Origin of the sequence: Erythrobacter insulae, from assembly GCF_007004095.1 — a bacterium.
GTDB classification, from domain to species: Bacteria; Pseudomonadota; Alphaproteobacteria; order Sphingomonadales; family Sphingomonadaceae; genus Erythrobacter; species Erythrobacter insulae.
Genome location: NZ_VHJK01000001.1, coordinates 1,306,661 through 1,362,658, shown reverse-complemented (window position 1 = coordinate 1,362,658; position 55,998 = coordinate 1,306,661). Strand labels below are relative to the sequence as shown.

The following is a 55,998-nucleotide window of genomic DNA, read 5'->3' as shown; positions in this document are numbered from 1 at the left end:
GATAGGTTTGTTCAGACCCAGATGGGTGCGGATGCCACGGGGTGTCAATCCACCCAGTTTGGCGATGCTTTTGATCGCTTTTTCTATCGCTGCATCATCATATTCGGCAGTATTGGTGCCGTGCGTATCGACATACAGCGAAAGCGGCTCCGATACTCCGATTGCGTAGGCGATTTGAATGGTGCAGCGCGTCGCAAGACCGGCGGCAACAACATTCTTGGCCAGATAACGCGTGATATAGGCCGCGCTCCGGTCAACCTTGGTTGGATCTTTGCCGCTAAACGCGCCGCCGCCATGCGGGCTTGCGCCGCCATAGGTATCAACAATGATTTTGCGACCTGTCAGCCCGGCATCTCCATCCGGTCCGCCAATTACAAAACTGCCTGTCGGGTTGATGTGCCATTGCGTGTCATCGGACAGGAAACCATCGGGCAGAATGTCGGCGACGACATCTCTGACATACGCTTTCAGCTCGGCTTCTTTTTCGCCTTTGTCATAACCCTCGGCATGCTGGGTCGAAACAACGAGGGCGGTGCAGGCGACAGGCTTTCCGTCCACATAACGCAGCGTAACCTGGCTTTTCGCATCAGGCTCAAGGAATGGCACTGCGCCGGAATGGCGATCGGCAGCCAACCGCTCCAGAATTTTGTGACTGTAATCGAGTGTCGCCGGCATCAGGTCCGGCGTTTCATCGCATGCGAACCCGAACATGATACCCTGATCGCCGGCGCCTTCGTCTTTGTTGGAGCCGTCGGCTCCGGCATCAACGCCCTGCGCAATGTGATCGGATTGGCCGTGTAGGTGGTTTTCAAAGGTCAGGGTCTTCCAGTGAAAACCATCCTGCTCATATCCGATATCGCGCACGGTGCTGCGCACAGCCTGTTCGATTTCTTCCTTGGCCCCAGGCGCCCAGGCGCCGTTGACCGCCCATTCTTCGTTATGCTCATCATACATGGGAGCACAGCGAATTTCACCGGACAGGATCACGCGCTGCGTTGTGGTCATGGTCTCACAGGCCACCCGCGCTTCAGGGTCCTTGGCCAACATCAGGTCAACAATGGCATCCGAAATCTGATCCGAAACCTTATCCGGGTGGCCTTCAGAGACGCTTTCAGAGGTGAAGAGAAAATCGCTGCGCATGAGAATTCCTTGGAGTTTCCGCGAGGGAATGTCGTAAGTCGGATCGAGGTCCTTATAGAGATATAAGGAAATCTTTATGTCTTGCAGAGCGCTCTAGCGTTGGAGACGAGCCAGTGCAAGCATTCTTGGGAGCCCAAGACCGATCAAAATTAGCAAGAATGCCCAGACCAGCGGGACCGCATTGCCGTATGTGGCAAAGAGCGTCGCTCGGCGCGCTGGCGGGATAATCCCCGAAACGGAACCGGCCTGACCAGAGGCGATGGATTGCCGCACGATACCATTCGCGTCGATCACCGCGCTGATCCCCGTGGTCGTCGATCTCAGGACCGGCAAACCCTCTTCTATTGCGCGCAATCTCGCTTGCGCCAGATGCTGAGGCGGACCCCACATGCCAAACCAGCCATCATTTGATGGATTGAAGATATAATCGGGGCGATTGGCCCGATCGACAACCTGGCCAGAGAACACGATTTCATAACAGATCTGAATGCCCGCTTTGCCGTGCTCACCCAGATCAATCGTGGCTGGGCCGGGGCCTTCTTTATAGTCTATTGATCCAGCGACTAACCGGGTGAGCCCGAGCGGTTCCAGAATTCCCCGCATTGGCAAATATTCGCCGTAAGGTACGAGGTGCGCCTTTGCGTAATGGCCGGTAATATCACCGGCACCATTCAGAGCGAGCACCGAATTGCGTGCGCTTACGACGCTGACAATGCCCGCTTTCTCCTGAAAATCGAGATTCACTGCGCCTGTCAAAAGGCTCGACTCCGGCCCAATCACAGAACCAATCCGTTTGCGGGCGAAATCTGGGTCACCGCTGACGGTCATCCGATCATAGTAACGCAGCGGATAGCCGTCTTCGAGATAGTCGGGCACGGCGCTTTCGGGCCAAAGAACCACTCTCGACCCGTCTCGGCCCGGCATCGTCAAATCGGTTATACGCGCAAATTGTTCTTCAAACTTTGTCGGGTCGTTGATCTCGTCCTGCGTCAACAAAGGCTGTACCAAAGTATAGTTCACACCCAGCGTTGCCGTATCGGGCGACATATCCGGATTGGGAATTGGAAACATCATCGCACCCACAATCGCCGCACCAAATCCGGCAAGCAGCACGGCCCGTTTGTGCATCGCACACGCCAACAAGACAGCGCCGATCACAACAGTCAGCCCCGATAGCGCATAGGTTCCAAGCCAGGGCAAAAGACCCGCAATCCCCGGTGATTGCCAACTGCCTAGCAAGATCAGGCCGAGTGGGGGCCAAGGGTAACCTGTAAAAGCCCAACTTCTCGCCCATTCGGTGATGATCCAGCCACCCGACAAAACGGCTCCAAACCGAAACACTCCGGGTCTGCGCGCAATCAAATGCGCAAAAAGAGCCGCAATCGCAGGATAAAGTGCAAGATACACGCAGAGTAACGGCACCGCGATCCAGCCGAGGAATTCCGGCATCTTCGCCTGATGGGTGAAGGCTGTGGCGATCCAGTTATTCGCCAGAGTCAGGTGAACCCAGCCAAACAACCAGCCGCGCCCAAACGCCGAGCGCCAAGTCTGCGCGCGATAAAGGTGTCCAATTAAGAGCGCCAGCGCGGGCAGCGCTATCCACCAACCATGAACAGGCGGGTAGCCCATGGCCGATATCAGACCAAGCAGGAGCGCAGTCAGTTTCGGCCAGTCATCCGCAAATTTGATCACCCTGCGCGAAAGATCGTGCATCAATCCGCTCCGGGTTCGCGCAGTGTCTAACGCTTAACCGACAACTTCTAAACTGTCGTCGCTGTCTTTGGCCGATCCAACACCGATAGCCGGTGGCAGAACCGATGAGTCGATCTCTGCTGCGGTATCGCCGCCACGGTCGCCTTTGTCGGGCCGGCTTGCGCGCGGCTTCCTGCGTTTGGGCTTCTCCGTAGTGTCCGCATCGCTGCGCGGTTTGCGTGCGCGGCGCTTTGGCTTTTCGACTTCTTCTGACGTTTCGTTATCGGAATCGTCATCAGCGTCGTTTTCATCGGACCGGTTGCTGTCGCGCTGGTCTTCGCCGTCTTCACGGCGTCCGCGCGGGCGGCGATTGCTGTTGCGGCGGCGGTTATCGCCGTCTTCGTCTTCATCGCTGTCATCGCCAGAGGGGCCGCGCTCGTCATTACGTTTGGCCCGTGCTTCGTCTTGGCGCGCTTTATTATCTGCAATCACGCGGAAATAATGATCTGCAAATTGAAGATAATATTCCGCCTGGACACGATCACCATGGTGCTGCGCATCCTGTGCAAGCTTTTTATACTTGTCGAGGAGCTGCGGCGCATTGCCGCGTGCGCGGCTATCGATGCGGTTCTGGTTGTTCGCCGCACCTTGCGGGTTGCGGTTTCCGCGACCGCGACGACGATTGTTGTTACGATTGTTGTTCAAGGAAATTCTTCCTGTTTGCGGCCGTGGTGCATTCTAAAACATGCTCCGGGGCCAACAGACCTTTCGTCTTTGCGCCAAACTGACGCGCGCTCCGCGCTGCCTTGGCCAAGGGGTTGCCCTGATGGCCGTCTGACATCGAATTTGGAGCTTGGTTCAGCGATCTGCGCCCTTCGCATATCGGTGACCTAGTTCTGAATTAGCGAGCCGGAGTGCTTTTGCCAAGCCCTGTAAACATTTTCTTCATCGGATGATTAAAGCGCGCGGTCTTGCCGCGAGATCATTTCTCGCCTCAACGGTGAATCCGCAGGCTGATGCGATATCGGAAACCGACTGTTGCTGCGCGGCGCCGATTTCAAACACCGCAACGGCATTTTTAGACATCAGGTTGCCAAGCTGCGGCAGAAGAATGCGATAATCGTCAAGTCCCTCGGGTCCGGAAAACAGCGCGTCCGCCGGTTCGAAATCACGCACATCAGGCTCAAGCTCGGCGTCGATTTCAACATACGGCGGATTGCAAAGAATAAGGTCAAATCTCCCCAAGCCTTTGGCCCAGCCCGCTTCGCGCCAATCACGCAGGTGAAATTCGGCTCTATCATCATCCAGCCCCAGCGCGCTCGCATTCCCTTTCGCCATGGCCAAAGCTGCGCCTGAAGCATCCACCCCGACGCCGTTTCCGATCCCCAGCTCAAGCATAGCCGTTATCAGAAGCGCGCCAGACCCTGTTCCCAGATCGAGGACACGGCGGGCATTGCCAGCATATTCCCGCGCTGCCTCTATCAACGTTTCGCTGTCGCCGCGCGGTATCAAAACATCTTGTGAAATACGAAACGATCGCCCGTAAAACTCCGCCTCCCCGATGATATGCGCAACCGGCTCCCGTGTTGCGCGGCGTTCGATCAACCCATTGAACGCGCTCGGAATCTCGCCTTGCATCGCACGGATCAACATGTCCGACCGGGTTAGGCCAAGGGCATGCGCCATCAACAATTCCGCATCCAGTCGCGCAGTATCGCTCGTCAAGGTGAGCTTTGCGGTGGCCGCGCGGATTGCATCGGCAACACTCACTCGTTCATCGCCGCAAGCCGTTTGCCCTCATCCTCCGCCGTCAGCGCATCGACAAGCTCGGTTAATCCTGGACCAGCCAGCACCTCTTCGAGTTTGTGCAGCGTCAGCCCGATGCGGTGATCCGTCACGCGGCCCTGCGGGAAATTGTAGGTACGGATGCGCTCGGACCGATCGCCGCTGCCGACCATTGCCTTGCGCGCTTCGGCTTCGGCACCCTGTGCTTCATCGCGGCTTTTTTCATAGAGCCGCGCGCGCAGAACCTGCATCGCCTTTTCACGGTTCTTGTGCTGGCTGCGCCCGTCCTGACAGGTCACAACAATACCGCTCGGCTCATGCGTAATGCGGATCGCAGAATCGGTGGTGTTGACGTGCTGACCGCCGGCCCCGCTGGCCCGATATGTGTCAATCTTGAGATCGCCCGGATCGATATTCACATCAACATCATCGGGTTCAGGCAAGACAGCGACCGTCGCCGCAGACGTATGTATCCGTCCGCCGCTTTCCGTTACCGGCACACGCTGGACGCGGTGCACACCGCTTTCAAACTTGAGCCGCGCGAACACACCATTGCCGGTGATGTTGGCCACGATTTCCTTGAATCCGCCAACTTCGGACGCGCTCATATTGACCGGCTCAACCTTCCAACCGTTCTCGGCGGCAAAGCGTTCATACATCCGGTAAAGATCGCCTGCGAACAATGCCGCTTCATCGCCGCCTGTCCCGGCCCGGATTTCCAGCATTGCGGGCTTGCTATCGGCGGCATCGCGCGGCAGCAGGGCGAGGGCCAGTTTCCGTTCTTTTTCCGGCAGAGCCTCGCGGATCGCGGCCAGCTCTTCTTCCGCAATCGCTTTCATTTCGGAATCGGCCAGCATTTCTTCGAGACCGGTGACCTCATCTCGCATAGCCTTCACCTCGGCGGCGATTTTCGCGACCGGCTCCAACTCGGCATAATCGCGGCTTGCCTGAACGAAGGCGTCGCCTTCGAGAGTGCCCGACGCCATGCGCGCCTCCAGCTCCGCAAAACGATTGGCGATCTGGTCAAGGCGAGTGGCAGGAATTTGCATCAGTCGAGACCCAGTTCGCGGAGCTTTTCCGCTAGCTCGTCTTTCTTCGATGCGTTCTCGTCATACCTCAATCGGCGCTCTCCATCGCTCATGGCCAATATGACACGGCTGCCGACCTTTACGGCTTTATCGAATCGCTTTTTCTTCCCTCCGGATGCGATGAATTCGGCTGATAGGCCGGCATGACGAATGGCGCTTACGGCGGCCTGACCTTGCGCAGTCATTGCATCATCCTCAACCACCACGACAACATCGGCGCGCGCGGCATTGCGTTCACCCACCAGCATCGCCAGCCGCTCAATCCCCGCAGCCCAGCCGACCGCAGGCGTTGGCGCGCCGCCGAGGCTTTCCATCAGGCCGTCATACCGCCCGCCGCCCAGAATTGTGCTTTGCGCGCCCAATGCGTCTGCCGCGGCTGATCCTTCATCGGGAATGAATTCAAACGCAGTGTGGCGGTAATAATCGAGCCCGCGCACAAGGCTTTCGGCGCGGGTCCATTTTACGCCCGCTGCATCCAATCCGCTGGTGACCGCTTCAAAAAATGCGGTGGCTTCCTCGGTCAGAAAATCGTCAATCTTGGGGGCACCGGCCACGAATTGCTGGTCCCGCCGATCCTTGCTGTCGAGGATGCGCAGCGGATTTTTCTCCAACCGCTCTTGCGAATCTTCGGACAATTCACCTTGGACTGCGCGAAAGTATTCGATCAACGCAGCGCGCCATTTTTCGCGGCTATCGGCATCGCCGAGCGTGTTGAGGTGCAACGTTACGCCCTCGATACCCAGTTCTTTCAAAAGCTGATCGGACATGGCGAGCAATTCAACATCCGCCTGTGGTTCAGCCGCGCCGATAATCTCGGCATCGATCTGGTGGAACTGGCGATAGCGGCCCTTTTGCGGGCGTTCATATCGGAACAGCGGGCCGTGCGTCGCAGCCTTTAAGGGCGCGTGCTGCTGCCAACCGTTGGTCAGATATGCGCGCGCCATGCCTGCCGTGAATTCAGGCCTAAGCGTCAGCGAATCCCCGCCGCGATCCTCAAACGAATACATCTCTTTCGAGACAACATCGGTGGTTTCGCCAATCGCCCGGCTGAACACTTCGGTCTTTTCAAAAACTGGCATTTCTACACGGCGAAAGCGATAAAGTTTGCGCACGCGTTCAAATGTTTCGACCACAAAGGCAAACGCCTCCGCGTCTGCGCCGAAGATATCCTGAGTGCCGCGAATGGCTTTGGGAGTGTTCTTGCTCATATCAATCCTGATGTTTGACGGTGCGATTAGGGCACACAGAAGGTTGCCGCAATATCGAGAGCAAGCTATCGGCCCCGAATACGCCTTTGCGGAGAGGGGCGAAACACCAAAATAGGAACTTGGCCCATGCGTATCGACAAAATTCCAACTGGCGAAAATCCGCCAGAAGCTCTGAACGTCATTATCGAAGTGCCAACCGGCGGCGAACCGGTGAAATATGAATTCGACAAGGAATCGGGCGCACTGTTCGTTGACCGGATCCTGCACACGCCAATGCGCTACCCGGCGAATTACGGGTTTGTCCCGCACACTCTTTCACCGGATGGCGACCCGCTTGATGCGTTGGTTATCGCCCGGTCACCCTTCATCGCAGGCTGCGTAGTCCGCGCGCGCCCCATTGGTGTTCTCAACTTGGAAGACGAGCATGGCGGCGATGAAAAACTGATCTGCGTACCCGTGGATACGACATTCCCGTATTATTCCGATGTAGGCGAAACCAAAGATTTGCCGTCGATCATTCTACAACAGATCGAACATTTCTTTACACACTACAAAGATCTGGAAGCCGAAAAATGGGTCCGTATCGGTAAATGGGGCGATGCCGCAGAAGCCCGCCAGATCGTCCTTGAAGCGATCGAGCGGGAAAAGGCTGCCTTAAAATAGCGTGTGAGTTTGAGGTGAGCCGGGGCAATGGCCGCCCGCTCACCTTTTACATTACAGAAAAGAGCGCTTTGAAGATGCCGGTCAGCAAGAGCGGCAATCCAATTGCAAGCGACCAGAGCAAAATCGTATCGCGCCGGAATGCACCCGCATAGGCGGGATCCGAAGCTTCCTGGTCCGATAGTCCCTGCCAGCGTTTTTCAAACCAGCGGCACGCCGGAATGATGGCCGCAACCAGCACAATCAAAGCGAAATAAGGCAAAATGGAAGAAAGGCCTTCGGAAAGGGCTTTCACCGTGACGAAGATTTGCAGGCCAGTGTAGGTCAGCAATGCGTAAGCGACATGATCGCTGATCGATTTGCGCCAGTCGGTCCCCCGTTCTTCCGTCCCGGTCTGGACTGCAGCCTGCGTTTCGTGATTTGCCATAATACCGCTCCCCAACGGTTTGTGTTATTATGGCAGTAGTATCTCAAAGACACACGCATCTGGCAAGCGCGGTAACCAACGCCCGAAACGATCATGCGCCACAATCGCGAATCCGGAACAAACCGCCGTAATCGTTGATATTCTCGTCGATGAACGTTTGTCGTTGACGGATTGAATGGGGTTTAAAGCAAAAATCCTGCCAAAACGGACCAGACACCCTTTTCTGTTAACGGGAGGCTGCTAAAGCTAATATCCATGAGCGAGTCTCCTACCCTCGAAGAGCTGACCGAAAGCCCTGAATTCAGCGCGGACGCCGCCGCTGAGTTGCCCGAGGGCGGGCTTGAAGTTGTTTCCATCGCCAAAAGTTATGACAAACGCGCCGTACTGACCGACATCTCGCTTAGCGTGGCCAAAGGCGAGGTGCTCGGCCTGCTTGGGCCGAACGGCGCAGGCAAGACGACGTGTTTTTACTCCATCATGGGCCTGGTTAAGCCAGATTCCGGCCGTATCCTGATGGACGGTGAGGATGTTACGAAACTGCCGATGTATCGCCGTGCGATCCTTGGCCTCGGCTATTTGCCTCAGGAAACCAGCATTTTTCGCGGCATGACGGTTGAACAGAATATCAACTGCGTGCTGGAAATGGTTGAGCCCGATGCCGATACGCGCGCCGCCGAACTGGAGCGTTTGCTGAGCGAATTCGGGCTCACGCGTCTGCGGGAAAGCCCGGCAATGGCGCTATCGGGCGGTGAGCGGCGGCGCTGCGAAATTGCGCGTGCGCTTGCGGCAAAGCCTTCCATTATGCTGCTTGATGAACCTTTTGCAGGGATCGACCCGCTTTCGATCAGCGACATTCGCGATCTTGTAAAAGATCTGAAACGGCGCGGGATCGGCGTTCTGATTACAGATCACAATGTGCGCGAGACGCTGGATATCGTAGACCGCGCCTGCATCATTTATGGCGGGCAAGTCCTGTTTGCGGGCACTCCGCAAGACCTCGTTGCGGATGAGAACGTCAAACGTCTCTACCTTGGCGAGAGTTTCACGCTCTAACGGTCAGCACGATGGCGCTCGGACCCAGACTGGACCTTCGCCAATCGCAGCAATTGGTGATGACGCCGCAATTGCAGCAGGCGATCAAGCTGCTGGCGGCGTCCAATCTTGAAATCGAAACCTTCATCGGTGATGCGCTGGACAGCAATCCGCTGCTTGAGGCGGGATCTGTTTCGAGTGAAGATAAAGGCGCAGGCGAACCCGACGATATCCCGCGCGAAGAATTAACCAGTGACCAGTTGATGGCGCAGGGGGCAGGCGAAAGCGAGGCTCCGCTTGATCTGGATACGGGCGCGCTCGACAGGGACCGCGATACGGGCGACGGATCATCAGCGGCGAGCGCATCGGGAGATGCCGAATGGGGTTCGGCGGCGAGTTATTCTGCGGGCGATGAATTCCCCGACATTAATGCCACCCGCGCTTCCGAAACGACTTTAAGCCAGCACCTGAATGATCAAGTCGGCGCGATTGCGGTCAACGCTAAAGAAGCCTTTATCGCGCGCCACATTATCGGTCTGCTCGACGATGCCGGGTATCTCAGCGGAGGGCTGCGCGAGATTGCGCAAGACCTCGGGGTGACGCGTGATGAAGTCGAGGACGGTCTGACCGTTGTTCAAATGCTCGATCCGACCGGTGTTGGCGCACGCAGTCTGGCGGAATGTCTCGAATTGCAGGCGCGTGAGGCCGACCGATATGATCCGTGTATGGCGAAACTGATCGATAACCTCGATCTGGTTGCGCGCGGCGAGGTCGAAAAGCTGAAACGCCTTTGCGAGGTCGATGATGAAGATTTTGGAGATATGCTGGGCGAATTGCGCAGCTACGATCCGAAACCGGGCCTAGCCTTTGCCCCCACCAGCGATGATGCGGTTGTCCCTGATGTTTTGCTGAGCGCAAAAGACGACGGCGGCTGGGACATCAAATTGAATGAAGCAACCCTGCCGCGCCTGATCGTGAACCGCGATTATTATGTAGAGCTCAATCAGGGATCACCTAATAAAGAAGCGCAAAGCTGGCTTAAGGAAAAGCTGGCCGATGCGCATTGGTTAATCCGCGCGCTGGACCAGCGGCAAAAAACTATCCTTAAAACTGCCGCTGAAATCGTTAAGCAGCAGGACGGCTTTTTCCGCCGCGGCGTTGCTGAACTTCGCCCGCTGACCCTGCGCGAGGTGGCAGAACAGATCGACATGCACGAAAGCACGGTTAGCCGCGTCACGAGCAACAAATACCTGCATTGCGATCGCGGCTGCTTTGAACTGAAATACTTCTTCACCAGCGGGGTCGGATCAAGCGACGGCGAAGGCGCATCATCCGAAGCAATCAAAGCGCGGATCAAAGCGCTGACGGATGCCGAAGATCCGAAAAAAGTACTGTCAGACCAGAAACTGGCCGACCTGCTTAAAGAAGAAGGCTTCGATCTCGCCCGGCGCACAGTCGCAAAATACCGCGAAGCCATCGGGATCGGATCGAGCGCGCAAAGACGGCGGGCAAAGAAATTGAACGGGTTTTGAACCGCGCAGCCAGACCAGAATTGTTCGCCCGAGTTCAAGCACAAGCCCGGCTTTTCAGGCAGACCCCGGCTTTAACGACACAAAAAAGACCTGTGGCATCAAAGACTCACAAATTTTTAAGGCTTCTATTTACGGCGCGTTAACCTTTTCCGTTCAGACCTTGTGTGGTTAATACATGACAACACCTCTTACCGAGGCGTTACCAACCACAGCTTACCAAAGCGGTGAGCCTGCCACGTTTCGGGGCAACTTAGGGGACCAGAAATGCGAGTGCTGTTGATTGAGGACGAGCCAACAACCGCGAAAGCGATTGAACTCATGCTCACCACCGAGGGCTTTAATGTCTATTCAACTGATCTGGGCGAAGAAGGCCTCGATCTGGGTAAGTTGTATGATTACGATATCATTTTACTCGACCTTAACCTTCCGGATATGCACGGCTATGACGTGCTTAAGAAGCTGCGCGTTGCCAAGGTGCAAACGCCGGTTCTGATCCTGTCGGGCATTGCCGAAATGGATAGCAAGATCCGTTCGTTCGGCTTTGGTGCCGACGATTACGTGACCAAGCCGTTCCACCGTGAAGAACTGGTTGCCCGCATTCATGCTGTTGTGCGCCGTTCGAAAGGCCACAGCCAGTCGATCATCCGCACCGGCAAACTGGCCGTGAACCTTGATGCCAAGACTGTCGAAGTTGACGGTGCACGGGTCCATCTGACCGGCAAAGAATACGCGATGCTTGAGCTGCTTTCACTGCGCAAAGGCACCACGCTGACCAAAGAGATGTTCCTCAACCACCTGTATGGCGGAATGGATGAGCCGGAACTCAAAATTATCGACGTCTTCATTTGCAAGCTGCGCAAAAAGCTCAGCCATGCATGCGGCGGCGAAAACTATATCGAAACCGTATGGGGCCGCGGCTATGTGCTGCGCGATCCAAACGAAGAAGCCGAAGCGGCTTAATCTATTTGCCCGGCGCGCTCACCGCGTGGCAACCACAAGCTTGAATAATGGAGCACCCGAAATGCCGATGGCGTTTCGGGTGTACTCTTATGCGCCGCGCACCAGCGCCGCGAAATCGCCGCCGGTCGGTTCTTGGAACACGCGCAAGCCAAATTCAGGCAAAATCGCGATCAGGTGGTCGAATATGTCCGCCTGGATGCCTTCATATTGCTCCCACGCAGTCGTGTTGGTGAAGCAGTAAATCTCCAATGGCACACCCTGCGGCCCCGATGGCAATTGCCGCACCATCATCAGGAAATCGTCACCAATCTGAGGGTGCCAGCTGATATAGGCCTGCATATAGGCGCGCATCGTGCCGAGATTGGTCAGCCGCCGCGCATTAACCGGGACAGCCTCTTCACTCGACAATTCGCGCGTGTTCCAATTCTTGATCTCATCACGCTTCGCAGCGAGGTAGGGTTTGAGAATGCGGAATTTCTTAAGGCCCAGGACTTGCTCGTCCGACAGAAAACAGACCGAATTCTGGTCAATCGTGATTGATCGCTTGATCCGCCGACCACCACTTTCCGCCATGCCGCGCCAATTTTGGAACGCATCCGATACCAGCCGGTGGGTCGGGATCGTCGTGATCGTCTTGTCGAAGTTTTGAACCTTTACCGTGTGCAGAGAAATATCGATCACATCACCATCGGCATCCATGCTCGGCATGGTGATCCAGTCGCCTACACGCAGCATATCGTTGGACGTCAATTGAACGCTTGCGACGAGCGACAGGATTGTGTCCTTGAACACGAGCAGCAAAACCGCAGTAATCGCGCCCAGACCCGAAAGCAGTAAAAACGGCGATTCATCGATCAAGACCGAGATCATGACAATCGCAGCGCCGCAAAGAACAAGGATCTTTACGACCTGCACAAACCCTTTGATCGGGCGATTGCGCGACCGCGGCAGGCGTTCATACAGCTCATTGGCATAGGTCAGCGCTTTGACGACACCCATCGCAATCGACACGACGATCAACGCCTGCGCCACATTGGTGATGACAGTGTACACCTCTTCCGGCAAATTCGGGACCAGCCGAATTCCGCGCGAAATCACAAGCAAAGGTGCCGCCGTTGCAAGCCACGCAGCGGCCTTGTCACTCGTTTTCGTCTTGGTATCGAGATACGGCGCCAGCACCCGCAAGATGACGTGTTTGAGCACGTAATTCACGGTCAACGAAGCCAGCGCGAGCAGCACCAGCCCAATCAAAGATTGCAACCAAAGGGGTTGCTGGGCGAAAAATTCCATCAAAGCTTGCATGGTTTCGCGCCCTAGCGGCATAGAAGGGGCCGCCTCAACCCCCGATCTGGTCTGGACAAGCACCGCCCTCTCCCATTACCGCGCCCGGCATGAGTGCTTTTAAAGAGGGCGATCCCACCACCTTGAACCGGATGTACGGGCGCAGCATCGGGAAACCGCTGCGCGGCCGCCAGCAGGGTTTGGTCGATGATTTGCTGCCAAAGATTGCTGTGCCCGCAGAGGGCCCCGTTACCGCCGAAGGGCTGTTCGGAGAAGATTGCCCGCTGCATTTGGAGATTGGTTTTGGCAGCGGGGAACATCTCGCGTACCGCGCTGATCTGCTGCCCAATCACGGTTTTATCGGAGCGGAACCGTTTTTAAACGGCGTCGCAGCGGCGCTTGGTCATGTCGATGATGAACGCCTCGCCAATATCCGCTTGCACCACGGCGATGCCATCGACGTGCTGCAGCGGCTGCCCGATGGCGCGCTTACGATGTGTTATTTGCTCCACCCTGACCCCTGGCCCAAGAACAAGCATGCCAAACGGCGCATGGTAAATGACGGTCCCATCGCGCTGATCGCACAGAAAATGAAGCCTGGCGGCGAATTCCGGTTTGGCACCGATCACGATATCTATCTGCGCCACGCCTTGATGGTGATGCAGCGTCACACCGACAAATTCGAATGGATTGTCGAAGGCCCCGCAGACTGGCAAAACCGCCCCAGCGGATGGTGCGAGACGCGCTACGAATACAAAGCGCGCAACACGTTCGGCCACGAAGTCTGGTATTTTCGCTTCCGGAGACTGTAAATTTGCATTGATGACCGGAGCGCGTCAGTCTCTGAACCAGAGAACTAAAAGGACAAAGACATGGCATCACGGCGGCAATTTCTGGGTGGTTTGGCAGTAGCGGCAGGCACGCTGGCGGCGTGCCGCGAATTGCCTGCCGATGGCGAACGCCCCAGCATCGCCGGAGCCCGTGTTCTGGATAAGACCGCTTTGGAAGATGCGCTGCTCGGCAGCTCGTATCTGGGCACCGGCGGAGGCGGCAGCCTTTCCGAAGCGCGCGACCTGATCGCACAGGATCTTGCAGCGGGTCTGACATTCTCCATGATACCTGTCAGCGCGCTATCCGATACAGACCGTGTCGCCTGCCCATATGGATTGGCGAGCCTCGCAGAGACGAGCGAGGATATGCAGGCCAAGCTGAATGCGGTTGAAAATCCGGTGGAAGTGCCGGTGCAGGCCGCATTCGAAGCGCTGGAAAAACATATCGGACAAAAATTCGCTGGGGTGATCATGGGTGAGATCGGGCCCCTTAGCCTGGCCGAAGGGCTATCGACCGCCGCCAGATTAGGTGTGCCAGCCCTTGATGCCGATACGGTCGGGCGCGCGGTGCCGGAAATCAACCAGCATTCGGTTAAGGTCGCAGGCCTGCCGCTGACACCGATCGGCGCAGCAACCCCATTTGGGGACGAGATGATTGTCGGCCAGTTGGGCGATCCGACGCGCGCAGAGGATATTTTGCGCAGCATCGCCGTAGTTAGCCGGGAATGCGGGGTCACAGACAGCCCGATCACCGGCGCGCAGGCGAAGAAACCCGGCACTTTGGTCACTGACAGTCTGACACTTGCACAGAATATCGGCCGAGCGGTTCGTGAAGCAAAAACAGCTGGCGGCAACCCGATCGAAGCCGCGCGCGCCGCCGGAGACGGGTATCTCCTTTTCACTGGAACGGTCTCGGGTTTTTCATGGAAAGACGAAGACGGATTTCTGATCGGCACCGTAACCGTCGCCGGAAACGGCGCCTTTGCCGGGCAGACATTCCAGACTGATGTGAAGAACGAGCATCTTGTGGCACGCCGCAATGGCGCGGTGATTGCCACCTGCCCCGATCTGATAACTATCGTCGATCTGGACAGCGCAGACGGTATTGTGAATCCGGGCTACTCACGCGGCCAGACTGTCGCCGCGCTCGGTTTTCGCTGCGACCCGCTATGGCGCAGCGAGGCTGGATTGGACGTCTTCAGCCCGCGGTATTTCGGATACGATATCGATTACGTACCGATCGAACAACGGCTCGCCTAAACCACGGCGCAAGACCCTCGGCTCATCGCAGCTGAGCCATGACTCAGCGAATAACGTACAGAAAACAAATAGTTTTTTGGAACGATTTCCTGCGCCGCCCATTGGTAGGGTATATGCAAACGAAACAGAAAGGGAGATTTGCACAATGACTATTCGCACTCTCACCGACCTTTATATTGACCAGCTGCAGGACATCTACAGCGCCAACCGCCAATCGCTTGAGGCAACGAAAAAGCTTCGCGATGCGGCCACGTCACCGGATCTGACCCGCGCACTGGATGACGGTGTCAAAGGCATCGAGGACGGCATGGCACAGGTCAAAAACCTGATCACTGGACACAAAGCCGACCCGACCGGCGAATTCTGCAAAGGCATGGAAGGCCTCGTTAAAGAAGCCAAAGCCCACGCCATCAACGCAGACATCACCGACAGCGACGTGCGCGATGCATCAATCATCTCGCAATATCAGCGCATGGTGCACTATGCTCTCGCCGGATATGGCACAGCAGTAGCATTTGCAGGTCGCCTCGAGCTTGAAAACGACGTCAAAACCCTCCGCAATTGTCTGAATGAGACATATGAGGGTGATCGCCGGATGACGCAGATCGCATCAGGTGAAGTCAATGAAAAGGCTCTTGCCGCGTAACTCGCGGCAACCAGAAAACTAACCCAATTGGGCTCGGCATTACGCCGGGCCTTTTTGTTGTCAGTCGCAGATTCCAGTTACTGCAGGGCGTCCATCAACGCTGCGCTATCGGCAGGGGTGTTGTAAAGGTGCGGCGTAACGCGCAGCGACGCCCCTCTCTGGGAGATAAATATCCGTTTAGCCGCGAGCTTTTCCGTAAGGCCGGCCGGCATTTTATCCTGGAATCCCAGAGACAGAAAATGCGGCGCACGGATCCCGATATCGGCAGCGGTCAGGCCGATCTTCGCTGCCTCCGCTGCAATGGCATTGCTGCGCTGTCCAAGCTCATCAGCGATGGCATCCACGCCGAATTCGAGCAGGAAATCGAACCCGGCGCTCGCCCCCAGCAATAGCGGCGGATTGGATTTCTCGCCCATGTCAAACCGCCGGGCACCTGGCTGAAAATCGTCGCGATACTCCACCAAACGGGTAAAATCCTCTGACCCGCCGCGATTGATCCAATTGTATTCCAATGGCTCGCCCGCATGATGCTTGGGGTTAACATACAGCATCGCGATACCATACGGACCCATCAGCCATTTGTAGCAAGCAGCAACCGCGAAGTCCGGTTGGACCTCGGCCAGATCAATGGGCATCGCTCCAAGTGATTGCGTGAGATCCAGCACAAGCGCCGCGCCAACCGAGCGGCACATTGCACCGACCGCCGTCAAATCCACGATCCGGCCATCGGCCCAATGACAATGCGGCACGGCGACAATCGCAGTGTCTGGCCCAATCGCGTCCAGAACCGCTTCGGTCCAGGCCGCGTCATCATCACGCTGGACCGCAATGACTGTGCCTCCGCACCGCTCGGCCAAGTCGCGCCACACATATATGTTGGAGGGAAACTGGTCGGCAAGCGTGACAATCTGCTGACCGGCCGCGAGCGGAAGGTTTTTCGCTGCGAGCGCCAGCGCGTAGCTAACGGAGGGGACAATTGCGAGATTATCCGCGCTGACCCGTGCCACCTTCGCCGCACGCGTGCGGAAATGTTCGCAAACGGCGAAGAAGTCCGCCGGTTTAAAATTCCACGGTTCAGCCTTTAGACGCGCCGCGTCCTCCATCGCAGAAAGAACCCCATGCGACAGCGGCGCCATATAAGCGCAATTGAGATAATGGACATCGGCAGGGATCGAAAACCGGTCACGCTGGCTGGCAATCCCGCCCATCCCCGGATCAGACGACTACGCCCGCACCGGCGAGCACCGCCAAAGTCAACACATCAGGAGCCAGCGCCGTCATCGGCACGATCTGAACCGGCTTATCCATACCCAGCAGCATCGGGCCGACTGTCGCGTTGCTTCCCAGCTCGCGAAGCATCTTGGCCGAAAGGTTGGCCGATTGCAGGCCGGGCATTATCAACACGTTGGCAGGCCCGGAAAGGCGGCTGAACGGGTACAGCTTCATGACTTTGGGATTGAGCGCGGCATCGGGTGCCATTTCACCTTCATACTCAAAACCGGGATCCTCGCGGTCAAGGATAGCGACCGCTTCACGGATATTGCCGAGCCACTGACCCGAAGGATTGCCAAAGGTGGAATAAGACAGGAACGCGACACGCGGTTCGTGGCCCATCCGGCGGGCCACTGCCGCTGTTTCCTTGGCGATATGCGCCAATTCTTCGGCATTGGGCCGTTCGTTCATGGTGGTGTCTGCAAGGAATGTCGTGTGGTTCTTGCCGATCATCATATGAATACCGAACGGCAGGGCGCCCGGTTTCTTATCAAGCACCATGTTCACTTCACGCACAGTTTGCGCGAAGGTCCGCGTGAGACCGGAAATCATGCCATCACCGTGGCCCAGCGCGACAAGCAGTGTGGCAAAGACATTGCGTTCCTGATTGACCAGGCGGCGCACGTCCCGCTCGGTATACCCTTTGCGTTGCAAGCGTTTGTAAAGGTAATCGACCATGGCGGGCACATGCTCGCTATCGGCCGAGTTCTGGATTTCAAAGCTGCCGGGATCGGACACTGAAAGCTGATGCAGTTTATCGAGCACGGCTTTGGTCCGGCCGACAAGGATTGGCGTGCCATATCCAAAATCACGGTACTGGATTGCCGCGCGCAGCATGACTTCTTCTTCAGCCTCGGCGAACACCATCCGTTTCGGATTGGCCTTCGCTTCGTTGTAAACGCCTGCGAGAACGGACGTGGTCGGGTTGAGGCGCGATTTCAGCTTGGTGCGGTATTCGTCAAAATCGGCGATCTCTGACTTGGCAACGCCCGAATCCATCGCAGCCTTTGCCACAGCGGAGGACACCACTTCGATCAAACGCGGATCAAACGGCGCAGGGATGATGTAGTCGGTGCCGAATTTCTGGTTCTTGCCATAGGCGCTGGCGACTTCTTCCGGCACACGTTCACGCGCGAGTTCGGCGATGGCCTGCGCAGCGGCGACTTTCATTTCTTCGTTAATCGTTGTCGCTTGCACATCAAGCGCGCCGCGGAAGATGAACGGAAAGCCAAGGACATTGTTGACCTGGTTGGGGAAATCGCTGCGGCCGGTGGCGATAATCGCGTCGGGCCGCACCGCTTTGGCTTCGTCTGGCATGATTTCGGGCACGGGATTGGCCATTGCGAAGATAATCGGTTTGTCCGCCATCTTCTTCACCCATTCCGGCTTAAGCGCGCCTGCCGCCGACAGGCCGAGGAAGATATCGGCTCCGTCCAGCGCTTCCTCAAGCGTCGTCGCGCTCGTCTGAACCGCATGCGCGCTCTTCCACTGATCGACATTGTCGCGGCCGGGTGTAATCGGACCGCTGCGATCACACATGATCACATTCTCATGGGAAACGCCCATCGCCTTGATCAAAGCGGTACAGGCGATTGCCGCGGCCCCTGCCCCGTTCACAACGACTTTTACATCTTTGATATCGCGGTCGGTCAGGTGGCACGCATTCAACAGGCCGGCAGCGGTGATGATCGCTGTGCCGTGCTGGTCATCATGCATGACCGGAATGTTCATCCTCTCGCGCAAGGCGGCTTCGATAATGAAGCATTCTGGCGCTTTGATATCTTCCAGATTAATCCCGCCAAAGCTCGGCTCCATCAGCGCGACGGCATTGATGAAAGCTTCGGGGTCTTCGGTATCGAGCTCGATATCAATCGAGTCGACATCGGCAAACCGTTTGAACAACACCGCTTTGCCTTCCATCACCGGCTTGGACGCCAGCGCGCCGAGATTACCAAGGCCGAGGATGGCTGAACCATTGGAAATCACAGCCACAAGATTGCCTTTTGCGGTGTAGCGGGTGGCCAGCGATGGGTCCGCCGCAATCGCCTCGACCGGGGCGGCAACACCCGGCGAATAGGCGAGGCTCAGATCGCGCTGCGACGTCATCGGTTTGGTCGCGACGATCTCCAGTTTTCCTGGACGGATCGTTTCGTGATAAAACAATGCTTCGCGCGTCGTAAAACCGCTCTTTCGATCGTCAGCCATGTGGTTGTTCCCTTACCCCAGAAAGTCGCAGAAAATTCATTCGCAGCCCGTTTAGCGGCACCGAAACGCAAACGATAGGGGAAACCCTGCCCTAAGCCGTTCCGAATCGGCTCTAGCCTGTCTAGGCCGGTCAGATGGCTGGCACCGCAACCCCAATGATGCAGCAATATCTCGCTCTTAAGAAAGAGGCGGAGGGATCACTGTTGTTTTATCGAATGGGTGATTTTTTCGAATTGTTTTTCGATGATGCGAAGGTTGCCGCCAATATTCTCGACATCGCACTGACATCGCGGGGTGAACATGATGGCCAGCCAGTGGCGATGTGCGGGGTACCGGTGCACGCCGCCGAAGGATATCTCGCCCGGCTGATCAAATCAGGGCAACGGGTGGCCATTGCCGAACAGGTCGAAACACCGGGCGAAGCCAAAGAGCGCGCGAAACGCGAAGGCAAACCTTCATCCAAGGTGCTGGTAAAGCGCGACATCGTCCGCTTTGTCACCGCCGGAACGCTGACCGAAGAAGCGCTGCTGAATCCGCGCGCGGCCAATCTGCTGGCCGCGCTGGCCGAAGTGCGCGGGACAATCGGCATTGCCAGCATCGATATCTCCACCGGCACCATGGCGCTGGAGCAATGTTCGCCCGAAATGCTTGGCGCAGAACTGGCCCGGATCGGCGCGACCGAAATTGTTGCGCCCGAAGACTGGGCGCTGGGCCCGGACGAGCTGACGTATCATTCGCGCAGCACCTTCTCCAGCGATGCCGGGGCTGAACGGCTCAAATCGCTGCATGGTGTCGCGACGCTGGACGGGTTTGGCACTTTCTCGCGCGCCATGCTGGCGGCCGCTGGCGGCCTGATTGCTTATCTCGACCATGTCGGGCGCGGCGCGCTGCCTTTGATGCTGCCTCCGGTGGTTCGTGAAAGTGCATCCGGTATGACCATGGACGAGGCAACACGCGGCAGTCTTGAAATTCTGGAAAGCTCAACTGGCGGGCGCAACGGCAGCCTCATCGCGTCGCTCGATCGCTGCGCGACGGGCGCGGGTTCGCGTTTGCTCGCTGAAGATCTCTCCGCTCCGTTGCTCAACCAGGCAGCCATCGAGGACCGTTTGCAGCTGGTGCAGTTCTGGCGTGAGAGACCGATTGAGCGGGCGGATCTGCGCGATACGTTGCGCGCTTTGCCCGATATCGGCCGCGCACTGGGCCGCATTGTTGCGGGACGCGGTAGCCCGCGCGATCTTGGTCAGGTGCGCGATGGTCTTCGCGAAGCAAGCCGAGTGTATGAACGCCTCTCGCTCGAAACGGATCGCCCAGCCTTGCTTGACAGCTTGCTTCCCCGGCTGATCGGGCACGGAGCATTGGTGGATCACATGGCGCGCGCATTGGTGGCTTCTCCGCCGACCGAGCGTTCCAATGGCGGCTATATCGCTGATGGTTATGATGCCAGCCTCGATGACCTGCGCGAAGTATCCGGCAATGCCCGCCGCGCCATCGCCGCGATGGAAGCGCGCTATCGCGATGAAACCGGAATCGCCTCGCTCAAGATCAAGCATAACGGTGTGCTGGGATACTTTATCGAAGTGCCCAGCCGCCATGCCGATGCGCTGATGGACGCGACCAGCGGCTTTACCCACCGGCAGACGATGAAAGGCGCAGTGCGGTTCAATTCGCTTAACCTGCACGAAGAAGCCTCGCGGATTTCAGAAGCAGGCGGGCGCGCGCTCGCCGCAGAAGAGGCGCATTTCGAAGAATTGACCGAGGAAGTTACCGCCGCGCGTCAAGCCATCGCTGCGACTGCTGCGGCGCTGGCGCGGATCGATGTATCCGCAGGCAATGCCGAGCGTGCATCCGAAGGTGAATGGGCGTTGCCCACCATTTCAGAGGAGCCCGGCCTTACCATTACCGGCGGACGGCACCCCGTCGTCGAAGCCGCATTGGCCAAGACAGGTGAGCGGTTTGTGGCGAACAATTGCGCGCTCGCGCCCGATGATCGATTGTGGTTGATCGGCGGGCCCAATATGGGCGGCAAATCGACCTTTCTGCGGCAGAATGCGCTGATCGTGCTCATGGCGCAAGCGGGGTGTTTTGTGCCCGCCGAAGCGGCGCAAATCGGACTGGTTGATCGTCTGTTCAGCCGCGTCGGCGCGTCAGACAACCTTGCGCGCGGGCGCTCCACATTTATGGTCGAAATGGTCGAAACCGCTGCCATTCTGGCGCAAGCGACAACTCGCAGTTTTGTCATTCTGGATGAAGTGGGGCGCGGAACCTCGACCTATGATGGTCTGGCGCTGGCATGGGCCGTGGTCGAAGCGGTGCATTCGCGCATTGCGTGCCGGTGCCTGTTCGCAACCCATTATCATGAGCTCGCGCGACTGGCCGAGACATGCGAGGCGTTGTCGCTGCACCATGTCCGCGCGCGCGAGTGGAAGGGCGATCTGGTGCTGCTGCACGAATTGTCAGAGGGGCCAGCTGACCGGTCTTACGGCCTTGCTGTGGCTAAACTCGCCGGAGTGCCGGATGCCGTGGTCAAGCGCGCATCGCAAGTGCTTGCCAAGCTGGAACAGGCCCGATCGGAAACGGGCGGGATCGCCGCCGGTCTGGGAGAGCTGCCGCTTTTCGCCGCCGCTGCGCAAACGGTGGAGCCCGAACCATCGCCAGACGCCAGCCTTGCAGCGCGGTTGAGCGAGACCGATCTCGATGCGCTCTCCCCGCGTGAAGCGCTGGATCTGCTGTATGATCTCAAGCGTGAAGTGATCTCCACCGAAACTTAATATCTTGGCCTTATTGCCGTAACGCTATGAAGGCTTTGTTTCAGAATCCCAAGGCGGCTCTCGCCTATGTCGGCATCACATTGGTGAGTGTCGCGTTGTTTGTCGGGACCGAGGATGATCCGGGGACCTTGCACAAAACTGTCGAGACATTCGGCGACGGTGAAACAGCGCAGGATCGGGCTGCCGGGCGTAAATTCGGTGATCTTGGCCCGGAACAAGACACAATCGGTACACCCGCAAAGCGCAGCAAACCGGCATCCCCCGAGACAGAAGACGTCATCATGCGTTTTGCCACTGATGACGAGCTGATCGATGATGCGCAGGGGTTTGACCCGACACCGGAAGTTTTCGGCGGCTTTGACGCCAGCGGAGAGAAGAAAGACGCCTATCTGAGCGATCAGGATAAAGGTGACGGAGAAGCCAGCTTTGGCGGATGGGCAGGCAGTGAAAAAGACGGCGAAGACGACGAATAATCTCTTCGCGCATACTCACCCGATTTACCGGGTGGGGACCGGTACTTCCCCAGTATAATCGTAGAACCCGCGTCCCGTTTTGCGCCCAAGCCAGCCCGCTTCGACATATTTCACCAACAACGGCGCGGGTCGATATTTGGTATCCCGCGTTGTCTTATACAGCACGTTGATAATATCGAGGCACGTATCCAGCCCTACAAAGTCTGCAAGTTCCAAAGCCCCCATCGGGTGATTCAGGCCAAGCCGGCAGCCTTTATCGATATCCGCAATCCCTGCGGTTGACTGGCCAAGCACGAACACCGCTTCGTTAATCATCGGCAGAAGGATGCGATTGACCACAAATCCCGGTTCGTCCTGGCTCAGCACAACTTGCTTGCCCAATCCTTCGGCAAAAGCGGTTATGCGGTCGGTCGTGTTTTGCGATGTGGCAAGGCCAGGGATGACTTCGATCAGACCCATGACCGGGACCGGATTGAAGAAGTGCAGACCGATAAAGCGCGCGGGGTCAGGCGAATGGTTCGCCATGCGGGTGATCGGGATCGAGCTGGTGTTGGATGCCATCACGGCATCTGCGGAAAGCACTTTGCCGACGCTTTCAAAAATCGCGTTCTTGATCTCTTCCCGCTCGGTAGCGGCTTCGATAATGATATCTGCGTCTGCCATCGGCGCATAATCGGCGACTGGCGTTATCTTGGTGAGCACCGTTTCAGCGGCATCGGCTTCGATTTTTCCGCGCCCGACCAGTTTCACAAGCGCTTTTTCGATCACGGCTTTGCCCGCTTCGGCACGCGCAAGGTCAACATCCGATAGCATCACGTTCATGCCATTTTGAGCGACAGTTTGGGCAATGCCCGTCCCCATCTGGCCGGCACCGATTACAGCGATATTCCGCATGGTCTTATTCCTTTGCCCGGTGCACTTCGCAAGTGCAGCAATTTGTATCTTCGCGCCTGTTAGCGGCGGATACAGGCAAATACCAGCGGACAGTTTTAGCGGTTGGCGCCTGGCACCCACTTCACATCGACCCTGCCATCGTCATTCAAGACGCGGGCCAGCACAAACAAAAGATCGGACAGACGATTGATATACGCCGCCGCTGCGGGATTAACCGGGGTCTCCGCTGCCATCGCGGTCACCGCACGTTCGGCGGACCGCGCAGTCGCCCGCGCGACATGCACGCGCGCCGCTGCTTCGCTGCCACCGGGCAAGACAAAGCTGGTCAGCGGTTCGAGCCGGTGATTGAAACCATCTATCTGCTCTTCGATCCATGTCGCCTGATCGGGCACCATTCGCAAAACCATTTCAGACGGCGCAAAATCGCCATCCCCGGAAGGTGTCGCAAGGTCGGCACCCAGATCGAACAGATCGTTCTGAACCCGCGTCAATACGGCGCGCTGCGCCTCGTCTGTGATGGCGCAGATGGCCTGACCAATAACGCTATTGGCCAGATCAACCTCGCCAATGGCGGCGATCCGGGCCGAATGTTTGGGACAGCGCGATCCATCAACGAGGCCCGTTGTGCCATCATCGCCGGTGCGCGTGTATATCTTGTTGAGCTTGACCATCAGGCGACTCAGCGCGCCACAGCGAGCATGATGGCAACGACTGCAATGGCCAGCGCCTGATACTTGATCCGCGCGAACATGGCTTTGTTTTGCAAGAGCTGCATGTCGGTCGCGGTTTCGCCCTCACCTGTCTCAAGGTCGATTTTAGTGGTTTGGAGAAATGCAACCACCCCGCGCACTAGCGAGACGATCACCATGATGCACAGCACCACGAGCACAGCGATAAGAAAATAGTTCATACCGATTAAATGGGCACCTGCGCGCTAAGTTCCAGATCGATTTTTCTGCAATCGCAATTGCTCGGCAAGCGCCAAACCGTCTTCACCCGCTTCGCGCCGGTCTTTGAGAGCGGGCGAGCCGCGCCGCTTCGCCAGCTTTTGCCCGTCATCATCCATTAGCAATCGGTGATGATGCCAATGCGGCACCGGCAATTCGAGCAATTCCTGCAATATCCGGTGCACATGGGTCGCCGCGAATAGGTCTTTACCGCGCGTCACAACCGTTACACCGTCTGCGGCATCATCAAGCGTCGCGGCCAGATGATAGCTTGCCGGCAAATCTTTGCGTACAATCACCACATCGCCAAATTCGCGGGGATCAGCCACCACCGATCCGGCAACCTCATCGGTCCAGACCAGCTCGCCCAGCGAATCCATGGCTTTTTCGACATCCAGCCTTAGCGCAGCGGGTTCGTCCGCCGGATGCGGGGTGTTACGGCAAGATCCGGGATAGCTCAGCCCGTCCGCCCCTCGCCGCGGCTCCAATGCGTCGATCTGTTTTCGGGTGCAGCTGCAGCGATACAGCCACCCGCCCGCCTCCAGTTTGGCGGCCGCTTCATTATAGCTGTCGATGCGGGTCGATTGCGCGGGCACCTCGTCCCATTCCAGCCCCAGCCATTCAAGGTCGCGGCGGAATTCATCGATGAATTCCGGGCGCGAACGCGGACCGTCAATATCCTCGATCCGGAGCAGAAATTGCCCTGCTGCATCCCGCGCCAGATCATGCGCATAAATCGCCGAATAGGCATGGCCCATATGCAAATTGCCATTGGGGCTCGGGGCAAAGCGGGTGACGGTTTTCACCCGAACCGCTTTGCCACAGCGGCGTTTCCGGCGCCATCCACTTGTGATAAGCAGATTTTCCCTGTGGATATACGCACTGCCGTGGCTTTGACTCACGGCCATGCCAAGCCATGTTCAAACCAATCAGGGAGGAACGCAAGGCGTGTTCAAAAGCGAACTGATCGAAACAGCGGCAAAGTTCCGCAGCGCTCAGGAAGATCCATCGCGCAACCTTGCCGGTTGTCCTGCGCTGGTGCTCAATGCGGATTACACTCCGCTATCCTACTATCCGCTCAGCCTATGGCCGTGGCAAACTGCAATCAAAGCCGTGTTCCTCGACCGGGTCGATATCGTTGCGAGCTATGACCGTGAGGTTCATTCGCCCAGCCTCGACATGAAAATCCCGAGCGTCATCGCGCTTCGCCAATATGTAAAGCAAAGCGAATTTCCCGCGTTCACCCGCTTCAACGTGTTTCTGCGTGACAAATTTGAATGTCAGTATTGCGGCAGCGGCAGCGGCGGCGGCAACACATTGACATTCGATCACGTGATCCCGCGCCGTCTCGGCGGAAAAACCACGTGGGAGAACATCATCACCGCTTGCGCTCCGTGCAATATGAAAAAGGGCGGCCGCACGCCGAAACAGGCCGCCATGCCTGTGCAGATGAAACCAATTCGCCCGACCACTTGGCAATTGCAGCAATTCGGCAAACAATTCCCGCCAAATTACCTCCACGAAACATGGCGCGACTGGCTGTATTGGGACATCGAGCTGGAAGCGTAAGCCGGAACCTGCCGATAATGGCCGCTTGACCCGGGCACAGATCGGTTCAAGTTTATTCAAATGACTACGCTCGTACTTGCAGCCTTGCTGATCGCCGCAACCATTCTCATCCATTATGAGATTTTGCGGCACACCTCGCTCGGCGCAAACGACCTTGAAGTTAATCCAAGGGTGCGTCTCTGGATGATGCTTTCGGCTGCGATCCTCTCTCATGTGCTGCACGTAACGCTTTATGCGGGGGGTTATCTGCTGCTCGAGAATGTGTTTGCGGTCGGAACGATTGCAGGGCCCGATTCAGGCGCGCTCAATGATGCATTCTATTTCTCGCTAACCAGCTATACGACGCTCGGTATCGGAGACATCTATCCAACTGGCGAAATCCGCTTGTTGAGCGGATTGGAAGCGCTCAATGGTCTGGTCATGGTCACCTGGACCGCTTCGATGACTTATCTTCATATGGAACGGTTCTGGACGATCCATCTGACCAATGACTTTGATGATTAAAGGTTAAGTCACCGCAGCGCGCCGGTTAAACTCTTCGCGTCGCCATTCCTCGCCTGCAAACACCTCAGCCAGATGCCGCGCGGCTTCGGCCATGTCTTCAAACCGCAGATAAGCAGGCGCAAAACCAAGGCGCAAAATATCAGGGTCGCGGAAATCGCCGATTACGCCGCGCGCGATCAATGCTTGGCACAGGCCATAGGCATTCTCGTGGCGAAAGCTGAGCTGGCTGCCTCTCTCATCGCTTTGAGACGGGCTGACAAGCTCGAGGCTCATACCGTGCGCGGCCATACATTCGAGGAAGAACTCGGAAAGCGCCTGAGACTTGGCATAAAGCCGGTCCACACCGATCTCCGCGATCAGATCGACACCCACCTCCAAAGCGGCAAGCCCCAGAATCGGCGAGGTACCACATTGCAATTGCTCTATGCCGGGGGCGGCCTCGTATTCGTCGGAAAAGGCAAAGGGACGCGCATGTCCAAACCACCCGGTAAGCGGCTGTGCCAGACCCGCATGATGCCGCTCTGCGACATAGGCAAAAGCAGGCGCTCCGGGCCCTCCGCATAGATATTTGTATCCGCAGCCCGTCGCAAAATCCGCGTCAACGCCGTTCAAATCGACCGGCATTGCGCCCGTGCTGTGCGACAAATCCCAAAGCACCAAAGCGCCCGCATCATGCGCGGCTTTCGTCATTGCGGCCATGTCAAACAGCTCGCCTGTCTTGTAATGCGCATGGGTCAACATCAACAGCGCGACATCATCGTCCAGCGCCTCCGTAATCCGGCCGCGCGAGGCCAGCCGCTGGACGGCGAGGCCCTGACGCTCCAACCCTTCGATCATATAGATATCGGTCGGGAAATTGCCCGGTTCAGACAGAATGACCTTGCGACCGGGACGCATGGCGAGCGCTGCCGAAATCAGTTTGAACAGGTTCACGCTAACCGTGTCACAGGCGATCACCTCATCCGGTTGTGCGCCAATCAAAGGTGCGATTTTCGCGCCGATGCGTCCGCCCATTTCAAACCAGTCGGCATCGTTCCAGCTCCGAATAAGACCTTCGCCCCATTCATTCTCCACCACGCGCGCCATTGCAGCCGGCGTGGCTGTGGGCAGCGCGCCAAGCGAGTTTCCATCAAGGTAAATGACGCCATCAGGCAGCGTGAAGCGCTGTCGGTAATCGCTAAGCGGGTCGGATGCATCGAGCTCAAATGCGCGCGTCATCATGATGCCAGATCCCTCAAAATCGCGCGGACGGGGGACGCATCACCCCCCATTATAGCAAGAGGAAGCGCGATCAGTTCATACCGCCCCTCTGGCACATCATCGAGGACCAAGCCTTCGAGTACACGCATGTCATGTTTCAGAACGGCTTTGTGCGCGAGCATTTCTTTGGAGGATTGCGGATCGATCGAAGGGCCATCCAGCCCGACCAGCCTGACCCCCTGCAGCGCCAGCCATTCAATCGTTTCAGGCGCAATAGCAGCGGTGTCATCATCCCAGACATCGTGCGGAAACTTTTCGAAAGTGCGGAACAAGACGCGGTCTGCACCATGCAGATGCGGCAGATCGCCCACTTCGATTTCCGCGCCAACCCCGCGCGCATCAATCACCAGACACTCACCCAGATACGGATCAAGAGCGACCTCGGCGATGTCAGGCGCGGTTTGCGAATAATGCAGCGGCGCATCGGCGTGGGCACCGGTGTGCGTGGACATTGTCACTGCCGAAACATTGACAGGAGAGCCCGCTTCCATCTGCCATGTGCGTTGGTGCGCAAACGCGGTGTCGCCAGGCCAAACCGGCAGAGCGGGGTGCAGTTTTTGGGAAATATCCCAGATCCGGCGGGTCATATCGCGGTCCTTACACTCAGCAGCTCGGGAAAGAATGCCTGTTTCAAGACACCTTCGAGATACGGAACACCCGGCGTGCCGCCGGTGCCGCGCTTGAACCCGATAATCCGCTCAACAGTTTTAAGATGACCAAACCGCCAGCGTTGAAAATGGTATTCTAGGTCAACCAGCTTTTCAGCCAGCTCATACAGATCCCAATATTGCTGCGGATCGCGATAGATGGCGGCCCATGCTGCCTCTACGCTGGGGTTGTGGAGATAAGGCCCGCTCAGGTCGCGTTCTGTCACGCTAGAGTCGATGGCAAATCCGCGCCGCGCAAGAAGCCGGATAGCGCTGTCATACAAGCTGTCGCGGGTCACTTCGTGGGCAAGCCGATCGGCCCAATCGCCCGTTTTCCGATGCAGTCCGATATGCTTTTCATCGCGCCCGCCCAGCATGAATTCCATCATCCGGTATTGCGGCGACTGGAACCCGCTCGATGCGCCAAGATGCGGCCTGATCTTTGAATAATCGTGCGGGGTCATTGTGCTGAGCACGTCCCAGCTTTGAATAAGTTGCTGCTGTGCGCGAGCGACACGGGCAAGCATTTTGAAAGCAGGGCGCAGATCATCACGCTCCACACAATCGCGCGCTTCGGTCAGTTCGTGCAGGCACAGTTTAAGCCACAGCTCACTGGCCTGATGAACCACGATAAACAGCATCTCGTCATGCGCACCCGATCCAAGGTGCTGCGCTGCCAAAATCTTGTCGAGATCGAGATAACTCGAATAGGTGACGGTGTTTGCCATTGCGCTGCTTTAGCGCCGTGACACGCTGAGGCAAACTACCCCTCTATCACCCGCGTTTCGGGATGATGTTTGTCGAGATGTTTCTTGATGATCCGCAAATTGCGGGTGTTCGACCGGAAAACAAAGTCCGCTGCGTCGCCAACGATTGGAACAAGGCCAAGCACCGTATCGAACGCCACGTTCGCGCCCATCCGCGTAAGGTGCCATTTAGAGAGGCCAAGATTGCGCGCTTCCCAGACGATATATGCGCCCAGCGCCGTGGTAACAAAATCGCCGATCACAGGGACCAGACCGATGATCGCATCAAGACCGATTGGCACGTTCACTCCGGGGATCCGAAAACTGCGCTCCAGCAACAATTCAACCGCTTCGACCCGCGCCCGGATTGATGCAGGATCGGTGCCTGTCGGCAATTGCAGACTGAGCGTTTGCGGGCGTTCAGGGCTTTCCATGCGATCTCCTTGTCAGGGTTATGTGGTAGGTTGAGATAGCGGGAACAAGGGGTGAATGCCCCACGGATTAGCCTGATAAGCGTCAATTGCACCGCGCACCAATGCCCACCGCACCGGCGCACCAAGGGGAATGAATACTTCCTGCGCGATAAGCTGCGCATGAGCCTCCGCCAGCAATTGTTCCTTAAGAACAGGATCGTTTTGCGACAGCGATTCGCGGACCAATTCATCTGCTCGCGATGAGCACAATCCGATTTCGAGCTCGCAATTAAACTGGTTGAGAAACCAGCGCGGCGAGGAATACCGTGCCAGCCGATCGCGCAGTTCGAGGTCTGCCCCTGCTCCGGGTGCGACCTTTTCAACATTCACACCGATCGCGGTCCATGCCGCGTCCAATTGCTCAAACAACAGATCGCTGCCCGGACCAGCGGGCAAACCAATGCGCAAAGTTGCCGCCTCACCGGCCGCGCTTGTCCATGCAGAAACCCTTTGCGCGGCGATCGTTCGGCGGTCCTCGAAAGACAGCGCATTCCAGCGCGTTTCCGGATAGGGCGAAGAAGCAAATAACGCCGGCGGAATGATCCACGTCGTTGGTTGCCAACCGCCCAAGCCGAACGGTTCAATCAACGCTGTCCGGTCAATCGCCATCGATAACGCTTCTCTGCGGGCCGGATCGCTCAAAAACCCGCTATCACTGCGCACCGCAAGGCCGAATAGGCCAAGCGATGGATCAACCTGAACCGCGCCTCGCGACAGAGGGCCAAGCTGCGCCAGAGGGAAACTGGATAGCCGCCCGTTCAGCAGCAGATCAATCTCACCCTCGGCAAAGGCTTCAACAGCTGCTTCTGCGGGCAAAGAGCGAACCGTAATGGCCCGCGCCAATTCTTCCCAGTTTTCGCGCGGAGGAAAGCCGCGCGCCTCCGGCGGAAGCGCATTGAGCCTGACAAACGGCTCGTTTTCCTCGCGGGAGGCAATCATCGGTCCGGCGCCGCCACCATTTTTGACAAATCCCATTTCGGGTTGGGCAAGCAAGCGCAAGAATTCAGGCATCGGGCTGGACAATTGCACTTCGATAACGCGTCCAGTCATGGCCCGGACTTCAACGACCTTCGCCAGATCCAGACCGAGCGAGGTCCCTTCCAGTCTGGCGATAATATCGTTCAATATGATCTGGACATCGCGGGCGGATATCGCATCGCCATCCGGCCAATCGGAGTTGCGCAGCCGGAAGATATAGCTGCGCCCGTCGTCCGTCACGATCCAGCGTTCCGCAATAGCAGGCACAATCTGTCCGGCCGGGTCGAGCGCGACCAAACCCTCGAACGACGCAGCGCGGACATGCTGCGCGGCGGAGGACAGCCTTACCCCTTGTTGAAAGATGCTGTCTGTATCTCCGACAATGGCGACATCAACCGGCCCGGAACCGCTTGACGGTCCGCAGGACACAAGCGCTATCGAGAGCGCAAGCAGGCAAAATAAGTGCTTCACGCGGACTTGATTAGCAGACCCGCGCAATGAGGCCAGCGCCGCGGCCTATATCGGTTACAGAAGTTTCAGATTTTGCGCAGGGTTTCCGGCTTGGGTGCCGATGGTGCCCGGTGAGCCCAAGACGTCTGGCTGGCGGGAGCCTCGCTCGCAGCGCCCTCGCTCGCTGGTTTGCGCGCCAAATTTGAACGGATCTCTTCATCGAAAGCGATGCCAAAACGGTTATCCTGGACCCAGGCGACCGATCCTTCGATCTTGCCGACATTGCGCAGCTCGATTTCCAGACGATTGCCGCGCTGAACCCGGATTGTCCCTTCGCCCATCATTCCGCCATCAGACAGATTGCGGACGCGCACTTTATGCACCTCGTCGTCCTGCTCCACCCGAATACCGGCGAGCAAAAACAGGCTGTCGCGTGACACCGTTCTTGTTTCAACACCTGACATCGTAGGATTGCCTCCTTGGCACAAAAATTAACCGATCGGTCGCCCTGATCATGACTGGCATGGCGTAACGGACATGAAGCGACCGGCATCCGAGCTAAGTATTCGAGGTAAACGCTTCGTAAATTTTACAATGTCAGCACAGAAGGAAGCAGCACCCGTCCCAAACTGAGACGAGATGGGTTGAGGCGCATGTGACATATGGCCGCAATGCTCAGCGCAGTTATTTGTCGCGTGAGACTTTCTCGCGCCGCTCATGCGCTTCCTGGGCTTCGACGGTCATGGTGGCGACCGGGCGCGCGATCAGACGTTTGAGACCAATCGGATCGCCAGTCACTTCGCAATAGCCATATTCGCCTTCGTCGATCCGGCGGAGCGCGGATTCAATCTTGGAGACGAGTTTACGTTGGCGATCTCGGGTACGCAGTTCGATACCCCAATCCGTCTCGCTCGAAGCGCGATCGTTCAGATCGGCCTCGCGGATGGGTCCATCAGCCAGCGATTGAAGCGTTTGGTCCGCGGCATCGCGGATCGATTGCTTCCATTCAATAAGCAGCATCTGGAAATAGGCGCGATGCTGCGCGTTCATATACTCTTCGTCTTCGCTCGGTACGTAATCCGGCGCGAGCATACTCTTCGCTTTCCTGAGAATCTCTGTTTCTTTAGACGCCGCCGTGGCCATGTGATCCTCTTATCCCAATCACTTCACGCGAGACTATCCCATTCAAGCACCTGAAATGTTGCCGATGCTCAAAACCCCAATCTGTCACTGCTTGGCGGGCCTATAGGCAAGCTCGTGCTCAGGCACAAGCCGCTTTGCACCGAGAGCTGAATTCATCAGCCGTTCTGACCTGACGGGAAAGGCCTTTCTGGAAATCCTGTAAAAGGTTCATCGGCGTTAACTATTTGTTGACCATGATCCGCGACTTCTGTGGTTGCCCGATCCGCGAGGGGGCGGATTGCAACAGAAACGGGGAATGAAAAATGAAACTTACACCGCTTAACGGGGGCGAATACGAAACAGCCCACAGCGCCGAAATTGATACGGTTGTGGCGCAATGCCTCGCTTCAGCCGCGGATGGTGACATCAACGCCCTGTTTGATCTGGGCGTCGTCTTTTCAACCGGTAGCAATGGCGTGGTCAGTGATCTGATCGAAGCACATAAATGGTTCAACATTGCTGCATCACGCGGCCATGAAGAAGCCGGCTGGTGCCGTGCGGATGTCTCTGACGAAATGACCGCTCGCGAAATCGCCGAGGCCCAGCGCCGCGCGCGGCAATGGTTGGCCGAAGAGCGCTATAAAGCGGCTTAAGTTTCTGTCTTGAAGGGCGTGCGCTCATCAAGCAACAGCTGGTCACTCGCCACGCCTTGCCGTTCCCGCTCGAGGAAATCGGCAACCGCAGCTCGAAAGCCGGGATCAGCGAGCCAATGGGCTGAATGTGTCTGCACCGGCTCATATCCACGGGCCAATTTGTGCCCGCCCTGTGCCCCTGCCTCAACCCGTGGCAGACCCATCTCGATGGCGATATCGATCGCCTGATAATAGCACAGCTCAAAGTGCAGAAAGCGCACGTCCTGCGTGCATCCCCAATATCTGCCATAAAGCGCTTTTGACCCGACAAAATTAAGCGCGCCCGCAATTGGCGTATCATCGGCGTAAGCCAGGATCAGCACCATACGGTCACCCATCCGCTCGCTCAGCAGATCAAAGGCCTCGCGGGTGAGATACGGCGTGCCCCATTTGCGCGCGCCTGTATCCTGATAGAAAATCCAGAACGCATCCCAATGCTGCGGCTTGATATCATCACCGCTAAGCCGTTCGATCCGCAATCCTTCGACCGCCTTGGCGCGCTCTTTGCGCAAATCCTTGCGTTTACGAGAGGTAAGCGCGCCTAGAAAGCCATCAAAGCTGTCGTAATCCCGGTTGATCCAATGAAACTGGATATCGTCGCGGATCAACCAATCGCCGGCTTCGAACAGGGGTATCTGGCCCGAATCAACGAATGTCGCATGGGCCGAGGAAAGATTGTTTTGCAGGCAGACAGCTTCTGCTCCCTTAAGCAAATGCGGTGCGAGCTTCTCGTCGGAGAGCAACAGACGCGGGCCGTTAGCAGGCGTAAAAGGCGCGGCGATTTGCAGCTTTGGATAATATTGCCCGCCTGCGCGGTGCAGCGCATCGGCCCAGGCATGGTCGAACACATATTCGCCTTGGCTGTGGCCCTTGGCGTAGCTTGGCATGGCACCAAGCAAGGTATCGGCGGCATCAGTGATTGCGATTGGCACAGGGTCCCAGCCGGTGCCTTTACCCACGCTGCCTGAATCTTCCATGGCGGTGAGAAATTCGTGACTGACAAAAGGGTTATCCGTCCCGCCAAGGGCATTCCATTCATCGCGCCCGAACGAGCCAACTGAGGGGGCAAGCCGCACTGTCAGCTCGTCTTTGGGCGGGTCACCTGCCTTCATGGCAGCCCCGCGCCTTCGCTGATCAGAGCATCAACCTGCGCCAATGCACGCAGGCGGGTCTCAGATGAATTCACAGTCCAGCTGAGGATCGGCAAACCGGCTGCGCGCAAATCGGCCACCCAGTCATTAGGAAGCGCCTCGATGTGGTAGGCCAGAAAATCAGGCTGCGCCGCTTCGAAAGCCGCCAGCCGCTCTGCCTCTGTTGGGGTATAGCCGATGTCGTCTTCGCGCATAACCAATCCTGCAAGAATCTCTGGTGCATGTGCGCGAAACCAGATGGCTACTTCGGGGTCGAAGCTCATCACTGCAAAGTCACCATGGTAAGATTGCAACTCAGCGGCCACCGCCTTGCACGAAGGCGCAACGTCATATCCGGGCTTTGACTTGATTTCGATCAGGATGGGGACGCGCCCGGCAACAATTTGCAACAAATCATCGAACGCAACCGGCCCTTCGTCAGACCCGATATAGCGTAGTTGCTGCAGTTGATCGGCTGAATGAGAACCCGTCGCACCGGTGAGGCCTGTAAGCCGTTTGAGGTCCCAATCATGCAGCACGATCGGCTTGCCATCCATGCTGCGCTGAATATCGCATTCGATCCCCATGCCTGCTGCAATCGCGGCCTGCGCTGCGGCGAGAGAGTTTTCCGGCACGCCTTCGCTGTGCAATCCGCGATGGGCATATTCCCAACCAGTCAGCCAGTCTGGGACGCGGGGTGTCTTCATTCAGAAACTGCAATCACCGCATCAACCTCAACCGCTGCGCCGAGCGGCAAGACAGGCACGCCCACAGCGGCGCGGGCATGACGACCCTTTTCGCCGAAGACTTCGAACATCAGGTCCGATGCGCCATTGGCGACCTTGGGCTGATCTGTAAAATCGGTTGTAGAGCTAACAAATGCGCCGAGCTTCACGACCCGTTCGACCTGTTCGAGCAAGCCAGCAGCTTTCAACTGCGCAAGGATCATCAACCCGCAGGCGCGCGCTGCTGCCATGCCCCCTTCGAGGTCTACGTCTTCGCCCAACCGGCCCGTTGCGAGCTCACCATTGATAAACGGCAGCTGACCAGAAACATGGGCAAAACCGCCCTGCACGACCACCGGCATATAACTTGCCACGGGGGCGGCCGCTTCGGGCAGCACAATGCCGAGTTCGTTCAAACGCGCTTCGATACTCATGCGGGGGTTTCCTCCAGTTTTGTCATCAACCATGGCAACGCTTCGGTCCATCGGTCGATCCGGGCATCGGCATGTCCGGCCTTGTGCGCGCAATCGATCGCGCCAGCGACCATTGGTTCGCCGCACATATGCAGACGCACCACGTCAGGCGTCGTTTCCGACACAGAATGGTGATGCTGCGGCAAATCATCGATGAAAAAGGCGCGGCTTGGCGACAATTCCTCTACGATTTTTTGCAACGCAGGGCCTTTTGGCCCCTGGTTGGTGTAGACTGGCGCGTGGATGCCGTGTTCGGCCAGCTGTTCGGCGCGCATCTCGCGGCGTTTATCAACCAGATTGGTGAGGATGACGATATCGGCATGCTGCGCCAGCGTGTTGATCGACTCAACAGCGCCGGAAATCGGCATTTGCCGGCTCATTTCAGTATCGAAGAACCCGCCCAGCATCCGCCACACCTCGTGCGCCTCAAGTAAAGTACCGCTTTTCTGCCAGCGCAGCGCCTCGGCAAAATTCGCGCCATCAAGGTTGAAAATAATACCCTGGCTTTCCTCCAGCCATTCTTTGAACGGAACGACCATGTGCAGCAGCACTTCATCGCAATCGGATATAATTAGCGGGCGATTCATTGGGATAACTCCTGACGTGCCGCGATCAATTCCTCTGGCGTGACGGCCAATGCTTCGGCAGCGCGGATCAGATCGGGTTCGTGGTTGGCAAGAAAATCGAGCGGGGCCGCCAGAATGGACGGATTATCCAAACCGGCGCGCAAAGTGTCAGGGGTCAAACCCGTAAGGCTGAGGAATCGTTCCGCGCGCTCGTCATTCTCGAGCACCCAGCCCAGCACAGCCAGAGCAAGGGTGGTAGAGGATAAAGGCGCAGAGCGGGGTGTAGGATCGTCCATAAGCGGGATTGTAGCAGCCTCTTGGTCAGGTTAGGTTGAGGAAACTGGATGGATCGGGGTGAGCAGTGGCAAAGCGAATAATGGTTGTCGAGGACAATGACCTCAACCGAAAATTGTTCTGCGACGTTCTGAAGGCCAACGGTTTCGAAGTGGAGCCTGTTGCTGACGGTGAAAGCGTGCTGGAAACGGCGCGCTCGGTAAACCCGGATTTGATCATCATGGACATTCAATTGCCGGGTATTTCGGGCGTTGACCTAATCGAAGCGGCGCAGCGCGATCTGGTTCTGGCGCAAATTCCGGTGCTGGCTGTTACTGCCTTTGCGGCCAAGGGCGATGAAGAGCGCATTCGCGCAGCGGGGGCCTCTGGCTATTTATCCAAACCTGTTTCGATCATGCCGTTCATGAATGCGGTCAAAGAGCTGTTACCGGTCTAACGCAGCGATATCGCGAACTCGCTGGCATAAACGACCATGGTCACGAACAGGCCGCTCAGGAAAATTCGGTATGCATAGGCAAGATAGCGGTATTTCTTTCCGTAAAGCACCTGACCGTTCTGGTACACATCACGCAGCATTGCCCGGTAAACCGTCTCATCAGCCTGGAACTCTGTCAGCAATTTTTGCTTCCATTGCTCTTCGTCCATTCCGGTGAAATGTCCGAAAAACAGGATGTTGAAGTTTTTGTTTTTGGGATCCATTCGGTTCGTTGTTGGCAAAACTGAAAGAACCGCGAACAGCGAAGAGACAAAGGCTGTCAGCGCCAAACATACCGTCGCCAATGTGATCTCGCTGCCCAGCAGGCGCGTCACCGACAACGAGAATACCACAAATGTAGCACCGATGAGGATATTCGCCTTTTGATCGGCCATTTGCGACAGAGTGAGCGTGTTTAATTGTGCCGTTCGGACCAGATGAATGGCGTTGGCAGAATAAACCGCTGGCTCTTCGCCGTCGCCGGTAACGTGCCCCGCAACGTGCCCTGCAACCGGGCCCGTAACCTGTCCCGACCGATCGCTCTTGTCTTGCGCCACGGTATTTCACCCCCAAATCACATCTGCAAGACGATGTGCCAGCGGCGCGAAAACTTGACAAGGCGCATCCACAGCCGCTTTGCAGCCGTAACGCTATCTAATGCAGCGCTTGATATTCAAATCGAAAGAAACTGTTTCATTATGACCGAAGCCGAAGTCGACACACGGATCCGCGCACTTATCGAGCCTTTCAACAAAAAAGGCGTCGAAATCAGCGCAGCGACCACCTTTGCCAATGACCTCGAATTCGACAGTCTCACTGTGATGGATTTCGTGGCTGAGATCGAAGATGAATTCGATATCATCATCAGCATGAATCAACAGGCAGAGATCGAAAATTACGGACTGCTCGTCTCAGCGGTGCACAAACTGCAGGATAGCTGATAAAGGCTTTGCCCATGACTGATACTGTTACCGCGCCGGCAGGCGATCTGTTTTCGAAATTCGACGATATCATCCAGACCCGTGAGACATTGCTCGCGAGCGGTGTTGAAGACCCGTATAATCTGGTGATGGAGAAGGTATTGTCGCCGACCCGTGCGATATGCAACGGGCGCGACACTATTTTGCTAGGCACCTACAATTACATGGGCATGACCTTCGATCCCGACGTTCTTGAAGCGGGAAAGCAGGCGTTGGCCGATTACGGGTCCGGTACCACCGGAAGCCGCGTCTTGAATGGTACTTTTCAAGGGCACAAGGAGTGCGAAGACGCGCTTAGAGAATTTTACGGCATGGATCATGCCATGGTTTTTTCGACCGGGTATCAGGCCAATCTCGGGATAATTTCGACCATCGCTGGCAAAGGCGATTATGTCATTCTCGACATCGACAGTCACGCCTCGATTTATGATGGCTGTGCCATGGGCAACGCTGAGATCGTACCCTTCCGCCACAACAACGTAGAAGCGCTAGAAAAACGATTGCGGCGCATTCCGGAAGGCGCGGGCAAACTTGTTATTCTTGAAGGCGTTTATTCAATGATGGGCGACGTTGCGCCGCTGAAAGAGATGGTTGCTGTCTCCAAGAAGTATGGCGCCATGGTGCTTGTCGATGAAGCGCACTCCATGGGCTTTATTGGCGAGAATGGCCGCGGTGTTGCTGAAGAGCAAGGTGTCATGGATGATTGTGATTTCATCATCGGCACATTCTCGAAAAGTGTTGGAACCGTCGGCGGTTTTTGCGTTTCAAACCATCCGAAGTTCGACATCATGCGCCTTGTTTGTCGGCCTTATGTCTTTACCGCCAGCCTCCCACCCAGCGTAGTCGCAACGTCTGCGACATCAATTCGCAAACTGATGCACGGCTCGAACAAGCGCGCGCATCTGTGGGAGAATTCGAAAACTCTGCACAAAGGTTTGCGTGATCTCGGATTTGATATCGGCACACCCGAAGCGCAAAGCGCGATCATCGCGGTTATTATGCCCGATCTGCAACAGGGCGCGATGATGTGGGAGGCTCTCCTGAAGGAAGGCCTCTACGTCAATCTCGCGCGTCCACCGGCGACGCCGGCTGGCATGACCTTACTGCGCTGCTCATTGTGCGCTGAGCATTCGGCAGAAGAAGTGCAAACCATTCTTCAGATGTTTGAACGGGCTGGCAAAGCGGTCGGGATAATCTCTTAGACCCGGCCGCTAGGGTTTATTCACCGCGCACTTCGGTGGCGCTGTCGCAAGCGTTTTCCGAAACACCGTCGTCATCGCCTCCTGCCAGCTGGGTGAAGGCGATAAACCCGCCGACGACCAGAACAACAAAGACGGTGGTGACTGTACCAAGGTATTTGTCGATGATGGCCTTGATCGGTGCGCCAAAGACCTGAAACAGGATGCCCACCACCATGAAAATCATGGCCCTTCCCGCCAGTGCGGCGATAAGGAAGGTCAGCAGATTCATTTCGATAAAGCCGGCCGTGATCGTCATCAATTTGAACGGGACGGGTGTGCCTGCTGCGAAAAACACGGCAAGGCCGCCCTGCTCGCGGATATAACAGGCCGCGACCGGAAAACTCTCAGTCAGACCAAGTAAGCCGATTACCCAGGCACCGATCGCTTCATAAAGAAAGTATCCGATCGCATATCCGAACAATCCGCCGAGCACCGATGACACGGTTGCCACAAACGCAAATCGGATAGCCTTTTTCGGTTCTGCCAGACACATGAGGCCCAGCAATGGATGCGGCGGGATCGGGAAAAAGCTCGATTCAATGAAGCAGAAAAACGCCAGCCACCACACCGCCTTTGGGTGCGCAGCCTTATCCATTGTCCACTCGTATAACGCGCGCAGCCAAGCCAAATTGAATATTCCTGTCTGATTGTGGGGAGCACGATTAGAGGAGGCCCTCAAGAGGCGCAAGGATCAATAATTAACCTATATGGCACTTTTATATTGACATCGTCACGCTTTTTGGTTAGAGAGGGGCATAGTCAAGAAATAGCGACTCGCCAGCAGGCAGCTACCCATTTGGGGCGCTGCCTTTTTTCTTGCCTGAATCGGAGACCCAGCATGACCGCCAAAGGCCGCCCGCGCACCAAGATTAAAAAGCAATTGCGAGAAGGCGAAGAGGCCGGGCTGAATCGGCATTGGCGCGGCCTCTTCCTCGATTACCTTGCCGAGAGTTCGAATGTTTCCGAATCTGCGCGCAAAGCAGGGATCAATCCAAGCCGCGCCTATAAGGTTCGCCGCGAAGAACCCGAATTTGCCCGCCAATGGCTCAATGCTTTGTGGGAAGGGTACGTGCACCTTGAAATGGAAGTCCTTCGCCGACTTCGTAGCGGAGATCAGCAGACTGAAGCTGCCGACAAATATGATTTTGCCAATGCCATCCGGCTGCTTAACGCACATCGCGACAATGCCGTCCGCGCTCAGGCCGAACAACGCAATGTCAGCGCTGCCGAAATCCGCGCCTCCATTGACCGCAAAGTCGAACGGATCAGGGAAAAGGTCAGAGCCGAGAAACAGCGCGCCGGGTCCAATCCGTGAACCTGGCGTTTGATTGGCTCGCCGCAGAGCCAGCTGAGGTTCGTAAACGGATTGCAGACGCACTTAACGATGCCGAACGGGCGGAATTTGAATATCACTGGGGCTTGTCCGCGCGCGCAGCGCAACTTGCGCCGGACGGAGACTGGCGCGTCTGGCTTATTATGGCGGGCCGCGGCTTTGGCAAAACACGGGCTGGCGCAGAATGGGTCCGCTCAATCGCTGAGCGCGATTGCACCGCTCGCATCGCTTTGGTCTCTTCATCTCTCGCAGAGGCGCGCGCAGTTATGGTCGAAGGGGAAAGCGGCATCATCGCCAGCAGTCCGCCTGATCGCGCGCCTATATTCGAGGCATCGCTTAGGCGGCTTCGCTGGCCAAACGGAGCGCAAGCGCAATTGTTTTCCGCAGCAGAGCCAGAATCTTTGCGCGGGCCGCAACACAGCCATGCATGGTGCGATGAAATCGGCAAATGGCCGCTTGGCGCGGACCGGGCAACGCGGTGCTGGGACAATCTGTTAATGGGGCTGCGTCTTGGCAATGATTTGAAAATTGCGGTCACAACCACGCCCCGCGCTGTGCCGCTGGTGCAGCGTTTGATCAAGACCGAAGGCAGCGGCGGTGCACACGTCACTCGCGGATCGACCTACGATAATGCCGATAATCTGCCAGCGCGGTTTCTGGATGCGATCGAAAGCGAATATGCCGGTAGCCAGCTAGCGCGGCAGGAAATCGGCGGCGAGCTTGTGACCGATATCGAAGGCGCGCTGTGGAACCGGAGCCTGATTGAGCAATGCCGCGAAACGGCCAGCCCGTGCGAGCACCGCAGAGTTGTGATCGCGGTGGACCCACCGGTTTCCGCATCAGGTGATGAATGCGGGATTATAGCCGCCGCTCTGGGATTGGATGGCAAAGCCAGAGTTCTGGCAGATTGTTCTGTTGCCAAAGCGCAGCCTGATCAATGGGCCAAGGCCGTCGCCACTGCTGCACGTGAATGGAACGCGGATCGTGTCATTGCCGAAGCCAATCAAGGCGGAGCCATGGTCGAAAGCGTTCTGCGCGCCGCAGAAACAAACCTGCCGGTAAAGCTGGTGCATGCAAGCCGCGGGAAAGTCGCCCGCGCTGAACCTGTGGCGGCGCTTTATGCCGCAGGACGGGCCGCACATTGCGGTCAATTTGGGAAACTCGAAGACCAAATGTGCGGTTTTATGCTGGGCGGTGATTACGCCGGACCAGGCCGCAGCCCCGACCGCGCCGATGCGCTTGTCTGGGCAATGAGTGAATTGATGCTGACCCCCACGATCAGCCCGCGCGTACAGACGCTTTAAGACGAAGGATTATTCATGGCCTTGTTTCAAAACCTGCTCTCTGCCTTCAAAGGCAGGGAGGAAGCCCGCGTGCCTCTTGCGCCTGGCTTTTTTACTGAGTGGATGCCTGCATTTGACGGCGGAGGCAGCAGCCGCGCCTATCGCTATGAAAGCGCGGTCGAAACCGGCTTTCTGACAAACCCCGTAGCCCAACGCGCAGTGCGCATCGTGGCCGAAGGAATTGCACAGGCACCATTATCTGCAAGCGACAACGATCTTGCCTCGCTTGTCACCGCCACAAGCGCTGGCCAACCGTTTATCGAGACACTTGCGGCTCATGTCCTGTTGCATGGCAATGGGTTCGTCCAAATCATCAAGGATGCGAGCGGAAGGCCGATTGAGCTGTTCGCACTTCGCCCTGACAGAGTGAAAGTCATCACAGGCAGCGATGGCTGGCCGTGCGCGTATGAATATGCTGTCGCGGCCAACACTGTCCGTATCCCGATAGAAGATGAAGATGGGTGGCCGGGGATCATCCACATCAAAGCCATGCACCCACTTGATGATCACATGGGGGCTACTGCCTTTCGCAATTGAAGATAGCTTAGGCGCACCGCCAGCCGAAACGACAGACGGCAAGTGCTATCGAATTGACAGCTCTCCAACGGGAGAATGGGCTGAACGAGAAAACCAAATTGCTCTGAAAGTAGCGGGCGCATGGGTGTTCATCGCGCCGCAAAAAGGCATGCGGGTCTTTGATCGGTCAACGAACCAGTTCTGGGTCTTTAAGTCGAACTGGGTAAAAGCGATGGAGCCTGAGTCGCCGGTCGGGGGGAATGTAATCGACACTGAAGCGAGAGCTGCAATCGAAGCTCTGACTCAAGCACTTCGAAATGCAGGGATTTTCCCCACCTCTGCCTAGCGAATCACGCCAATCTGGTCGGAATTTACATCTCAAATTGCAACTTCCCTCAATTTTTCAGGTTTGATCCCTCTATAGAGGCATTCTTGCAACAGTTTCGAGCGATTGATCGCTTGCCACTTTTTTGCCGAGAAGTTAGAGACAGCCAGTGCCTCAATCCTATAAAAAGGGGAAAATAATAATGCGCAATCTCATCATAGGTATGGCGATGGCTTCGACCGCGCTTACCGCACCTGCCATGGCCCGTGACGGCCAATGGTATGTGGAAATCGGTGGCGGTCCCATGATCGTCGAAGACGTTTCCATCGAAGTGGATGGCAACGACGACAACTACACAGCAGACTTCGAAACCGGTTCCGACTTCGGCGGTCTCGTTGGTTATGACTTCGGCGCTATTCGCCTCGAAGCTGAAGCCAGCTACCGGACAGCAGGGGTTGATCGCTTTGCGGCTGTCCCAAGTGTACCAAACCAATTGCTCCCAGGAAGTTTTACTGCGGCCGGCGGCAACTTTGACTCGTTGAGCTTTATGGTCAACGGCCTGTTTGATTTCGGATCAGACGACGGCATTCAAGGTTTTGCTGGTGGTGGTGTTGGCGTAGCCCGCTCCGACTACGAAGTTGCGGTATTCTCGAACCTCACACCAGTCATTGATGATTCGGACACAGGCTTCGCTTGGCAATTGCTTGCTGGTATCCGTGCCCCGATCAGCGATAGCTGGGATGTTGGTCTGCGCTACCGTTACTTCAACGCTCCTAACATCGAACTGGTCGACAACTTTGGCCGTTCGCTCGAAACCGATGCTACGTCGCACTCTCTTCTGGGAACTTTGACGTACAACTTCGGTGGTGATGAGCCGGCTCCACCGCCTCCGCCACCGCCACCGCCACCACCGCCGCCACCGCCACCGCCACCGCCGGCACCACCGGCACCACCGGCTCCGGCGTGCAACACTGGCCCGTACATCGTGTTCTTTGATTTCGATCAATCGGACATCACCGCGGAAGCAGCGACTGTTCTTAACAACGCAGTCACAGCATATGCGAACTGTGGCACGGCTAACGTTATGCTCGCAGGTCACACCGACCGTTCGGGCAGCGTAACCTACAACATGGGTCTGGCAGAGCGTCGGAACACTTCGGTTCGCGGTTACCTTACCGGCCGCGGTATCCCCGATGGTCGCATCAGCAGCGAAGCATTTGGCGAATCACAGCCACGTGTTCCAACCGCTGACGGCGTACGCGAACTGCAGAACCGCCGCGTTGAAGTTTCTTACGGTCCGGGTTCGGGCATGTAAGTTTGAGCTTCTCGCTTAATTAAGAATTTAGGGGCCGGAGCAATCCGGCCCCTTTTTCATTTGTGCCAGAGATATGAGAAAAGGGAGTTTCATGCGATCGACAATTACACTTGGAGTAGCCGCGCTAGTTATCAGTGCTTGCTCACCCTCTGATGAGCCAAGTCAAGCAGCTGCGTTGGCAGAACCCGATTCAATCCCGTTAATCGCCCAAGCGGCATTATCGTCCGCAGCTGGTGATCCCGTGGGCACCGTAACTCTGTCGCGTAATGATGGGGTTCTCGAATTGAACATAGAGCTGGAAGGTTTGGAACCAAGCGAAAAAGCGTTCCACCTCCATACCGTTGGACTATGCGACGCGCCCGATTTCAAATCAGCAGGCGGCCACCTCAATCCGATGGATAAATCGCATGGAAAGCTGAGCGATGGTGGTCAACATCTCGGTGATTTTGAAAATATATCAATCACTGCGAATGGCACTGTCAGCGTTACTCGTACGATTCAGGGCAACGCAGATGAGGTTCTTGCTTTCATGTTCGACGAAGATGGAACTGCAGTCATGATCCATGACGGTCCAGACGACTACACCACAGACCCAGCTGGCGCAGCCGGGCCTCGAATAGCGTGCGGCGTGTTGGAAGAAACCTCTTAACCTCCCTCAAGGCGTTGAACGCGTCGTCGCCACTGGCTCTCCGGCTGCGGCGGCGCGCTCGACCACTGATTGATTGGCTTTTGGTACCAATCGCAGTGCAGAGATTAGCAGGACGAGCCCAACCGGAGTGATCCACAACGTTGAAAGTACGCCAGCGCTTAGATCACCGTCATTTTGAGCGGAAACATAACCGGCCATATATGGGCCAAGCGCAAGCCCAACCAAAGTCGTTGCTAAGAAAAACGTAGCTGTCGCCGTTCCGCGCATTCTCGGCAGAACAAGCGCCTGACTACTCGCGGCTGCCGCACCGAGAGCTGATGCTGCCAAACCGCCCACCACAACGTTCAAAACCAAAAACAAAGCCCAGCTTTCAGTTGTATACTGAACGACCGCGAATGGTATCGGGCTCAATAGCCCAAATAGGACCACCCAGATACGTCCGCTTTGTGATCGTTGATACAGCGTATCTGCCATCCGGCCACCGAGGATCACACCTAGAAAGCCGCCAACAGCACCGCCACCCCCAAGCCAGAAGCCGAGCTCTGCTTTCGAGACGTCAAACACACGTTCGGCATATGGCGCACCCCAGTAGGAAGCCGAGTACGCCATAAATGCCACGGTTCCATACCCCAGGATCGTGCAAAGAAATGCGGGCGAGCCCCAAGTCAATGCAAACGTGGGAAAGTCACGCTGGCGAAGGGCGCTCGCCCAACAAAAAACAGCGTAATATCCAATTGCCAACAAGAACCACTGGTCAGTGATCGCTGGCAAACTAACCCCGATAAGAGTGCCCAACGCTGCGACAATAACACCTTCGCCAGAAGCAAGGCCAACGGTAATGAAATGCGCGAGCACCAATGAACCCACAAAGACCGCGATATTGATCGCCAAGGCCCCTGCACCGCGTGACGCCGCACCCACAAATGTGAATGGCGGTATGACTGTATAAAGCTCTTGTACAAATCCACGAAAGGGGTGTGGATCCTCTTCAGTGGGGAGGCCATCAATAGCCCCGCGCACTGGCTCCTTCAGTGTAAAAACCCAAACGGCCAAAAGGAGCCCAGGGATACCCACCGCAATAAATGCGGCTTGCCAACCGGCAAGGCCGAACATCGGATCGCCCTGAGGGAAAGCACTGTTCCAATTATCAACAATCAGGCCGCCGATGGCGAGCGAAACTCCGCCGCCGATGTAAAGCCCTGACGAATAAATAGCGAGCGCGGTGGCGCGCAATCGCGCTGGAAACCAATCTGATATAAGCGAGTATGCCGATGGACTAGCCGTAGCCTCACCGACCCCCACACCAATTCTGGCCACGGTCAATGTTGCCGCATCGCGGGCGAAGCCCGAAAAAGCTGTCATCGCCGACCATAAGGCAAGCCCTAAAGTCATCAGCCGTACCCGCTTCCAACTGTCGGCAAGCCTGCCGAGCGGAATCCCGAACAACGCGTAGAAAATCGCGAAGGCTGTGCCGTAAAGGAAGCCTAGATAGGCATCATCTACCCCTAGGTCTGCTTTGATATCGTTCGCCAGGATCGAGAGAATCTGTCGATCCACGAAGTTCAACACGTAGATCAACACCAGCACGCTGAGTGCGTACCAACTGTAGGCCGGCACAGGCTGTTCTACCTGACCCTGCTCCTGCTCATGCTCGGCAGTTTGCGCTTGTTGCAAGTTCGATCCCCTCACCCACAATTATGATTTTCCGGCCTTCGCTGTGGTTGCGTTATGCCGCGTACGCCGTGCTATCGTTTATTCCTGCTTCGGCAAAACCCTTTTTACGCAAGCGGCAGGAATCGCACAGTCCGCACGCCATTTCGTCTGCTGTAGGATCATAACAAGACCAGCTCCATGCAGGGTCGAGCCCCAGACGATGACACTCCGAAGCGATATCGGCTTTTGTCATGTTCTGGAGCGGCGCATGGATTGTGAAAGGCCGTCCCTCAACACCAGACTTTGTTCCAAGGCGTGCTGTTTCGGTAAAGCTTTCGATGAATTCGGGGCGACAGTCTGGATAGCCAGAATAATCCAGAGCGTTCACGCCGATGAAAACATCACGCGCTCCCGCAGCTTCTGCGCAAGCCGTCGTAAGCGCGAGGAAGACGAGATTTCTGGCGGGCACATAAGTGACTGGGATATCCGATCCCACGCCCGACTTTGGCACGTCAATCGAATCTGTCAGCGCGGAGCCGCCAAAGGCGCGCAGATCCAACCCGATTTCCACTTGGCCTGCGAGATCCAGATTCTCAGCAATGCGCTTTGCAGATTTCAATTCCAGTCTGTGCCTTTGGCCATAGTCCACTGACAGAGCGCGCACCTGAAATCCTTGCTCCTTCGCAAGGGCTGCTGTGACCATGGAATCGAGCCCGCCCGATAGGAGGACGATAGCGGTGGGGATATTTGTCGCTTGGTTCATGACCACCCGCTTAGCCCCAAACAGGTATTAAGCAATCAACAGCTTCCTGTTCTACGCGCTTCAGCCGCGAACTGAAACGGTGTTCCCGAAGCGATTCCCTGGCTCTCAATCTGCACCAGCGAACCGGTTTCCCGCCGGATAGAGGTGCGGCCGTATCCATTGCCAGTACACGTATATTGAACAGTAACGCGCGCCGCTCCGTCTTCCACAACGAACCGGTTGCACCCGATTTCGGGATGCTTCAGCTGGATCAGCTCCTGACCGTCGCGGACGCATATTTTACGCGCAGGCGAACCGTCCCTATACTTAACGGTCCATTCACCTTTCGTGAGATTCACCAGCATCGCCAAACCGTCAGTTTGGGCGACCGCGGGGAGAGCAAATGCCAAGGCTCCAACGCCCATAAGCAGCGCCAGCGGCTTAGTCATTGGGGGGACAAGCTTTGTCATTTGAATGGTATCGCCTTAATTTGTGCAGCATCGCTTGCATAAAATTGCATTATTCCGATGAGCCGTTGCTGAATAGCGGTGAATTGTTAGAGTTCGAGATCAAAGGCACGAGCGCAGAATGCGCAATCGACCACTATCTTGCCATCTTCATTGCGCATGTCCTTCTGCTCCGAGGCCGGAAAGCGCGAAATGACGCTTTGGTAATACTCCGCGCTGCAGCGGCATCCGCGTGACAGCACCGGGCCCGGTTGCACCCGCACTTCATCTTCTTCATGAAAAAGGCGCCAGGCGATGCCCTCGAGAGAGAGGCCCGGATCGACCAGTTCATTATGGCTGATGCTGGACGCCATAACTGAGACATGCTCCCAGTCAGGATGATCCATGCGGACATGGAGCCTCTCGCGGCCTTCCTCGCCATCGGCGAGATGCTGGATCAAAAGGCCGCCTGCAACCTGGCCCTTTGCTCCCGCAAGGCTCGCCACGCGGATCATCGTCGGAATTTGCTCGGATTGCGTGAAATAGGCTTCACATGCCTCAGCCAAGGTCTCGCCTTCAAGCGGCACAATCCCTTGATACCTTTGCCCGGCACCCGTTTCAAAAGTTATTGCAAGATACCCGTCGCCAAAAAGCGCTGATAAAGATGGGTTTGCACCGAGCCCGGCAAGACGCGTTTCATCAAAATCGGCATAGCCGCGCAAAGCACCCGCGCGGAAATCACACACCAATAATGACACAACTCCGGTTGACGTTTGCGCCTGCAAGGTCAGCTGGGCTTCTTCGCCTTTTAACAGGCCGCCCATAAGCGCGCTGAGGACCAAGGCCTCGCTTAATAAGTGTGTGATCGGCGGCGGGTAATCATGCGCCGAAAGCACTTCCTGGACGACCGCATCAAGCCGCACGCTGCGAGCACGCGCGTTGCGCGCAGGCAAGGTGAAGCCCAGGATTTTATCGGAGAATGTCTCGGTCTGCGTTTCCATATGCGGCCATATGGTGTCGATCCCTTGCCCGTGTAAGCCCCCTCGACGCGAAAAGCGCAGGCCTCACGCCAACTGGCCGAAACTCCAGAGCAGGATTGATTTCTGCGCGTGGATGCGGTTTTCAGCCTCATCAAAGACGACTGATTGCGGCCCTTCAAACACGTCTTCGCTCACTTCTTCGCCTACATGCGCCGGCAAACAGTGGAGAAAGATAGCATCAGATTTGGCGGCGGCCATACAATCGGCATCGATCTGATATGGCGCCATGGCTTTGCGTTTCGCGTCACCGTCTGCTTGCCCCATGGATATCCATGTATCGGTCACAAGCACGTCGGCTTCGCGGGCAGCCGCGCCTGCATCCTGCGTCAGCGTGACATTTGCTCCCCCGGCCCGCGCCAGATCTACGAATTCGGGATCAGGTTCAAACCCTGCCGGCGTTGCCACCCGCACGTTGAATTTCATCAAACCCGCAGCTTCAAGGATAGAATGCAGGACGTTATTGCCATCGCCAAACCACGCCACTTCGAGGCCTGGCAGCGACTTGCCGTGCTCGATAATTGTTAGCAGATCAGCGACGATCTGGCAGGGATGCGATCGATCGGTCAGGCCATTGATTACGGGCACGGTGGCATATTTGGCCATCTCCTCGATCTTGGCGTGATCATCCGTCCGGAACATGATGCCATCAACCATCCGGCTCAGCACCCGAGCTGCATCAGCAATCGTTTCGCCGCGCCCAAGCTGACTTGAGCCGGCTTCGAGGAACAAAACGGTTCCGCCGAGCTGCCGCATCGCGATGTCAAAACTGACGCGGGTGCGAGTCGAATTTTTCTCAAACACCAAAGCCAACACGCGGCCTTCAAGCGGGCGATCCGGGTCGGCTGCGCCTTTGGCACGGCCTGCTCGCGCCGCTTTTCGATCAATCGCATCATTGATCATGGCAGCAATGGCGTTTGACCCGGCATCGCCGAGATCCAGAAAGTGATGATGCGCCATTACGCGGGCTCTGGAACCTTGAAGCTCGCAGCGCCGGCGGAAAGTTTATCGAAGAATTCGTCGATTTCCGCATCGCCAATTACCAGAGGCGGGATCACACGAATGGTCTGATCGCCGGCGGCGACAGTCAACAATTGATGATGATCGCGCAGATGGACAAAGAACGGACGGCTTTCGATCTTCATCTTGATACCAAGCATCAGGCCTTTACCGCGGACCAGCTCGAACAGGTCGGGGTAATTGCCGATGAACTGTTCAAGTCGTGACCGGATCCGCTCGCCTTTTTCAGTGACTTCGGCGAGAAACTCTTCATTCGCGACTGCATCCATGACGGCACTGCCTGCGGCCATGGCCAGAGGGTTGCCGCCATAGGTTGAACCATGGGTTCCGAATGTCATGCCCCGCGCCGCTTTTTCAGTGGCGAGGCAGGCGCCGAGAGGGAAACCACCACCCAAACCTTTGGCCGAAGCCAGGATATCGGGGTTAATCCCGTAATGTTCGTGAGCGTAGAATTTGCCAGTTCGTGCGACACCGCACTGCACTTCATCCAGCACCAGCATCAAATCATGCTCATCAGCCAGATCGCGAAGGCCTTTCATGAATTCGACCGAAGCCGGACGAATACCGCCTTCGCCCTGAATTGGCTCAACCAGAAAACCAGCGGTGTTGGGGCCCATCAAGGCTTTAGCCGATTCAAGATCATCGAATTCGGCATATTTGAACCCTTCGAGCAGCGGCGAAAAGCCGTGATGCATTTTGGTCTGATTCGAAGCGCTGATCGTTGCCATTGTCCGGCCATGGAACGCATTGGCAAACGTGATGAGTTCAAACCGGTTGGCATCGCCTTCATCGCCTGCATTCTGGTGATAGGCGCGGGCGCATTTGATCGCTGTCTCGACCGCTTCCGCCCCGGAATTGGTGAAGAACACCGCATCGGCAAAACTGTTGTCGACCAATTGCTGAGCCAGCTTTTCGCCCTGCGGGCTGCCATACAGATTGGACACGTGCATCAGCTGTTCGGCTTGCTTCTGGATCGCCCCGATCAGGCCGGGATGCGAATGACCCAGCAAATTCACGGCAATACCGCTGGCGAAATCGAGATAGCGCGTGCCGTCTTCGTCAATCAGATGGCAATGGTCACCCCGAACAGGGCGGACCCCGCAGCGCGGATAAACAGGCATGAGCGGTGTAATCGACATATGGTGGTTCCTAAATTTAAAACCGGGCTCAAAAGCAAATGGCGGCCCATATCTGAGCCGCCATTCGAAATAGATAGGGCCGCTCTTTCGCTTGGTCAAACGGCCTGAAAATGTTGAGGGGTTACCCCTGAACCGGCACTAGATTGACCGCAGAGTGTTTCCCGCGTCGATCCACTTCGAGATCAAATTCAAACCGTTCGCCTTCAGCAATTTCGGTGAGGCCTGAACGCTCGACTGCGCTGATATGCACAAATGCATCCGGCTGGCCATCGTCGCGTACAAGAAATCCGAAACCCTTCATCGAATTGAAGAATTTAACAGTGCCGGTTGCTTTCTCTCCGGTCAATTCACGCTTAGGCGGAGCCTCTGCTGCAGGCGCGGCGATAACATCGCCAACAACCTGAAGATCCTGAGCGGATACTTTGCCGCCGCGATCGACCAGATTGAATTCCAGCTCCTGCCCTTCGGCAAGACCTTCAAGACCCGCACGCTCGACTGCGCTGATGTGAACAAACACATCTTCGCCGCCAATTTCCTGCGCGATGAAGCCGAAGCCTTTTTGAGCGTTGAAGAATTTTACGGTGCCTTTGCCAGTGCCGACAACCTGAGCAGGCATGCGATTGAAACCGCCGCCGCCGCCAGCGCCGCCGCGATCACCGCCGCCGCCGCCACCGCCGAAACGGTCGCCGCCGCCACGTGGGCCGCCGCGATCACCGCCACCGCCGCTGTAACGGTCGCCGCCGCCACGTGAGCCGCCGCGATCACCGCCACCGCCGCTGTAACGGTCGCCGCCGCGATCATTTCCAAAATCGCTGGGCGGGGAATATCCATCCATACCGCCACCAAAAGGATCAAAACTGTCCTCGCCGAATCCGTCGCGCTTGTCCCGACCGCGCCGACGTCCCCTATCGTAACCCATAATTCCGTACGTACCTTGTCACACTGTCCAAACTTTCAAACGCCGGTAAAGAAGGACAGTGATCTGTACCAAACGCGGGCAGATTTCGACGGATCGGAATCACCCTCTTGCGCGTTACATAGCGCAGATAGCCTTGCTTTGCGAATGATTTAGCTCGCGGCGTTCTTTTCACCCGAAATTATGGCTTTTTCGAACCACTTTTTTGATTTCCATATGAAACTACCAATTTGAAATCGAGCGCGTGGCCGCGTAGCGCACACGCAGATCTTTATAAGGCGCACCAGAGCATGACTGAATTTCGCAAATTGACCGACACCTTCTACGTCAGCGAACAGATCGATATTTCCGATGTTGAAAAAGCAAAAGCCGATGGCTTTGCGCTGATCGTGAACAATCGCCCTGACGGAGAGGATCCAGGCGCGGCGCAGGGTCAGGACATTCGCGAGGCCGCCGAAAAAGTCGGGATTGGCTTTCTGGAAATCCCAATCACCCATGCCGGGTTTAGCCTGCCTCAGATCGATGAACTCGTCGATGCGATAACCGGAGCAGGTGGCCCCGAAACGGCTGTTAAGGTGCTGGGATATTGCAGGAGCGGAACGCGCTCTTCACTCCTGTGGGCTTTGGCTCAGGCGAAATTGGGAAAAAATCCCGAAGTGATCGAGGCCGAAGTCGAACAGGCTGGATATTCCGTAGCCCCGGTTCGCCCGACTATCGATATGCTGGCCCAGCAATCCAAGGGATAAACACCGCCCAAAACCGGCACATGCCGGACTGCCGTAATCGCGCCTATTTACGATAATCGAGCGGCGGCGCCCGGTCACCAAGCAGCGAACGATATTCGTAATTCTCTCCGCGCGCTGCATCAAATTCTGCGCGGGCCTCGGCGCGAAGCTCTGGATTGGTGAACAGCTCAACAGCCATCAGAGCCATCGACTTCGCAGCCGCTTGTGTCCCTTTGTGTCCGATTGAGTGCCCGCTGGCTGCGACCGCCTGCCAGCTATGGGCGCTGGTGCCGGGCACCCATGTGGCCGTTCGCACTCCTACTGTTGGCGTGGCCCATGATACATCGCCCACATCGGTCGAGCCGTAGCCGAGGCTTTTTTCATAAGGCCCAACTTCGCCCGCGCTTTCCAGCGGTTTGGCAGCGTCTCCCAGGGATGCCTGCACCGTTTCAGCCCACGCGCGCTCTTCTGCGGTGTATTCAATCCCGCCAATCTGGCGCAGCTTGGCATCCATCACTTTGGCCAGCGTTTCATTAACCAGCAGCGGATTGTTGCCGTGGATGACCTCCCATTCAACCTCGGTCCCGGTGCCCATTGCAGCGCCCTTTGCGGCATTTTCCAACCGGGTCCAGATCTCCTCAACGCCTGAGGGATCAGGGTGCCGGACATAATAAAACACTTCGGCAAAGTCGGGCACGACATTGGGTGCATTTCCGCCAGAGGTGATGACGTAATGCATCCGGGCATCCTGCGGCATATGTTCATGCATCATGTTCGCCATCATGTTCATTGCCTCTGCACCATCCAGCGCGCTGCGACCGCGCTCCGGCGCGCCGGCAGCATGGGCGGATACCCCCTTGAAACGAAATTTGGCCGAGCGATTGGCGAGACTTGTCTGCGCTGCGGCGCTGTTTTCATCATCGGCATGCCAATGGATCGCGACATCGACATCATCAAACATGCCCGCGCGGGTCATATATACCTTTCCCGATCCCCCTTCCTCGGCTGGCGTACCGTAGAAACGGATGCGGCCGGGCGTTCCGGTGGCCTCCAGCCATTGCTTCACCGCAATCGCCGCCGTGAGCGACCCGGCGCCGAACAGATTGTGTCCGCAGGCATGGCCTGCATTCTTGCCTTCGATAATCTCACGGACAGAAGAGGCGGACTGATTGATGCCGGGCAATGCATCCATCTCCGCCAGAATCGCAATGACAGGGCCACCCTCACCCCATTCCGCCAGGAACGCGGTGGGAATATCGGCAATGCCGCCTTCGATTCGAAAACCTGCTGCCGCCAGTTCGCTCTGCAACAGACTGGTTGATCGCGTTTCGAGATAACCAAGCTCGGCATAATCCCAAAGCTGCTGCGCAACGCGCTGCGTCCGCGCCGCATCGGCGGCCACCAACGCCGCCGGATCAACCCCGCCTGCGGAATGATCATCAGCAGAAAGCGGCGCAGCACCCATCAGCAAAGCAGTTGCAGCGGCGGCAAAAGGCGTGAACGGCAATTTCATGGCAATCTCCTGTTGCGGTGTGCTTGCCGCAAAGCGAGCCGCATGCCAATCCTGCATCAACATGGAAATCCATCCGCAAATACTGACTTTTGGCGTTTCACTGATCGCGATTTTGGCGCTGTCTGGGCTGGCTTATGTGCTGCGACTGGGCGGCGCACCTGTGCTTGCGAATGATGCGGATGCGCGCCGGGTCGCCGGAGAAATCGCGGATGGTTTTGAAGCGGTAGAGATAGCAATCGGCTCCGCTGGAACCGGCGCGATCCTCCTTGGTGAAGCGGGTGAGATCATGGTCATCAAACGCCACGGCAATCAATTCGCCGGGCGTATTCTTACAGACATATCGAGCGCTGCGGCCTGCGAAGACCAGATTACAATCACAACCGGCGAAGCGCGATTCGGCACCGTCTCGATTACGCATCCTGATTCTGCATCTTGGGCGGAGGCGATCAATCGGCTACATGGGTCCAGCAATGCCTGATTTTTCGCCCACTCAATATGCTGTGCCGCTGTTTGTGATTGCCGTCCTTGCAGAGATGCTCTGGGCGAAGTTTCGCTCCCCGCAAGCCTATGAGCCGCGCGATACGCTGGTTAGCCTCGCCTTTGGTCTGGGATCGACAGTGGCTGGCGGTTTATTCGGCGGATTGGCGATCTATCTCTTCATTGCGGCATACGATTATCGCGTGTTCGATTTCGGCACCGAATGGTGGTCGATATGGTGGGCGTGGCCGCTGTGTTTTGTGCTTGATGATCTCAAATATTACTGGGTTCACCGCGCAGGCCACCGGATCCGTTGGATGTGGGCCAGCCACGTGAATCATCATTCAAGCCAGCATTACAACCTTTCGACCGCGCTTCGCCAAAGCTGGACGGGCGCGTTCACTTTCGGGTTGCTGTTTGCTCTGCCGCTGATCCTGCTCGGGTTTCATCCGGTGATGATTGCGATCTGCGGCGGATTCAATCTGATCTATCAATTCTGGATCCATACCGAAGCTATCGACCGAATGCCGCGCTGGTTTGAGGCCGTGATGAACACTCCCAGTCATCACCGGGTCCATCATGCCACCAATCCGCGTTACCTCGATCGCAATTACGCAGGCGTCTTTATCATCTGGGACAAAATGTTCGGCACGTTTGAAGCGGAGCGCGATGACGAGCAGATCCGGTATGGCATCATCAAACAGCTCGGCAGTTTTAACCTGCTTTGGGCGGTGTTCCATGAATGGATCGGGATGATCGGCGATATCTGGCGCGCACCATGGAAGCACAAACTGTCCTATTTGTTGCGTGAACCCGGCTGGAGCCATGATGGATCGCGCGATACATCCGATACAATCCGGCAGCGATGGCGGGCAAGAACAGGGCAGATCAACCAGACAGAGTCAGTTGCGCGAAGAAACCTGATTGCAGACCCGGGCGAAGCGGCTTAGTCCTTTCTCCCCAGAGGAGATATTATGGAGAGTTTCGATTACGTCGTCATAGGTGGCGGTAGCGGCGGCAGCGCAGTTGCCGGACGCCTTGCCGTGGATGGTACCCGCCGCGTTTGCCTGATCGAAGCAGGGGGGCGGAATGACAATGTCCTGATCAAAACGCCGGGCTTCATGCCGTTCATCCGCAATTCCTCGAATTACAAATTCGATACCGTTCCGCAAAAAGGCCTGAATGGGCGCATCGGGTATCAGCCGCGCGGCAAAGGGCTTGGCGGGTCCTCCGCGATCAACGCGATGGTCTATATTCGCGGTAACAAATGGGATTACGACAATTGGGCAGACATAGGCTGCACCGGATGGTCATATGATGATGTCCTGCCCTATTTCAAAAAAGCCGAATCGAACGAGCGCGGCGGCGATGATTTTCACGGCGGCGGAGGGCCATTGTTCGTATCCGATCAAGGATCACCGAACCCCACCAGCCACGCATTTGTCGAAAGCGCGGCGTCTCTGCAAATGCGGCCCAACGATGACTTTAACGGCGAAAGACAGGAAGGCTTTGGCCTCTATCAGGTAACACAGCGCAACGGTGAACGATGGTCCGCCGCACGCGCCTATGTTGAACCGATCCGTGATCAGGGCAACTTTGCCGTTCGCACGAATACGCTGGTGGAAAAACTCGTTGTTGAAAGCGGGCGGGTCACCGGCGTTCTCGTGCGACGCGGCAAACGCAGCGAGATGATCTATGCGCGTAAGGGAGTAATCCTGTCTGCGGGTGCATTCAATTCACCCCAAATCCTGATGCTTTCCGGCATTGGTCCGGCACAGCATTTGAAAGAACATGGGATCGATGTGGTGCTCGACCGGCCCGAAGTTGGCGAGAACCTGCAAGATCACATCGACTATGTTTCCGGCTGGGAAACCGAAAGCGACGTTCCGATTGGCGGCACGCTTAAAGGGACGCTTAAAATGGCCGGCGCAATCGTGGAACACCGGCGCAAACGCACCGGCGCCATGACAACGCCCTATGCCGAGGCTGGCGGGTTTTGGACGGTCACAGACGGCGCGCCCGCGCCCGATATCCAGTGGCATTTCGTCCCCGCAGTTCTCGAAGATCACGGGCGCGAGAATGTAAAAGGCTATGGCTTTTCGCTGCACGCCTGTGTGCTGCGCCCTGAAAGCAGGGGCACTGTCCGTTTAGGGTCCAATGACGCAGCAGCGGCGCCGGTGATCGATCCGAATTTCCTCGATGATGACCGCGATATCGCTGTGCTGAGAGAAGGCATCCGCCTGTCTCATCGCATCGCTGAGGCTCCGCCGCTTCAGGTTTATGGGCCCACGGATCGCTATCCGGTTGATCTAAACGATGACGCTGCGCTTGATGAAATGATCCGCAACCGCGCCGACACTGTCTATCACCCTGTCGGCACCTGCCGGATGGGCGCAGACGAGGACGCGGTGGTCGATCCACAAT

At 56.9% G+C, this 55,998-nt stretch carries 61 protein-coding genes (2 of these 61 only partly in view); 25 read left to right on the top strand and 36 right to left on the bottom strand.

Going from position 1 to position 55,998, the window contains the following annotated elements; all coding sequences use genetic code 11:
• The 6 genes from metK to hisS all read right to left on the bottom strand — a co-directional run.
• Window positions 1–1,140, bottom strand: partial view of a methionine adenosyltransferase gene (gene metK / locus FGU71_RS06560; protein WP_142787821.1) — the 5' portion only. The gene continues 108 nt to the left of window position 1, outside the view; the window shows 1,140 of its 1,248 coding nt (coding positions 1–1,140); its start codon is at window positions 1,138–1,140; its stop codon lies beyond the left edge, outside the window.
• A gap of 93 nt (window positions 1,141–1,233) precedes the next feature.
• The gene (gene lnt / locus FGU71_RS06555) at window positions 1,234–2,853 is read right to left on the bottom strand and encodes an apolipoprotein N-acyltransferase (protein ID WP_142787820.1); all 1,620 of its coding nucleotides are present in this window, start codon (window positions 2,851–2,853) and stop codon (window positions 1,234–1,236) included.
• A gap of 33 nt (window positions 2,854–2,886) precedes the next feature.
• Entirely contained in the window at window positions 2,887–3,537 is a 651-nt protein-coding gene (locus FGU71_RS06550; protein WP_185960216.1) for a DUF4167 domain-containing protein, read from the bottom strand.
• A gap of 240 nt (window positions 3,538–3,777) precedes the next feature.
• Window positions 3,778–4,602 carry a peptide chain release factor N(5)-glutamine methyltransferase gene (gene prmC / locus FGU71_RS06545; protein WP_142787817.1) on the bottom strand — a complete coding sequence of 275 codons (825 nt, stop codon included), beginning with the start codon at window positions 4,600–4,602 and terminating at the stop codon, window positions 3,778–3,780.
• Window positions 4,599–5,666 carry a peptide chain release factor 1 gene (gene prfA / locus FGU71_RS06540; protein WP_142787815.1) on the bottom strand — a complete coding sequence of 356 codons (1,068 nt, stop codon included), beginning with the start codon at window positions 5,664–5,666 and terminating at the stop codon, window positions 4,599–4,601. Before prfA ends, prmC begins: the two co-directional genes overlap by 4 nt.
• Entirely contained in the window at window positions 5,666–6,913 is a 1,248-nt protein-coding gene (hisS, locus tag FGU71_RS06535) for a histidine--tRNA ligase (protein ID WP_142787814.1), read from the bottom strand. Before hisS ends, prfA begins: the two co-directional genes overlap by 1 nt.
• A 126-nt stretch (window positions 6,914–7,039) precedes the next feature.
• Here hisS and ppa point away from each other — a divergent pair, with 126 nt between their 5' ends.
• A complete protein-coding gene (gene ppa / locus FGU71_RS06530) occupies window positions 7,040–7,576 on the top strand; it encodes an inorganic diphosphatase (protein ID WP_142787813.1) in 537 nt (178 codons plus the stop codon).
• Window positions 7,577–7,622: 46 nt separating this feature from the next.
• Here ppa and FGU71_RS06525 read toward each other — a convergent pair whose 3' ends face one another.
• Entirely contained in the window at window positions 7,623–8,000 is a 378-nt protein-coding gene (locus FGU71_RS06525) for a hypothetical protein (protein WP_142787812.1), read from the bottom strand.
• A gap of 255 nt (window positions 8,001–8,255) precedes the next feature.
• Here FGU71_RS06525 and lptB point away from each other — a divergent pair, with 255 nt between their 5' ends.
• From lptB to ctrA, 3 genes are all read left to right on the top strand, one after another.
• Window positions 8,256–9,053, top strand: coding sequence for an LPS export ABC transporter ATP-binding protein (gene lptB / locus FGU71_RS06520; RefSeq protein ID WP_142787811.1), 798 nt, complete (start codon window positions 8,256–8,258; stop codon window positions 9,051–9,053).
• An 11-nt stretch (window positions 9,054–9,064) separates the two neighbouring features.
• Complete coding sequence (gene rpoN, locus FGU71_RS06515; RefSeq protein ID WP_142787810.1) at window positions 9,065–10,564, top strand: RNA polymerase factor sigma-54; 1,500 nt, start codon at window positions 9,065–9,067, stop codon at window positions 10,562–10,564.
• A gap of 264 nt (window positions 10,565–10,828) precedes the next feature.
• On the top strand, window positions 10,829–11,524 hold the full coding sequence (gene ctrA / locus FGU71_RS06510) for a response regulator transcription factor CtrA (RefSeq protein ID WP_142787809.1): 696 nt from the start codon (window positions 10,829–10,831) through the stop codon (window positions 11,522–11,524).
• 87 nt (window positions 11,525–11,611) lie between these two features.
• Here the strand turns inward: ctrA and FGU71_RS06505 are convergent, their stop codons facing one another.
• Window positions 11,612–12,847 (bottom strand): mechanosensitive ion channel family protein, encoded by a 1,236-nt coding sequence (locus FGU71_RS06505; RefSeq protein WP_234035673.1) that lies wholly within the window; start codon window positions 12,845–12,847, stop codon window positions 11,612–11,614.
• Between the two features lie 68 nt (window positions 12,848–12,915).
• Here FGU71_RS06505 and trmB point away from each other — a divergent pair, with 68 nt between their 5' ends.
• The 3 genes from trmB (at window position 12,916) to FGU71_RS06490 (ending at window position 15,541) form a co-directional block, all read left to right on the top strand.
• Window positions 12,916–13,617, top strand: a complete 702-nt coding sequence (gene trmB, locus FGU71_RS06500; RefSeq protein WP_142787808.1) for a tRNA (guanine(46)-N(7))-methyltransferase TrmB — start codon at window positions 12,916–12,918, stop codon at window positions 13,615–13,617.
• Window positions 13,618–13,677: 60 nt separating this feature from the next.
• The gene (locus FGU71_RS06495; RefSeq protein ID WP_142787807.1) at window positions 13,678–14,895 is read left to right on the top strand and encodes a DUF917 domain-containing protein; all 1,218 of its coding nucleotides are present in this window, start codon (window positions 13,678–13,680) and stop codon (window positions 14,893–14,895) included.
• A gap of 145 nt (window positions 14,896–15,040) precedes the next feature.
• The gene (locus tag FGU71_RS06490) at window positions 15,041–15,541 is read left to right on the top strand and encodes a ferritin-like domain-containing protein (protein ID WP_142787805.1); all 501 of its coding nucleotides are present in this window, start codon (window positions 15,041–15,043) and stop codon (window positions 15,539–15,541) included.
• Between the two features lie 77 nt (window positions 15,542–15,618).
• Here the strand turns inward: FGU71_RS06490 and FGU71_RS06485 are convergent, their stop codons facing one another.
• On the bottom strand, window positions 15,619–16,749 hold the full coding sequence (locus FGU71_RS06485; RefSeq protein WP_142787804.1) for an aminotransferase class V-fold PLP-dependent enzyme: 1,131 nt from the start codon (window positions 16,747–16,749) through the stop codon (window positions 15,619–15,621).
• Window positions 16,750–16,756: 7 nt separating this feature from the next.
• Entirely contained in the window at window positions 16,757–19,018 is a 2,262-nt protein-coding gene (locus tag FGU71_RS06480) for an NADP-dependent malic enzyme (RefSeq protein WP_142787803.1), read from the bottom strand.
• Between the two features lie 134 nt (window positions 19,019–19,152).
• Between FGU71_RS06480 and mutS the strand changes: the two genes are divergently transcribed.
• Both mutS and FGU71_RS06470 read left to right on the top strand, forming a co-directional pair.
• Window positions 19,153–21,786, top strand: coding sequence for a DNA mismatch repair protein MutS (gene mutS / locus FGU71_RS06475; RefSeq protein WP_142787802.1), 2,634 nt, complete (start codon window positions 19,153–19,155; stop codon window positions 21,784–21,786).
• Window positions 21,787–21,812: 26 nt separating this feature from the next.
• Window positions 21,813–22,259, top strand: coding sequence for a hypothetical protein (locus tag FGU71_RS06470; RefSeq protein WP_142787801.1), 447 nt, complete (start codon window positions 21,813–21,815; stop codon window positions 22,257–22,259).
• 24 nt (window positions 22,260–22,283) lie between these two features.
• Here FGU71_RS06470 and FGU71_RS06465 read toward each other — a convergent pair whose 3' ends face one another.
• The 4 genes from FGU71_RS06465 to gluQRS all read right to left on the bottom strand — a co-directional run bounded on the left by FGU71_RS06465 (window position 22,284) and on the right by gluQRS (window position 24,906).
• On the bottom strand, window positions 22,284–23,153 hold the full coding sequence (locus FGU71_RS06465; protein WP_142787800.1) for a 3-hydroxyacyl-CoA dehydrogenase NAD-binding domain-containing protein: 870 nt from the start codon (window positions 23,151–23,153) through the stop codon (window positions 22,284–22,286).
• 95 nt (window positions 23,154–23,248) lie between these two features.
• The gene (locus FGU71_RS06460; RefSeq protein WP_142787799.1) at window positions 23,249–23,824 is read right to left on the bottom strand and encodes a cob(I)yrinic acid a,c-diamide adenosyltransferase; all 576 of its coding nucleotides are present in this window, start codon (window positions 23,822–23,824) and stop codon (window positions 23,249–23,251) included.
• Between the two features lie 8 nt (window positions 23,825–23,832).
• On the bottom strand, window positions 23,833–24,063 hold the full coding sequence (locus FGU71_RS06455; protein WP_142787798.1) for a hypothetical protein: 231 nt from the start codon (window positions 24,061–24,063) through the stop codon (window positions 23,833–23,835).
• Between the two features lie 24 nt (window positions 24,064–24,087).
• Window positions 24,088–24,906 (bottom strand): tRNA glutamyl-Q(34) synthetase GluQRS, encoded by an 819-nt coding sequence (gene gluQRS / locus FGU71_RS06450; RefSeq protein ID WP_267901809.1) that lies wholly within the window; start codon window positions 24,904–24,906, stop codon window positions 24,088–24,090.
• A gap of 142 nt (window positions 24,907–25,048) precedes the next feature.
• Between gluQRS and FGU71_RS06445 the strand changes: the two genes are divergently transcribed.
• The gene (locus FGU71_RS06445) at window positions 25,049–25,669 is read left to right on the top strand and encodes an HNH endonuclease (RefSeq protein WP_142789015.1); all 621 of its coding nucleotides are present in this window, start codon (window positions 25,049–25,051) and stop codon (window positions 25,667–25,669) included.
• A 60-nt stretch (window positions 25,670–25,729) separates the two neighbouring features.
• Window positions 25,730–26,173, top strand: a complete 444-nt coding sequence (locus tag FGU71_RS06440) for a potassium channel family protein (RefSeq protein WP_142787796.1) — start codon at window positions 25,730–25,732, stop codon at window positions 26,171–26,173.
• A 3-nt stretch (window positions 26,174–26,176) separates the two neighbouring features.
• On the opposite strand, the gene kynU is transcribed toward FGU71_RS06440, so the two are convergent.
• From kynU to dksA, 7 genes are all read right to left on the bottom strand, one after another.
• The gene (gene kynU, locus FGU71_RS06435) at window positions 26,177–27,394 is read right to left on the bottom strand and encodes a kynureninase (protein ID WP_142787795.1); all 1,218 of its coding nucleotides are present in this window, start codon (window positions 27,392–27,394) and stop codon (window positions 26,177–26,179) included.
• Complete coding sequence (gene kynB / locus FGU71_RS06430; protein ID WP_142787794.1) at window positions 27,391–28,020, bottom strand: arylformamidase; 630 nt, start codon at window positions 28,018–28,020, stop codon at window positions 27,391–27,393. Before kynB ends, kynU begins: the two co-directional genes overlap by 4 nt.
• Entirely contained in the window at window positions 28,017–28,808 is a 792-nt protein-coding gene (locus FGU71_RS06425) for a tryptophan 2,3-dioxygenase (protein ID WP_142787793.1), read from the bottom strand. The genes kynB and FGU71_RS06425 overlap by 4 nt, the downstream gene beginning before the upstream one ends.
• A 35-nt stretch (window positions 28,809–28,843) precedes the next feature.
• Window positions 28,844–29,260 (bottom strand): DUF4112 domain-containing protein, encoded by a 417-nt coding sequence (locus FGU71_RS06420; RefSeq protein WP_142787792.1) that lies wholly within the window; start codon window positions 29,258–29,260, stop codon window positions 28,844–28,846.
• 18 nt (window positions 29,261–29,278) lie between these two features.
• Entirely contained in the window at window positions 29,279–30,706 is a 1,428-nt protein-coding gene (locus tag FGU71_RS06415) for an ABC transporter substrate-binding protein (RefSeq protein WP_234035672.1), read from the bottom strand.
• Between the two features lie 107 nt (window positions 30,707–30,813).
• Window positions 30,814–31,191, bottom strand: coding sequence for a PilZ domain-containing protein (locus tag FGU71_RS06410; protein ID WP_142787791.1), 378 nt, complete (start codon window positions 31,189–31,191; stop codon window positions 30,814–30,816).
• 220 nt (window positions 31,192–31,411) lie between these two features.
• Complete coding sequence (gene dksA / locus FGU71_RS06405) at window positions 31,412–31,870, bottom strand: RNA polymerase-binding protein DksA (RefSeq protein ID WP_142787790.1); 459 nt, start codon at window positions 31,868–31,870, stop codon at window positions 31,412–31,414.
• Between the two features lie 302 nt (window positions 31,871–32,172).
• On the opposite strand from dksA, the gene FGU71_RS06400 reads away from it, so the two are divergent.
• The gene (locus tag FGU71_RS06400) at window positions 32,173–32,502 is read left to right on the top strand and encodes an SEL1-like repeat protein (RefSeq protein ID WP_142787789.1); all 330 of its coding nucleotides are present in this window, start codon (window positions 32,173–32,175) and stop codon (window positions 32,500–32,502) included.
• Here FGU71_RS06400 and FGU71_RS06395 read toward each other — a convergent pair.
• Genes FGU71_RS06395 through FGU71_RS06375 form a run of 5 tightly spaced genes read right to left on the bottom strand, consistent with a single transcriptional unit; the run spans window position 32,499 to window position 35,731 of the window.
• Window positions 32,499–33,653, bottom strand: coding sequence for a GNAT family N-acetyltransferase (locus FGU71_RS06395; RefSeq protein ID WP_142787788.1), 1,155 nt, complete (start codon window positions 33,651–33,653; stop codon window positions 32,499–32,501). The two genes, FGU71_RS06400 and FGU71_RS06395, sit on opposite strands and share 4 nt — an antisense overlap.
• The gene (locus FGU71_RS06390; protein ID WP_142787787.1) at window positions 33,650–34,378 is read right to left on the bottom strand and encodes a glycerophosphodiester phosphodiesterase family protein; all 729 of its coding nucleotides are present in this window, start codon (window positions 34,376–34,378) and stop codon (window positions 33,650–33,652) included. The genes FGU71_RS06395 and FGU71_RS06390 overlap by 4 nt, the downstream gene beginning before the upstream one ends.
• Window positions 34,375–34,830, bottom strand: a complete 456-nt coding sequence (locus FGU71_RS06385) for a RidA family protein (protein WP_142787786.1) — start codon at window positions 34,828–34,830, stop codon at window positions 34,375–34,377. Before FGU71_RS06385 ends, FGU71_RS06390 begins: the two co-directional genes overlap by 4 nt.
• Window positions 34,827–35,456 (bottom strand): HAD family hydrolase, encoded by a 630-nt coding sequence (locus FGU71_RS06380; protein ID WP_142787785.1) that lies wholly within the window; start codon window positions 35,454–35,456, stop codon window positions 34,827–34,829. The genes FGU71_RS06385 and FGU71_RS06380 overlap by 4 nt, the downstream gene beginning before the upstream one ends.
• The gene (locus tag FGU71_RS06375; protein ID WP_142787784.1) at window positions 35,453–35,731 is read right to left on the bottom strand and encodes a DUF3572 domain-containing protein; all 279 of its coding nucleotides are present in this window, start codon (window positions 35,729–35,731) and stop codon (window positions 35,453–35,455) included. The genes FGU71_RS06380 and FGU71_RS06375 overlap by 4 nt, the downstream gene beginning before the upstream one ends.
• Window positions 35,732–35,796: 65 nt before the next feature.
• On the opposite strand from FGU71_RS06375, the gene FGU71_RS06370 reads away from it, so the two are divergent.
• Entirely contained in the window at window positions 35,797–36,165 is a 369-nt protein-coding gene (locus FGU71_RS06370; RefSeq protein WP_142787783.1) for a response regulator, read from the top strand.
• Here the strand turns inward: FGU71_RS06370 and FGU71_RS06365 are convergent.
• On the bottom strand, window positions 36,162–36,761 hold the full coding sequence (locus tag FGU71_RS06365; protein ID WP_234035671.1) for a Pycsar system effector family protein: 600 nt from the start codon (window positions 36,759–36,761) through the stop codon (window positions 36,162–36,164). The two genes, FGU71_RS06370 and FGU71_RS06365, sit on opposite strands and share 4 nt — an antisense overlap.
• Window positions 36,762–36,902: 141 nt before the next feature.
• Here FGU71_RS06365 and FGU71_RS06360 point away from each other — a divergent pair, with 141 nt between their 5' ends.
• Window positions 36,903–37,145, top strand: coding sequence for an acyl carrier protein (locus tag FGU71_RS06360; protein ID WP_142787782.1), 243 nt, complete (start codon window positions 36,903–36,905; stop codon window positions 37,143–37,145).
• A 14-nt stretch (window positions 37,146–37,159) separates the two neighbouring features.
• Window positions 37,160–38,386, top strand: coding sequence for a serine palmitoyltransferase (gene spt, locus FGU71_RS06355; protein ID WP_142787781.1), 1,227 nt, complete (start codon window positions 37,160–37,162; stop codon window positions 38,384–38,386).
• Between the two features lie 16 nt (window positions 38,387–38,402).
• On the opposite strand, the gene FGU71_RS06350 is transcribed toward spt, so the two are convergent.
• Window positions 38,403–39,020, bottom strand: coding sequence for a YqaA family protein (locus FGU71_RS06350; RefSeq protein WP_142787780.1), 618 nt, complete (start codon window positions 39,018–39,020; stop codon window positions 38,403–38,405).
• A 243-nt stretch (window positions 39,021–39,263) separates the two neighbouring features.
• Between FGU71_RS06350 and FGU71_RS06345 the strand changes: the two genes are divergently transcribed.
• From FGU71_RS06345 to FGU71_RS06320, 6 genes are all read left to right on the top strand, one after another.
• Window positions 39,264–39,740: a hypothetical protein gene (locus tag FGU71_RS06345; protein WP_142787779.1), complete on the top strand. Its 477-nt coding sequence runs from the start codon at window positions 39,264–39,266 to the stop codon at window positions 39,738–39,740.
• Window positions 39,737–41,062: a DNA-packaging protein gene (locus tag FGU71_RS06340; RefSeq protein WP_142787778.1), complete on the top strand. Its 1,326-nt coding sequence runs from the start codon at window positions 39,737–39,739 to the stop codon at window positions 41,060–41,062. The genes FGU71_RS06345 and FGU71_RS06340 overlap by 4 nt, the downstream gene beginning before the upstream one ends.
• Before the next feature lie 15 nt (window positions 41,063–41,077).
• Entirely contained in the window at window positions 41,078–41,638 is a 561-nt protein-coding gene (locus FGU71_RS06335) for a phage portal protein (protein WP_142787777.1), read from the top strand.
• On the top strand, window positions 41,604–41,963 hold the full coding sequence (locus tag FGU71_RS06330) for a DUF2793 domain-containing protein (protein ID WP_234035762.1): 360 nt from the start codon (window positions 41,604–41,606) through the stop codon (window positions 41,961–41,963). The genes FGU71_RS06335 and FGU71_RS06330 overlap by 35 nt, the downstream gene beginning before the upstream one ends.
• A gap of 181 nt (window positions 41,964–42,144) precedes the next feature.
• On the top strand, window positions 42,145–43,257 hold the full coding sequence (locus FGU71_RS06325; protein ID WP_142787775.1) for an OmpA family protein: 1,113 nt from the start codon (window positions 42,145–42,147) through the stop codon (window positions 43,255–43,257).
• A gap of 175 nt (window positions 43,258–43,432) precedes the next feature.
• Window positions 43,433–43,906, top strand: coding sequence for a superoxide dismutase family protein (locus FGU71_RS06320; RefSeq protein WP_234035670.1), 474 nt, complete (start codon window positions 43,433–43,435; stop codon window positions 43,904–43,906).
• A gap of 6 nt (window positions 43,907–43,912) precedes the next feature.
• Here the strand turns inward: FGU71_RS06320 and FGU71_RS06315 are convergent, their stop codons facing one another.
• The 7 genes from FGU71_RS06315 to FGU71_RS14300 form a co-directional block, all read right to left on the bottom strand.
• On the bottom strand, window positions 43,913–45,580 hold the full coding sequence (locus FGU71_RS06315; RefSeq protein ID WP_142787773.1) for an MFS transporter: 1,668 nt from the start codon (window positions 45,578–45,580) through the stop codon (window positions 43,913–43,915).
• 52 nt (window positions 45,581–45,632) lie between these two features.
• Window positions 45,633–46,322 (bottom strand): 7-cyano-7-deazaguanine synthase QueC, encoded by a 690-nt coding sequence (queC, locus tag FGU71_RS06310; RefSeq protein ID WP_142787772.1) that lies wholly within the window; start codon window positions 46,320–46,322, stop codon window positions 45,633–45,635.
• Window positions 46,323–46,357: 35 nt separating this feature from the next.
• Complete coding sequence (locus FGU71_RS06305) at window positions 46,358–46,771, bottom strand: hypothetical protein (protein WP_234035669.1); 414 nt, start codon at window positions 46,769–46,771, stop codon at window positions 46,358–46,360.
• A gap of 86 nt (window positions 46,772–46,857) precedes the next feature.
• Window positions 46,858–47,748, bottom strand: coding sequence for an Hsp33 family molecular chaperone HslO (gene hslO / locus FGU71_RS06300; RefSeq protein WP_142787771.1), 891 nt, complete (start codon window positions 47,746–47,748; stop codon window positions 46,858–46,860).
• Window positions 47,749–47,811: 63 nt separating this feature from the next.
• Window positions 47,812–48,744 (bottom strand): ornithine carbamoyltransferase, encoded by a 933-nt coding sequence (gene argF / locus FGU71_RS06295; RefSeq protein WP_142787770.1) that lies wholly within the window; start codon window positions 48,742–48,744, stop codon window positions 47,812–47,814.
• On the bottom strand, window positions 48,744–49,943 hold the full coding sequence (locus FGU71_RS06290) for an aspartate aminotransferase family protein (protein ID WP_142787769.1): 1,200 nt from the start codon (window positions 49,941–49,943) through the stop codon (window positions 48,744–48,746). Before FGU71_RS06290 ends, argF begins: the two co-directional genes overlap by 1 nt.
• Window positions 49,944–50,064: 121 nt before the next feature.
• Window positions 50,065–50,862 (bottom strand): cold-shock protein, encoded by a 798-nt coding sequence (locus FGU71_RS14300; protein WP_142787768.1) that lies wholly within the window; start codon window positions 50,860–50,862, stop codon window positions 50,065–50,067.
• Window positions 50,863–51,149: 287 nt separating this feature from the next.
• On the opposite strand from FGU71_RS14300, the gene FGU71_RS06280 reads away from it, so the two are divergent.
• Window positions 51,150–51,605 carry a TIGR01244 family sulfur transferase gene (locus FGU71_RS06280; protein ID WP_142787767.1) on the top strand — a complete coding sequence of 152 codons (456 nt, stop codon included), beginning with the start codon at window positions 51,150–51,152 and terminating at the stop codon, window positions 51,603–51,605.
• A 43-nt stretch (window positions 51,606–51,648) separates the two neighbouring features.
• On the opposite strand, the gene FGU71_RS06275 is transcribed toward FGU71_RS06280, so the two are convergent.
• A complete protein-coding gene (locus FGU71_RS06275) occupies window positions 51,649–53,097 on the bottom strand; it encodes an amidohydrolase (protein WP_142787766.1) in 1,449 nt (482 codons plus the stop codon).
• 61 nt (window positions 53,098–53,158) lie between these two features.
• On the opposite strand from FGU71_RS06275, the gene FGU71_RS06270 reads away from it, so the two are divergent.
• The 3 genes in view from FGU71_RS06270 to FGU71_RS06260 are tightly spaced (at most 24 nt apart) and all read left to right on the top strand, a layout consistent with a single transcriptional unit that may run on beyond the window.
• On the top strand, window positions 53,159–53,575 hold the full coding sequence (locus FGU71_RS06270) for a hypothetical protein (protein ID WP_142787765.1): 417 nt from the start codon (window positions 53,159–53,161) through the stop codon (window positions 53,573–53,575).
• The gene (locus FGU71_RS06265) at window positions 53,568–54,524 is read left to right on the top strand and encodes a sterol desaturase family protein (RefSeq protein WP_142787764.1); all 957 of its coding nucleotides are present in this window, start codon (window positions 53,568–53,570) and stop codon (window positions 54,522–54,524) included. The genes FGU71_RS06270 and FGU71_RS06265 overlap by 8 nt, the downstream gene beginning before the upstream one ends.
• A 24-nt stretch (window positions 54,525–54,548) precedes the next feature.
• On the top strand, window positions 54,549–55,998 hold the 5' portion of the coding sequence (locus FGU71_RS06260) for a GMC family oxidoreductase (protein ID WP_142787763.1). 134 nt of this gene lie beyond the right edge of the window; only the first 1,450 of its 1,584 coding nucleotides appear in the window; its start codon is at window positions 54,549–54,551; its stop codon lies off the right edge, out of view.

Bases quoted from the DNA above. Each gene is read 5' to 3' on its own strand.
- FGU71_RS06325 (WP_142787775.1), top strand. From the start codon at position 42,145: ATGCGCAATCTCATCATAGGTATGGCGATGGCTTCGACCGCGCTTACC.
- FGU71_RS06265 (WP_142787764.1), top strand. From the start codon at position 53,568: ATGCCTGATTTTTCGCCCACTCAATATGCTGTGCCGCTGTTTGTGATT.
- FGU71_RS06420 (WP_142787792.1), bottom strand. From the start codon at position 29,260: ATGGAAAGCCCTGAACGCCCGCAAACGCTCAGTCTGCAATTGCCGACA.
- FGU71_RS14300 (WP_142787768.1), bottom strand. From the start codon at position 50,862: ATGGGTTACGATAGGGGACGTCGGCGCGGTCGGGACAAGCGCGACGGA.
- spt (WP_142787781.1), top strand. From the start codon at position 37,160: ATGACTGATACTGTTACCGCGCCGGCAGGCGATCTGTTTTCGAAATTC.
- FGU71_RS06410 (WP_142787791.1), bottom strand. From the start codon at position 31,191: ATGTCAGGTGTTGAAACAAGAACGGTGTCACGCGACAGCCTGTTTTTG.
- argF (WP_142787770.1), bottom strand. From the start codon at position 48,744: ATGGCGCATCATCACTTTCTGGATCTCGGCGATGCCGGGTCAAACGCC.
- kynB (WP_142787794.1), bottom strand. From the start codon at position 28,020: ATGACCCGCCGGATCTGGGATATTTCCCAAAAACTGCACCCCGCTCTG.
- FGU71_RS06385 (WP_142787786.1), bottom strand. From the start codon at position 34,830: ATGAGTATCGAAGCGCGTTTGAACGAACTCGGCATTGTGCTGCCCGAA.
- FGU71_RS06485 (WP_142787804.1), bottom strand. From the start codon at position 16,749: ATGGGCGGGATTGCCAGCCAGCGTGACCGGTTTTCGATCCCTGCCGAT.
- dksA (WP_142787790.1), bottom strand. From the start codon at position 31,870: ATGGCCACGGCGGCGTCTAAAGAAACAGAGATTCTCAGGAAAGCGAAG.
- FGU71_RS06345 (WP_142787779.1), top strand. From the start codon at position 39,264: ATGACCGCCAAAGGCCGCCCGCGCACCAAGATTAAAAAGCAATTGCGA.
- rpoN (WP_142787810.1), top strand. From the start codon at position 9,065: ATGGCGCTCGGACCCAGACTGGACCTTCGCCAATCGCAGCAATTGGTG.
- FGU71_RS06280 (WP_142787767.1), top strand. From the start codon at position 51,150: ATGACTGAATTTCGCAAATTGACCGACACCTTCTACGTCAGCGAACAG.
- ppa (WP_142787813.1), top strand. From the start codon at position 7,040: ATGCGTATCGACAAAATTCCAACTGGCGAAAATCCGCCAGAAGCTCTG.
- FGU71_RS06460 (WP_142787799.1), bottom strand. From the start codon at position 23,824: ATGGTCAAGCTCAACAAGATATACACGCGCACCGGCGATGATGGCACA.
- FGU71_RS06305 (WP_234035669.1), bottom strand. From the start codon at position 46,771: ATGACAAAGCTTGTCCCCCCAATGACTAAGCCGCTGGCGCTGCTTATG.
- FGU71_RS06395 (WP_142787788.1), bottom strand. From the start codon at position 33,653: ATGAAGGCAGGTGACCCGCCCAAAGACGAGCTGACAGTGCGGCTTGCC.
- FGU71_RS06270 (WP_142787765.1), top strand. From the start codon at position 53,159: ATGGAAATCCATCCGCAAATACTGACTTTTGGCGTTTCACTGATCGCG.
- FGU71_RS06455 (WP_142787798.1), bottom strand. From the start codon at position 24,063: ATGAACTATTTTCTTATCGCTGTGCTCGTGGTGCTGTGCATCATGGTG.
- trmB (WP_142787808.1), top strand. From the start codon at position 12,916: ATGAGTGCTTTTAAAGAGGGCGATCCCACCACCTTGAACCGGATGTAC.
- FGU71_RS06275 (WP_142787766.1), bottom strand. From the start codon at position 53,097: ATGAAATTGCCGTTCACGCCTTTTGCCGCCGCTGCAACTGCTTTGCTG.
- prfA (WP_142787815.1), bottom strand. From the start codon at position 5,666: ATGCAAATTCCTGCCACTCGCCTTGACCAGATCGCCAATCGTTTTGCG.
- FGU71_RS06375 (WP_142787784.1), bottom strand. From the start codon at position 35,731: ATGGACGATCCTACACCCCGCTCTGCGCCTTTATCCTCTACCACCCTT.
- FGU71_RS06335 (WP_142787777.1), top strand. From the start codon at position 41,078: ATGGCCTTGTTTCAAAACCTGCTCTCTGCCTTCAAAGGCAGGGAGGAA.
- FGU71_RS06525 (WP_142787812.1), bottom strand. From the start codon at position 8,000: ATGGCAAATCACGAAACGCAGGCTGCAGTCCAGACCGGGACGGAAGAA.
- queC (WP_142787772.1), bottom strand. From the start codon at position 46,322: ATGAACCAAGCGACAAATATCCCCACCGCTATCGTCCTCCTATCGGGC.
- FGU71_RS06490 (WP_142787805.1), top strand. From the start codon at position 15,041: ATGACTATTCGCACTCTCACCGACCTTTATATTGACCAGCTGCAGGAC.
- FGU71_RS06505 (WP_234035673.1), bottom strand. From the start codon at position 12,847: ATGCCGCTAGGGCGCGAAACCATGCAAGCTTTGATGGAATTTTTCGCC.
- FGU71_RS06360 (WP_142787782.1), top strand. From the start codon at position 36,903: ATGACCGAAGCCGAAGTCGACACACGGATCCGCGCACTTATCGAGCCT.
- kynU (WP_142787795.1), bottom strand. From the start codon at position 27,394: ATGATGACGCGCGCATTTGAGCTCGATGCATCCGACCCGCTTAGCGAT.
- FGU71_RS06290 (WP_142787769.1), bottom strand. From the start codon at position 49,943: ATGTCGATTACACCGCTCATGCCTGTTTATCCGCGCTGCGGGGTCCGC.
- mutS (WP_142787802.1), top strand. From the start codon at position 19,153: ATGGCTGGCACCGCAACCCCAATGATGCAGCAATATCTCGCTCTTAAG.
- FGU71_RS06470 (WP_142787801.1), top strand. From the start codon at position 21,813: ATGAAGGCTTTGTTTCAGAATCCCAAGGCGGCTCTCGCCTATGTCGGC.
- lptB (WP_142787811.1), top strand. From the start codon at position 8,256: ATGAGCGAGTCTCCTACCCTCGAAGAGCTGACCGAAAGCCCTGAATTC.
- lnt (WP_142787820.1), bottom strand. From the start codon at position 2,853: ATGCACGATCTTTCGCGCAGGGTGATCAAATTTGCGGATGACTGGCCG.
- hisS (WP_142787814.1), bottom strand. From the start codon at position 6,913: ATGAGCAAGAACACTCCCAAAGCCATTCGCGGCACTCAGGATATCTTC.
- ctrA (WP_142787809.1), top strand. From the start codon at position 10,829: ATGCGAGTGCTGTTGATTGAGGACGAGCCAACAACCGCGAAAGCGATT.
- FGU71_RS06380 (WP_142787785.1), bottom strand. From the start codon at position 35,456: ATGAATCGCCCGCTAATTATATCCGATTGCGATGAAGTGCTGCTGCAC.
- FGU71_RS06465 (WP_142787800.1), bottom strand. From the start codon at position 23,153: ATGCGGAATATCGCTGTAATCGGTGCCGGCCAGATGGGGACGGGCATT.
- FGU71_RS06330 (WP_234035762.1), top strand. From the start codon at position 41,604: ATGATCACATGGGGGCTACTGCCTTTCGCAATTGAAGATAGCTTAGGC.
- FGU71_RS06480 (WP_142787803.1), bottom strand. From the start codon at position 19,018: ATGGCTGACGATCGAAAGAGCGGTTTTACGACGCGCGAAGCATTGTTT.
- hslO (WP_142787771.1), bottom strand. From the start codon at position 47,748: ATGGAAACGCAGACCGAGACATTCTCCGATAAAATCCTGGGCTTCACC.
- FGU71_RS06440 (WP_142787796.1), top strand. From the start codon at position 25,730: ATGACTACGCTCGTACTTGCAGCCTTGCTGATCGCCGCAACCATTCTC.
- FGU71_RS06350 (WP_142787780.1), bottom strand. From the start codon at position 39,020: ATGGATAAGGCTGCGCACCCAAAGGCGGTGTGGTGGCTGGCGTTTTTC.
- FGU71_RS06495 (WP_142787807.1), top strand. From the start codon at position 13,678: ATGGCATCACGGCGGCAATTTCTGGGTGGTTTGGCAGTAGCGGCAGGC.
- FGU71_RS06400 (WP_142787789.1), top strand. From the start codon at position 32,173: ATGAAACTTACACCGCTTAACGGGGGCGAATACGAAACAGCCCACAGC.
- FGU71_RS06390 (WP_142787787.1), bottom strand. From the start codon at position 34,378: ATGAAGACACCCCGCGTCCCAGACTGGCTGACTGGTTGGGAATATGCC.
- FGU71_RS06425 (WP_142787793.1), bottom strand. From the start codon at position 28,808: ATGGCAAACACCGTCACCTATTCGAGTTATCTCGATCTCGACAAGATT.